This is a genomic window from Streptococcus sp. A22 (assembly GCF_043674215.1).
In the GTDB taxonomy this organism is placed as follows: domain Bacteria; phylum Bacillota; class Bacilli; order Lactobacillales; family Streptococcaceae; genus Streptococcus; species Streptococcus suis_V.
On record NZ_JBIMJQ010000011.1, the window covers coordinates 1 to 57671 of the forward strand.

Consider the following 57671-nt stretch of genomic DNA (forward strand, 5'->3'; position numbering starts at 1 on the left):
GCCGAACACAGCAGTTAAGCCCTAGAACGCCTGAAGTAGTTGGGGGTTGCCCCCTGTTAGATACGGTAGTCGCTTAGCGCATAGGAATCAGATGATTCCATTTGGGAGTTTAGCTCACTGGGAGAGCTGAAACAATCTAGTGATTGTTTCAGGTTGTGGATGAAGAAAGCGTAGCTTTCCACACTACAGATGCTCGACCGTTGAGTTGAATGACCAGAAGGGGAGTTTAGCTCAGCTGGGAGAGCATCTGCCTTACAAGCAGAGGGTCAGCGGTTCGATCCCGTTAACTCCCATAGGTCCCGTAGTGTAGCGGTTATCACGTCGCCCTGTCACGGCGAAGATCGCGGGTTCGATTCCCGTCGGGACCGTTTTAACATCCTATGAATAGGCTGTTAAAAGTTGGAAATAAAACAAACGTAGTTTGTGTCATATTTTGAGACTCGTTAGCTCAGTTGGTAGAGCAATTGACTTTTAATCAATGGGTCGCTGGTTCGAGCCCAGCACGAGTCATATGCGGGTTTGGCGGAATTGGCAGACGCACCAGATTTAGGATCTGGCGCTTTCGGGCGTGGGGGTTCAAGTCCCTTAACCCGCATAGAGAATTATAATAGGCCGGCTTAGCTCAGTTGGTAGAGCATCTGATTTGTAATCAGAGGGTCGCGTGTTCAAGTCATGTAGCCGGCATTAACTGAATAGGTTGCGAACGTAGTTCAGTGGTAGAACACCACCTTGCCAAGGTGGGGGTCGCGGGTTCGAATCCCGTCGTTCGCTTTGAGAGGCCGGGGTGGCGGAACAGGCAGACGCACAGGACTTAAAATCCTGCGATGGCAACATCGTACCGGTTCGATTCCGGTCCTCGGCATGTCCGTATTATAGGAAGCACCCTTAGCTCAACTGGATAGAGTACCTGACTACGAATCAGGCGGTTAGAGGTTCGAATCCTCTAGGGTGCATGACTCGCTTAATGCTTCATTAGGGGAGCTTTATTTTTAGTGATAACGGGAAGTAGCTCAGCTTGGTAGAGTACTTGGTTTGGGACCAAGGTGTCGCAGGTTCGAATCCTGTCTTCCCGATGTTACAAATCAAAGAGTGCTCATTGGGCATTTTTTTTGATTTTACTGTTCATAAAGTTTATTGAGACTAAGAAGCAAGGAGTACTCGTCTTTTGGGTACTCCGTGTTTTTTAGGCTCTATAATTTCTGTAGTGGGTAAATCTATTATGGAAATTATGGAGCCTTTTTGAGTGTAGAAAAACATACTAAGATTAGTAGTGAGGAAATCTCCGACGGGAGAGAGTACTCACTACTTTTTCTTTATGATAAAGTAGAGGTGTCTTGTTAAGTCATGGGACTTTTTGACGCTAGACGTCGCAATAAAAACTGGCAAGACACCTGTTTTAGAAAGAATGTTATCAAAGTATGTGGGACGCTAGACGTCGAGTATTGAAAATGACATCACTAAAACAAGGAATCATTCAAGACAAAGAGGTAATATCATGCGTGCAGTATTTGGGATTGACGTGAGTAAGGTAAGTTCAGAAGTGGCTATTCTAGTCAACGGCGAGAAGGTTCATGGCTATACCATGCCCAATGATGCCATTGGCTTTTCTAGGCTACTTTGTGATTTGAAAACCGTCCACAAGCCAGAAATCTTCTTTGAAGCAACAGGCGTCTATTCTCGTCGTCTTCAAGCTTTTCTAGAAGATAATGGCTACGCTTATACACGGCTCAATCCCTTGGAAGCCAAGAAGCAACTGGATAGCTTGCGTGTGCGGAAAACAGATCAAATTGACGCCGAAAAACTGGCTCAATCTCAATTTGTGCTGAATCGTAAACCCACTTATGTCCAAGAAGAAGTCTACCAAAACTTGCGGGATCTCAGCCGTTTCTATCAGAATCTGACCGAGGACATTGTTCGAGCTAAAAACCGTCTGCACAAGGTCTTACAAGTCACTTTTCCTGAATTGGAAACTATCATATCAACACAAACTGGCGAACAATACTGGAACCTGGTCATAGCTTTTCCTTGCAAGGACTTCGTGCTTGAGTTAAGCAAGAATGAACTCTCAAAGAGCATTCGTCAGTCCACCTCAAAACGGATTTCAGACAAGCGTGTGGCGTACTTAGCCGAAAAGCTTACAGCACTAGCTAATCAATCTTACTGTGCCGTCAAGAAAACCTCTCCAATGCTGGAAGAGGTTCGTTACTATGCAAAAGAATTGCTTAGACTTTCTGAACAGAGACAAACTGTCCTAGACCAAATGGTAGAACTAGCTCACCCATTACCTGAATATGACATTCTGCTCTCTATTCCTGGAATAGCTGAGACTACTGCAACAAGTATTATTGGTGAACTGGGAGATATTCGCCGTTTTCAGTCTGCCAATCAAATCAATGCCTTTATCAGTATTGACCTGAGACACTATGAATCTGGTAACTTCCTCGCTAAGGAACACATTACCAAGCGTGGCAATCCCTACGCTAGAAAGATTCTGTTCAAGTGTATCCACAATATCGCTTCAGCCAGTCACACCAATCATTGCCATATCGCAGACTTTTATGAGAAACGAAAAAGACAATCGCAAACGACTTCTACGAAGGCACACACGATTGCCTCCATACATCGTCTCATTCGGACAATGTATTACCTCATAACGCATAACAAACTTTACGATTACACTTTAACCCAAAATCTGTAAGATTGTTTATGCAATATTATTGTAACACCTTATCAAAAATTTTCAACGTAAGGTGTTAATTTCGTCTACTCTTTTTACACGAAACTTTAGTCCAAAAGAAAACATTGACTATTGAACTCAAAATATTTTTCATCAAATACCTCGATGAACTTGACAAATGGTAGAAAAAAGTCCCATATGACCTATAATGAAAAGCAACCAAACTCACATTAGAAAGACTCATATGGAACAGCTAAATTTTATCACAAATTTTCTCAGAATAAAGACAAAAATATCCTTATCACTGATGAGTATGATATCGGAACTCACCTAGAACTATACGGTCACTTGGATTACACAGCCCCTAAATGTCCTTTTTGTAAGGGACAAATGGCTAAATACGATTTCCAAAAAGCCTCCAAAATCCCCTATCTAGAAACTGCTGGTTATCGACTCCTTATCCGTCTTCGAAAGCGTCGGTTCCAGTGTAAAGATTGCGGAAAAATAGCGGTTGCTGAAACTCCTCTTGCCAAGTAGAGCCACCAAATCTCTGTCGCTGTTAACCAGAAAATCGCCCAGTTACTCATCGAAAATCAAGCAATGACACATATTGCACACAGGCTATCTATCTCAACATCATCAGTTAGTCGAAAGCTTAATGAGTTCAAGTTTGAAACAGATTGGAATACCTTACCTGAGGTGATGAGCTGGGAGTCAGACAGTCTGGGGATAGACTGTTTGAGCTGCTTTCAAGAAAGGGAAGATGAGCTTTATCGCACAAGATTTCAACTCACTGAATGTCATTACCATTCTAGACGGAAGAACTCAAGCAACCATCCGAAATCATTTTCTACGCTATCCTAGAAAGGTTAGAAATCGCGTAAAAGTCATTTTCGCCCACCTACAACTGTTGACAAAGAGCCTTTTTTAATATGAACTTTCTCTAATGGTCAATGTCGTTCTGAGTTTGATTTTTCGTGGGTGGTGGGTGGTTGGATTTGCAATGATGCGGTCCAAGAGTTGCATAGCTTCAAGGCCCATTTCCTCCGTGAAAACGCTGATAGAGGAGAGTGCCGGATAGACTTGACGAGTGATGGCGGTGTCGTTGAAGGTGATGATTTGAACACGATCAGGAACCTCAATTTGCCGCTCTTGTAGGGCTCGCAAAGCACCGACAGCCAGCGTATCGTTGGCCATGAAGAAGGCTGGTGGCAGGTCGTCGCCCAATTCTTGTATTGCACGGGTCATCAGTTCGTAGCCTGACTGGGTGGAAAATTTCCCGATATAGCAGTAATTTTCTTTGTAGATGCCCAAGGTGGACAGATAGTCATGATAGCTGAGCAAGCGGGGGTCGGCAGGCAGGTCTTGTCCGTCGGAGGTCTTTTCCTGCCCGACTAGCAGTCCGATGTCAGCGATACCTTGACTGCGAAAATGATTGATGACGGTTTGAACCGAGTGGTTAAAATCAGTGGTTACACAGGAGAACCCTTCGGTCAGAGTATCACTGTCCACAAAGACCAGATGAGGAGACAAGCTGGTCAGCTCTGCTATTTGCCTAGAAGAAAATTTGCCCACTGCGATGATGCCGTTAACCTCGGCCAGGAGCGGATTGCTCAGGTCGTTGAAGGAGAGGATGAGCTGATAGCCCAGTCGGCTAGCCTCGCGCTCGATGCTGACGCGGATAGAGTAATAGTAGAGGTCGGCTAATTCCTCGCTTTCTGTGTACCATTGGACAAGTCCGATGGTGCCTTTTTGTTGGGGCGCCTGCTTTTTCAAATGTTTGGTATAGCCCATTTCTTGAGCCAAGTCTAGGATGCGTTCGCGAGTTTCTGGACTGACGGATAGGCTGTTATCTCCATTGAGAACTCTGGAAATAGTGGCGGATGAGAGCTGTGCTCTAACTGCAATTTCTTTGATAGTGACCATGGCTTTCCCCTTTCTTTTTCTTTGATTATAGCACAATAGAAAAGATTAGTAAAATTTTAGTAAATTCTTGACAAGGTCTTTTTTTAGATATAAAATAAAAGAAATCGATTACAATTCAAGGAGGTTCTTATGAACAAGGAACAAATCACACAAGCCTTTCAGGATGTATTTGGTCAAGAAGCGGACGCGGCATTCTTCTCGCCAGGTCGAATTAACCTGATTGGTGAACACACGGACTACAACGGCGGTCATGTTTTCCCAGCTGCCATTACTTTGGGGACCTATGGTGCAGCCCGCAAGCGTGATGACCAAGTCCTGCGCTTTTACTCTGCCAATTTTGAGGAATTGGGTATTATTGAGGTGGATTTGGGCAATTTAGTCTATGACAAGGCCCATAACTGGACCAACTACGCCAAGGGCGTACTTAAGTTCTTGCAGGAGGCTGGACATACGATTGACTCGGGTATGGACGTCTATATCTATGGCAATATTCCAAATGGGTCTGGCCTGTCCTCATCAGCCTCTTTGGAACTGCTGATTGGGATTATTGCGGAGGAGCTATACAAGTTAGACTTGACTCGCCTTGATTTGGTTAAAATCGGAAAATTGACGGAAAATCAGTTCATCGGGGTTAATTCAGGAATCATGGACCAATTTGCTATCGGTATGGGTGCGGACAATAAGGCGATTTACCTAGATACCAATACGTTGGAATATGACTTGGTGCCGCTGGATTTGGGCGACCATGTCATTGTTATCATGAATACCAATAAGCGCCGTGAATTGGCAGATTCTAAGTACAATGAGCGCCGTGCGGAATGTGAAAAAGCGGTGGAAGAGCTCAATTCTGTCCTCTCTATCGAGACCTTGGGTGAGTTGGACGAATGGACTTTTGACGAATATGCTTACTTGATTAAGGACGAAAACCGTCTCAAACGGGCGCGCCATGCCGTTCTGGAAAATCAACGGACCTTGCAGGCTCGGGCAGCGCTTGAAGCTGGTGATTTGGCAAAATTCGGTCGTCTGGTCAATGCCTCACATGTGTCCTTGGAGCATGATTATGAAGTGACCGGTCTGGAATTGGATACGTTGGCCCACACCGCTTGGCAACAAGAGGGCGTTCTCGGGGCGAGGATGACGGGAGCAGGATTTGGTGGCTGTGGCATTGCCATTGTCCACAAGGATAAGGTAGAGGCCTTTAAGGAAAATGTTGGCAAGACCTACACAGAAGTGGTCGGCTATGCACCTAGCTTTTATGTGGCAGAAATTGCTGGCGGTTCAACCGTTTTGTAAGATGTGAAATGATGAAGGAGAGACGATGGCAAATCTGGTAGATACATTTGTGGAGCAAGCGATTGTTCATAGTGACTTTGAGGAGATGGACCGTCTCTATCTGCGCAATCGGGTTTTGGCTTTGGTTGGCGAGCAGGTCTTGGACATTGAGACGGAGCTGACGGATATGATTGCCCTCAAAGATGCCTTGTTGGCATCGGCTCTTGAGGCTGGTCAAGTTGGGGAACTCTTGGAGGAGCAGGACATGGTTGGGGCTAGTCTGATGGACTTGGTGACACCGGCTCCTAGTCAGGTCAACCGTCAATTTTGGGCGACCTATGAAAATAGTCCGGAGCAGGCTATTGCGGCTTTCTATGACCTCAGCAAGCGCAATGATTATATCAAGCTAGCAGCTGTTGCCAAAAATATCTATTACCAAGTACCGACAGATTATGGCAATCTGGAAATCACCATCAACTTGTCCAAACCAGAGAAGGATCCGAAAGCCATTGCGGCGGCCAAATTAGCAGAAGCAAGTAATTATCCTAAATGCCTGCTCTGTATGGAAAATGAGGGCTATCAGGGGCGGATCAATCATCCTGCTCGTGCGAATCACCGGATTATTCGTCTTCAGTTGGGGCAGGAGAACTGGGGCTTTCAGTATTCACCCTATGCTTATTTTAATGAGCATGCCATTTTCCTCAATACTGAGCATGTGCCAATGGCCATTACGCCACAGACCTTTGAGCAACTCTTGGATTTGATTGACCTTTTGCCGGGTTATTTTGTCGGTTCCAATTCGGATTTACCGATTTCGGGTGGCTCTATCTTGACCCACAATCACTATCAGGGCGGTCGGCACACCTTCCCCATGGATGAGGCACCTATTGAGCAGGAGCTGACATTTGCAGGTTTTGAGGGCGTGCAGGCTGGACTAGTCAAGTGGCCCATGTCGGTTATCCGTTTGACCTCCAGCGAACGGACGGAGCTGCTTGGTTTGGCGACTAAGATTTTGGAAAAATGGCGGAGCTACTCAGATGACTTGGTTGGAATTAAGGCTGAGAAGAATGGAGTACCGCATCATACCATTACACCGATTGCCCGCAAGCGTGACGGTCGTTATGAGCTGGACTTGGTCCTCCGCGACAATCAGACCTCGGAGGAATTTCCAGACGGCATTTACCATCCTCATCCAGATGTTCAGCATATCAAGAAAGAAAATATCGGCTTGATTGAAGTCATGGGCTTGGCCATCTTGCCACCGCGCCTTAAGGCGGAGTTGGCCGAGGTGGAGAAATTCCTGCTGGGGCAGGACAGTCAAGTGGCAGCCTATCACCAAGACTGGGCAGACCGCTTGAAGACCGCTCACAGCTCAATTACCGCTGAAAATGTCCAAGAGATTGTCCGCACGTCGGTGGGACAAATCTTTGCCCGTGTACTTGAAGATGCCGGCGTCTACAAACGCACACCAGAAGGCCAAGCTGCCTTTAGAAGGTTTGTCGAGTTTGTGGGGGTTGTATAATAACTTTCGAAGGGTAGGCAGACGCCTGCTCTTTTTGTTATAATAGTAAAAGTTATCAAAGGAGTAGATATGAAAAATTCAAAAATAGGGACTGTCATTACGCTTGTGGCAGGTATTGCTTGGGGTTTGTCGGGAGTCAGTGGGCAATATTTGATGACGCGTGGGGTGACGGTTGAGATGATTACGACCCTGCGTTTGGTGATTTCGGGCGTGGTTCTGCTGGGCGTGGCCTATTTGACCAGTAGGGACCAGTTGATGGCTGTTTTGAAAAATAAAAAGGCCCTGCTTGGGATTTTCCTTTTTGCCATGCTGGGCTTGGTGCTCAATCAAATCGCTTATCTACAAGCCATTTACTATACAAATGCCGGTACGGCAACGGTTTTGCAATACCTCTGTCCTATTTTGGTCTTGGGTTATACCTGTCTGCGGGACCGACAAAAGCCGACAGCGGTTGAATTGATGTCGATTGCTCTTGCTGTAGTAGGTACATTTCTGATTGCGACACACGGGCAATTGGACAAGCTGGCGGTGACACCGATTGGTCTGGCATGGGGGATTTTCTCAGCCTTCACTTACGCCCTCTATATCATCCTGCCTAGTCGCTATATTCGCCAATATGGAAGTATGGTGGTCATTGGGATTGGCATGCTGATGGGTGGTTTGGTGGCAGTTCTTGCCTTTAGGACCTGGGGCCAGAGCCTTCCCGTGGACGGTGGTAGTCTCTTGGGCATGTTGGGAATTGTTGGTGTTGGTACCATTTTTGCCTATACGGCCTTTCTCAAGGGCGTCAGCATGGTCGGTCCGGTCAAAGGCAGTCTTTTGGCTTCGATTGAGCCGGTCGCATCGGTCTTTTTTGCCGTTTGGCTAGTTAATGAGCAATTTTATCCCATTGATTTTTTGGGGATGGTGCTGATTTTGGTGGCTGTTCTACTTATTTCCCTGAAAGATTTAGTGATTTCACGAAAGAGTATTGGTTAAGATGCTCTTTTTTGTTATACTAAAAGAAAAGGCTTACAAAGGAGAAAATATGCTTAGAGAATTTTGTTCGGAGAACCATATTGACGTAGCGCGTGCCCTTTCTTTAGGGGCGCAACGAGTGGAGTTGTGCGATAATTTGGCAGTCGGTGGAACGACACCTAGCTATGCGGTGATTGATTACGTTTGTCAACTGGCCCATGAAAATAATGCGACGGTCATGACCATGATTCGCCCCCGTGGCGGGAATTTCTGTTATGATGAGGTGGAAGTGGACATGATGGTAGAAGATTGTAAGGTGGCCAAGAAACTGGGTTCGGACGGTCTGGTTTATGGTCTGTTGACCGAGGAAAATTGGCTGGACGAGGTCGCTTTGGAGAAATTATTGGCCGTGTCTGAAGGGTGCGAAGTTGTTTTTCACATGGCCTTTGATCAAATACCACGCAGGAGACAATTTGAGGCCATTGATTGGCTGGCAGCACACGGTGTGACGCGGATTTTAACGCGGGGTAATCTGTCTGGTTGTGCTTTGGAAAACATTGACTGGCTAAACGAGATTGTGACTTATGCCAAGGGAAAAATTCAAATCCTTATTGGTGGTGGATTGACGGTGAATAACGTTCCAGAATTGGTCAACAAGCTACCGATTGACCAAGTCCATGGAACAAAATTGTTTTGGTAAGAAAACTTTAAGTTTTCTTTAAGGAGGCTTCAGTATACTCTATTTATTCTTTTTCATATAATCTCCTGAAGGCGCCCGGCATTTGTCGGGTGTTTTCTTTCTTTTTTTATATTTTATCGGGGATGGAGCGAGAACTATGAGCATTGAACTATCTGTAGATTGGAGACAAAGAATGCTGTTACTATTGAGTTAGTTTGAAAGGGGTGACTGACTTCAGATAAGCTGATTGAAATGTTATGAGAGTCAGGGGTTATTCGTTCTGGCTCTCCAAATCCTATACAAGCCTCAGAATATTTGTTATACTAAGAATAGAAAGAACATTTGGAGGTTTCTATGAAGAGGGTAAAATATCTTGGTCTGCTCTTGGGGGCTATGACATTTCTAGCTGCTTGTCAGCCAGCAGATTTGCAGTCCACTACTACTGAGACAGAAACGTCTACTCAAACTTCTGCTCCAACGGAATCAGAAGAGATATCGGTTGGTTCAAGTGAGCAAGAGGCGGGGTCTTCTGCTCAGCAAGGTTTTTCCTTACCAGTAATTTATCAGGACGTCATCGGAAATTACCAAGCTAGTCTTGCCCAACCAGAAGCTATCAATCCCGAACAGGTCAGCACCCAATTAGTCTTGGTTCATCAGCCGGAAATCTATGCTGGCGCTTTCTATAGCCTGTATGATTTTAACCAAGATGGGGTTGAAGATCTGATTATTGCTCTGAAAAAATCAGATAGTTATGTGCTGATTGACCTCTATACTCTGTATGGTGGAGGGGACCTCTTACGCCTGGTTGACAGTTTCCGTCATATCGGTCCTGAAATAGGTGAGGAGGCCATTCTCCGTCCCCTACAAGATGGTAGCTATCTTTATGAGGTTGCTGGTCAATCCAAGCTCTATCAATATGACGAACATATTCCGGGATTGGGTCCTGTTCCTGAGATAGAAGCAGAATCACCAGTTTTTGATCTGAACAGTTTGACCTGGATTCAGATAGAAGCACAATAGTGAAAGGCTTGAGTTGATGCTCAGGCCTTTGGTTTTCTATCCATGTTGGGAAGATTGATTTTGTATTTGATGACTAGCAGTCGGATAATCAAAGAGATGACAAATATAGTAATAAAGGTAGGAATTTGAGGTAGTTGCCAATTGACCACACAGATATGGTAAATCATACCGGAAAATAGGGCCAAGACAGCATAAACGTCCTCTCGAAGGACAATAGGGGTCTCATTGACCAATAAGTCTCGGACAATGCCACCACCAACTCCAGTCAGGGTCGCAAGAATACCTGTTGTCACAGCATTTAGCTGTAACTCTATGCCAGTGTTGGCCCCGATTAGGGCGAAAATCGCCAGACCTATCGCGTCGAAGATGAGGTTGGTTTGGGCAAGGAGAATCAGGGCCCGCTTGTCAAGAGGTGTATCCTGTCGGATATGAATGGCGCAGAGATAGAGTAGAATGGCCACGACAACGGATAAGTAGATGGCTGAAGGGTCCGTCAGAGCAGTTGGAATACGATTGGCCATGATATCTCGAATAATACCACCTCCCACAGCTGTCATCAGACTGAGGAGAGAAATCCCAAATATATCTAGTTTTTTTCTGAAACCTTTAACGGCACCTGAAACAGCAAAAGCGATTGTCCCTATGTAGTTACAAATGATAAGAAATAGCTCAAAATCCATACCTACCTCCACCTCTAGTTTACCATAGAAACAATTGGAAGTTCAAGAGAAAAAAAGTTTGTGATAAAAAGAACTTTATCAGGTGTGTCCTTGTCGATATTTTTGTGAAAAAGTGAACGAAATCAAGGTTTTCAGAAAGTTTACAAGAAAATAGAAAACGGTTCAAAAATTTGCCATTTGTGAAAAAAAGGTCTATCATAGTAAGGAAAGAGAAAAAACCTTTGGAGGAAATTATGGTATCTATTTCAAAAGAGCAACATTTGGATATGTTCTTGAAAATGCAGCAAATTCGTGATGTTGACATGAAGTTGAACAAATTAGTGCGTCGTGGCTTTGTACAAGGTATGACTCACTTCTCAGTTGGTGAAGAAGCAGCAGCGGTTGGTCCGATTGCTAGCTTGACAGACCAAGATATTATCTTCTCTCACCACCGTGGTCACGGTCACGTTATTGCAAAAGGTATTGATATCAACGGTATGATGGCAGAGCTTGCTGGTAAGGCAACTGGTACATCTAAAGGCCGAGGTGGTTCCATGCACTTGGCCAACGTTGAAAAAGGGAACTTCGGTTCTAACGGTATCGTAGGTGGTGGTTATGCCCTGGCTGTTGGTGCGGCTTTGACCCAACAATACCTTGGTACAGATAATATCGTTATCGCCTTCTCAGGTGACTCAGCGACTAACGAAGGTTCTTTCCATGAGTCAATGAACTTGGCAGCTGTTTGGAATTTGCCAGTTATCTTCTTTATCACAAACAACCGCTACGGTATCTCAACTGATATTTCTTACTCCACCAAGATTCCTCACCTTTACCTTCGTGCAGCGGCTTACGGTATGCCAGGTCACTATATCGAAGATGGTAACGATGTGGTTGCTGTTTACGAGAAAATGCAAGAAGTTATCGAATATGTTCGTGCAGGTAACGGTCCAGCCATGGTTGAGGTTGAATCTTATCGTTGGTTTGGTCACTCAACAGCCGATGCTGGTGTTTACCGTACAAAAGAAGAAGTTAACGAGTGGAAAGCAAAAGATCCGCTTAAGAAATACCGCAAGTATTTGACTGAAAACAAAATTGCTACCGACGAAGAATTGGATGCAATCGAAGCACAAGTTGCAGAGCAAGTAGAAGCAGCTGTGAAATTCGCACAAGAAAGCCCAGATCCAGATATTTCAATTGCATACGAAGACGTTTTTGTGGACTAGTCTGCAGTCTAGATTGAAGAAAAATTTTTTATAAGTAGGAGAAATTGTAAAAATGGCTGAAACAAAAGTAATGGCCTTGCGTGAAGCGATTAACTTGGCTCAAAGCGAAGAAATGCGTAAGGATGAAAAAGTATTCTTGATGGGTGAAGACGTCGGTATCTACGGCGGTGACTTCGGTACATCTGTTGGTATGTTGGATGAATTTGGTCCAAAACGCGTTCGCGACACGCCTATCTCTGAGGCAGCAATTGCTGGTTCTGCAGTTGGTGCGGCTCAAACTGGTCTTCGTCCAATCGTTGACTTGACCTTCATGGACTTCGTAACCATTGCCCTTGATGCGATTGTTAACCAAGCTGCTAAAACAAACTACATGTTTGGTGGTGGTTTGAAGACACCTGTAACTTTCCGTGTGGCTTCAGGTTCAGGTATCGGTTCTGCTGCCCAGCACTCACAATCTCTTGAAGCTTGGTTGACGCACATCCCAGGTATCAAGGTTGTCGCACCTGGTACAGCTAACGATGCAAAAGGTCTTTTGAAATCATCTATCCTTGATAACAACCCAGTTATCTTCTTGGAGCCAAAAGCTCTTTACGGTAAAAAAGAAGAAGTGAATTTGGACCCAGATTTCTACATTCCACTTGGTAAAGGTGAAATCAAACGTGAGGGTACTGATGTAACCATTATTTCATACGGTCGTATGTTGGAACGTGCCTTGAAAGCGGCTGAAGAAGTAGCTGCAGAAGGCATCAGCGTAGAAGTGGTTGACCCACGTACCCTTATCCCATTGGATAAAGAATTGATCATCGAATCTGTGAAGAAAACTGGTAAGGTTATCTTGGTCAACGATGCTTATAAAACAGGTGGTTTCATCGGTGAAATCGCATCGATCATCACAGAAAGCGAAGCCTTTGACTACTTGGATGCACCAATCATCCGTATCGCTTCAGACGATGTACCAGTTCCTTACGCAAACATTCTTGAAAATGCTGTATTGCCAAACGTAGAGAAAATCAAAGCGGCAATCTACAAACAAGTTAACAAGGGTTAAGAGAAAATCTTGTTATAAACAAGAATGAAACGTAAGAAACTGAAAGAAAGGAATTGAACCCGGCCGGAGAGTTGGGGAATCAGGAATTTTTAGGAATTTCTCATTTCCAGTCACTCTCTGTTGGGCCCTGGTATCTTAAATATGGCAATTGAAATTATTATGCCTAAGCTCGGTGTGGACATGCAAGAAGGTGAAATCATCGAGTGGAAAAAACAGGAAGGCGATTTCGTCAATGAAGGCGACGTCATCTTGGAAATGATGTCTGATAAAACCAGCATGGAATTGGAAGCTGAAGAGTCAGGCGTTCTCTTGAAAATTGTGCATGGAAATGGTGCGACAGTTCCGGTAACGGAAGTCATTGCCTATCTCGGCGCAGAAGGTGAAACAGTGGAAGCGGCTGGTAGCTCTGCTCCAGCGGTTGAGCCAGCAGCAGCTATCGAAGAAGTTCCTGCTAGCCGTACACCGGTTATTGTAACTCCAGTAGTGGCTGCGAAACCGCAAGGTGGTGGTAAAGTTCGTGCAACTCCAGCAGCTCGTAAATTGGCGCGTGATTTGGGTATCGACCTTGGTTTAGTACCTGGTACGGGTGCCAATGGTCGTGTCCACAAGTCTGACGTTGAAGACTTCAAAGGTGCGGCTCCTAAGGCTACTCCACTTGCAGCTCGTATTGCAGCTGACCTGGGTGTTGATTTGACAACTGTGACAGGAACAGGTGTCAACGGTAAAATCAAGAAAGAAGACGTTCTTGCCCTTGTTGCACCAGCTCCAGCGGTTGAAGCAGCAGCTAGTCCTAAAGCAGAAGAAAAATCAGTCAAAGAATTGCCAGAAGGCGTTGAAATCATCAAGATGAGTCCAATGCGTAAGGCTATTTCGAAAGGTATGGTTAACTCTTACTTGACTGCACCAACCTTCACGCTGAACTACGACATTGACATGACCAACCTCATGGCACTTCGTAAGCAGGTTCTTGAACCAATCATGAACAAGACAGGTCTTAAAGTAACCTTCACAGACTTGATCAGTCTTGCAGTTGTTCGTACGCTTATGAAAGAAGAACACCGTTACATGAATGCGTCTCTCATCAACGATGCTCAAGAAATCGAATTGCACAAGTTCGTTAACCTTGGTATCGCTGTTGGTATGGATGGAGGTCTGGTTGTACCAGTTGTTCACGGTGCAGATAAGATGAGCTTGTCTGAATTCGTGGTTGCATCCAAAGATGTCATCAAGAAAGCGCAATCTGGTAAGTTGAAGGGTGCTGAAATGTCTGGTTCGACATTCTCTATCACAAACTTGGGTATGTTTGGAACTAAGACCTTTAACCCAATCATCAACCAACCAAACTCTGCTATCCTTGGTGTGGCGTCAACGGTTCAAACACCGGTTGTCATCGACGGTGAAATCAAAATCCGTCCAATCATGGCACTCTGCTTGACCATTGACCACCGTATTGTTGATGGTATGAACGGCGCGAAATTCATGGTTGACCTCAAGAACTTGTTGGAAAACCCGCTTGAATTGTTGATCTAAGATAAGATCTCCATTGGTTTAAACTAGAGAATTAGATTTCTGATTAGAAAACAAAGAAAGGATGTAGAACGGGTTCGTGACATTTGAACACGAACTAAATGCTCGGAATTTAGATAGTCCGCCTTGGATGTGAACATCCTGCTTTGGACTCCTAAAATTTAGTCGCATTTGGACGTTCTTTGTATCATAATTATGGCAATTGAAATTATTATGCCGAAACTCGGTGTGGACATGCAAGAAGGTGAAATCATCGAGTGGAAAAAAGCTGAAGGTGATTTCGTCAATGAAGGCGATGTGATTTTGGAAATGATGTCTGACAAGACTAGCATGGAGCTAGAAGCTGAAGATTCAGGTGTTCTTTTGAAAATCGTTCATGGTAACGGTGCGACTGTTCCTGTAACAGAAGTTATCGCTTACCTTGGTGCAGAAGGTGAAACAGTTGAAGCAGGTAGCGGTGCTGCTCCAGCAGCGGCTGAAGTCGCTCAAGCAACTGCTGATTTGAAAGCAGCTGGCTTGGAAGTTCCTGGAGCACCTGCTGCAGCTGCTCCACAAGCTCCTAAGGCAGAATTGGCTGCGGATGAGTACGACATGGTCGTAGTCGGTGGTGGTCCTGCTGGTTACTACGCGGCTATCCGTGGTGCTCAATTGGGCGGTAAAATCGCTATCGTTGAGAAATCAGAATTTGGTGGTACCTGCTTGAACAAGGGATGTATCCCAACGAAGACCTACCTCAAAAACGCGGAAATCCTTGACGGCTTGAAGATTGCGGCTGAGCGTGGTATCAACCTTGCTTCAACTAACTACACAGTTGATATGGACAAGACAGTTGACTTCAAGAACAAGGTTGTGAAGACCTTGACAGGCGGTGTAGCAGGTCTCTTGAAAGCCAATAAGGTAACCATCTTCAACGGTCTTGGTCAAGTAAACCCTGACAAGACTGTTGTCATCGGCGACAAGGTTATCAAAGGTCGTAGCATCGTTCTTGCAACAGGTTCTAAGGTATCCCGCATCAATATCCCAGGTATCGATTCTAAGTTGGTATTGACGTCTGATGATATCCTTGACTTGCGTGAAATTCCTAAGTCACTCACTGTTATGGGTGGCGGCGTAGTCGGTGTAGAACTTGGTTTGGTTTACGCATCATACGGCACAGAAGTAACAGTTGTTGAGATGGCAGACCGTATCATTCCAGGTATGGACCGCGAAGTGTCTGTTGAATTGCAAAAAGTCCTTTCTAAGAAAGGTATGAAATTCTTGACCTCAGTTGGTGTATCTGAAATCGTTGAAGCTAACAACCAGTTGACCATCAAATTGAACGACGGCTCAGAAATCGTTTCTGAAAAAGCCCTTCTTTCAATCGGTCGTGTACCACAATTGGCTGGTCTTGAAAATCTTAACCTTGAACTAGACCGCGGTCGTATCAAGGTTAACGAGTACCAAGAAACATCTATCCCAGGTATCTACGCACCAGGTGATGTCAACGGTACTAAGATGTTGGCCCACGCTGCTTACCGTATGGGTGAAGTGGCAGCTGAAAATGCCATCCATGGTAACCACCACAAGGCTAAATTGGATTTCACACCAGCAGCGGTTTACACACACCCAGAAATCGCTATGGTTGGTTTGACAGAAGACCAGGCTATCGAGAAATACGGTAAAGAAAACATCCTTATCGGTCGCAACAGCTTCACTGGTAACGGTCGTGCCATCGCTTCTAATGAAGCACATGGTTTCGTAAAAGTGATTGCTGATAAGAAATACCATGAAATCCTTGGTGTTCATATCATCGGTCCAGTTGCAGCTGAAATGATCAACGAAGCAGCAACTATCATGGAATCTGAGTTGACAGTTGATGACGTGGCAGCATCCATCCACGGTCACCCAACCTTCTCAGAAGTGATGTACGAAGCCTTCCTTGATGTGCTTGGTGTTGCGATCCACAACCCACCAAAACGTAAATAATCATCACACAGGATTGGACCTTGTCCAGTCCTTTTTTGTGTAGAGTTGAAAATCCGAATATCCGAATATTTTAAAAAAATTCTGAAAAAAAGATTGACATATAGAAATAATAGTGTAAAATAATAGCAATCAGAAGAAGTAGACTTCAGGTTTGTTTCCAGAAAACTGGCGGTTGTTGCGAGCCAGTAGCAGACGAAGTTGAAATGGGCTGATGGAAAATAAGAGAAGGTAAACAATATCCTTCCGGTTGGCACCCCTTACCGTGCGGCTCCTTGTTGGAGGAGCTTGAGAGGACAAGGGCTTTTTTGCTACTCTTGTCAATGGAGGTGGCACCGCGCTAGCTATGATTAGACGCCCTCGCACAGATTTTTTCTGTGCGAGGTTTTTTGTGTTCGCGAGAGGAGTTCTATATGAAAACAAGTTTATCCGCAGATATTTTAACCCCGATTTTAGCCTATATGCGCCTAGAGGGGCAGCACAAGATGATTTTGGAGTCTATTCCCAGAGACAAGGAAAATGCTCGTTTTTCCATTGTGGCTTATAACCCGGTTTATGAGATTAAATTTGAAAATGGCATCTTGACGCGGAATGACGAAGTTATTGATGCCGACCCACTGGATTATCTACAGGAATTGACGGGTAAACATCCAGTAGCGGATGCCGGTCCCTTTAGCGGTGGCGCCATTGGTTTCCTTGGTTATGACATGATTAGCCTCTATGAAAACATTGGCGATATTCCGGTTGATCCGATTGGCACGCCAGATATGCACTTTTTCATCTATGAGTCCTATTTGGTCTTTGACCATAAAAAAGAGACCATTTCCATACATGAGGACAATATCTACAGCGGTCGAAATGAACAGGAAATGGCTAGCGCTTTGGAGCAAGTCTTGCAGTCGCTCAAGCAGGCGCATCCGGCTGAATTTGCACCGCATGACCTTCATTCCTTGTCTTTCCACAATCATCTGGAAAAAGAAGAATTTGAGGGGATGGTGACAAAAGCCAAGGAGCTCATTCGTCAGGGGGATATGTTCCAATGTGTTCTTAGTCAGCGCTTCTCGGCACCAATTTCTGGCAAGCCACTGGATTATTACCGGAATTTGCGGGTGACCAATCCTTCAAATTACCTCTACTTTTATGATTTTGGGGACTATCAGATTATCGGAGCTAGTCCAGAAAGTTTGGTTTCTGTCAAGGATGGTCTGGTAACGACCAATCCCATTGCGGGGACACGTCCGCGTGGTCTGGATGAAGAGGCAGATAAGGCGTTGGCGGCGGATTTGTTAGCTGATCAGAAAGAGGTGGCGGAGCACCGGATGTTGGTTGATTTGGGGCGAAATGATTTGGGGCGGATTGCTCAAATCGGCAGTGTTCGAGTGACCAAGTACATGGAGGTGGAGCTCTTTCGCTATGTCATGCACTTAACCAGTATTGTCAAAGGGCAGCTATTACCAGAACTCAGCCCATTGGACGCTCTCAAATCGACCTTGCCAGCAGGTACGGTATCAGGCGCACCGAAAATTCGTGCCATGCAACGGATTTACCAACTGGAAAAGGAAAAGCGCGGTGTTTATGCAGGTGCCATCGGTTATCTATCTGCCTCTGGTGATATGGATTTTGCCATTGCCATTCGGACTATGATTATCAAAAATCAGATGGCCTATGTTCAAGCGGGCGCAGGAATTGTCTACGACAGCATTCCGGGAAATGAATACCAAGAGACGGTCAACAAGGCCAAGGCCATGACTAGAATAGGAGATTTGCCATGATTCTCATTATTGATAACTACGATTCCTTTACCTATAATTTGGCCCAATATGTGGGAGCTTTTACAGAGATTAAGGTCTTGCGAAATGATGACCAGCAACTCTTTGTAGAGGCCGAAAAGGCAGATGGTCTGGTCTTTTCTCCGGGACCGGGTTGGCCAGCAGATGCGGGTAAAATGGAAGAGATGATTGCAGCCTTTGCTGGGAAGAAACCGATTTTGGGGATTTGTCTAGGTCATCAGGCGATTGCAGAGGTTTTTGGCGGTCAGCTTGGTCTGGCGCGACAGGTCATGCATGGAAAGCAGAGCCAGATGAACTTGGAGGCATCGTCGCCCTTGTTTGCAGGTTTGGAAAAGGAAGTGACCATCATGCGCTACCACTCCATTGTCGTGACGGAGATGCCAAAGGATTTTCAGGTAACGGCGCGCACGCTAGACGATGGGGAAATTATGGCCATCCAGCATGTGACTTTACCCATTTATGGTCTGCAATATCATCCAGAAAGTATCGGTACACCAGATGGGATCAAGATGATTGAAGCGTTTGTGAAAGAGGTAATCAGATGAAAGCAATTTACGAAAAAATAGCAGCCAGACAGGATTTACAGCAGTCAGAAGTGGAAGGGGTCTTTGCCCAAATACTAGAGGGGCAATTGTCGGAAAGTCAGATTGCAGCGCTATTGCTGGGATTTAAGACCAAGGGGGAAACGGTCGAGGAGATTACAGGTGTGGTCAAATCACTCAAGGCCCACGCCATTCAGCTGCCAGAGACCTTTACCGATGCCATGTGTAATTGTGGTACAGGAGGGGACCAGTCTTATAGCTTTAACGTGTCAACAACAGCAGGATTTATCCTAGCGGCGGGCGGTGTCCGTCTGGCCAAGGGAGGTAACCGTTCCGTATCCTCCAAGTCGGGTTCGGCAGACGTTCTGGAAGAATTAGGCATCAACATCGCGGCTAGTCCAGAAAATTTGGCTCGTGCCTTGTCAGAAGTCGGATTGGCCTTCGTCTTTGCCCAATCCATGCACCCAGCCATGCGCTATATCGGTCCGGCTCGTAAGGCTTTGGGTATCCCGACCATTATGAATATTGTAGGTCCGTTGGCCAATCCGTTATCTCTGGATACCCAATTGATGGGCGTTTTCCGTGGCGATTTGCACTTGGAATTGGCTCAGGTCATGAAAAGTCTGGGCCTGCGTCGAGGTGTGATTGTGACCGGTCCTGATAATATGGACGAGGCGGCCTTGTATGGCACCAATCATTACACGCTCTTGTCCGATGGGCAGATTAGCCAAGGCAGTTTTTCCTACAAGGATTTGGGTATGCAACGCGTGGAGCCAGCTGATATTCGCGGGTGCGATGCCAAGGAAAATGCAAACATTCTCGTTTCCGTCTTGCGCAACCAAGCCAGTCCCTATCTGGAAACAACGGTGCTCAATGCTGGTTTGGGATTTTTTGCCAATGGTAAGGTAGACAGTATCAAGGATGGCATTACCCTAGCCCGTCAATTGCTGGCGGATGGTTCAGCCCTTGCCAAATTAGAGGCACTCCGAGAGGTACAGGTATGACAAAAGCATTTTTACCAACCATTTTAGAGCAGAAAGAAAAAGAAGTGGCTAGACTTGTTTTGGAGGAAGTTCAGCCACTTCGCCAGACCTATTCTTTCTACGACTATGTCAAGGAGCATTCGGAGTGCCTACAGATTATTGCCGAGATCAAAAAAGCCAGCCCTAGTTTGGGCGCCATTAATCTGGATGTTGATATTCTAGCTCAGGCGCGGACTTATCAAGAGGCGGGTGCGGCCATGATTTCGGTCTTGACGGATGAGGTTTTCTTCAAAGGCAAGATTGACTATCTCCGTCAGATTTCAGAGGCGGTGTCTATTCCAACCTTGGCCAAGGATTTTATCATTGATGAAAAGCAGATTGTTCGTGCACGAAATGCTGGGGCTACGGTGATTTTATTGATTGTTGCGGCTTTACCGGAAAATCGTTTGCAGGAACTCTATGATTTTGCCAGCAAACTGGGCTTGGAAGTCTTGGTGGAAATCCATAACTTGGTAGAATTAGAGATTGCTCATCGTATCGGTGCCAAGATTATCGGGGTGAACAACCGCAATTTGACGACTTTTGAAACGGATTTGCAGACCAGTTTGGACTTGAACAAGCATTTTCAAGACCAAGCCGTCTATGTATCTGAATCGGCTATTTTCAGTGGGGCAGATGCGGCTTTACTGGCACCTCATTTTCAAGCCATTTTGGTGGGGACTGCCCTCATGCAGGCGGAGGATGTTCAGCAGAAGGTAAAGGAGTTGGCCATTGACAAAGGTTAAAATCTGTGGCTTATCCACTGAAGAGGCTGTGCGAGCGGCTGTCGAGGGCGGTGCGGATTATCTGGGCTTTGTCTTTGCTCCCAGCAGGCGGCAGGTCAGCCTAGAAAGAGCGCATCAATTGGCGACGCTCATCCCGGAAAGGATGCAAATCGTTGGTGTCTTTGTCAGTCCGACCCCGACAGAATTGCAGTTGGCCATTGGTCAAGTGCCTTTGGATATTGTGCAAATTCACGGCGATTGGGATGAAAGCTATGTTCAGCAAGTCCCTGTTCCTGTTATTAGGGCCATTCAGTTGGATAAGGCTGACGATATCAGTGAGACACAGGCGGCTTATCTGCTTTTCGATGCGCCTATAGCGGGCTCAGGGCAGACATTTGACTGGGAATTATTGACCGGCAAGCAATTCAGACAGCCGATTTTCATCGCAGGTGGCTTGACCGTAGACAATGTTGCCACGGCACAAGACTTGTTTTCACCCTATGCTGTGGACGTTTCGTCTGGAGTAGAGACGGATGGACACAAGGATCCTGTCAAAATTAAAGCATTTATAGAAAGAGTGAAAAAATGACCTATCAACAACCCAATAAAGATGGCTTTTTTGGCCAATATGGCGGCCGTTTCGTGCCGGAAACCTTGATGACAGCTGTTTTGGAGCTAGAAGAAACCTACCGTTCAGCCAAGGAGGACCCTGCTTTTCAAGCGGAATTTGACCACTTGCTCCGCCAGTATGTGGGCAGAGAAAATCCCCTCTATTTCGCCAAACGTTTGACCGATTATTGTGGTGGGGCCAAGATTTACCTCAAACGAGAAGATCTCAACCACACGGGTGCCCACAAGATTAACAATTCTTTGGGGCAGGTACTCTTGGCCAAACGCATGGGCAAGAAGAAAATTATTGCTGAAACGGGTGCAGGTCAGCACGGTGTAGCAACTGCGACAGCAGCAGCCCTCTTTGATATGGAGTGTACCATTTACATGGGCGAGGAAGATGTCAAACGTCAGGCGCTCAATGTCTTTCGGATGGAGTTGCTGGGTGCTAAGGTGCATGCGGTGACCGATGGCTCGCGTGTGCTAAAAGATGCGGTCAATGCCGCTCTGCGCGCTTGGGTGGCTCAAGTTGAAGATACCCATTATGTCATGGGCTCCGTGTTGGGGCCAGCGCCCTTTCCAGAAATCGTCCGCGACTTCCAAAGCGTGATTGGACGCGAGGCCAAGCAGCAATTTTCAGATCTTTCTGGTGGACAATTGCCCGATGCCCTCTTGGCCTGTATCGGTGGTGGCTCTAATGCCATGGGGCTCTTTTACCCCTTTGTCGATGACGAGTCCGTTGCCATGTATGGCGTAGAGGCGGCTGGACTGGGTCTGGACACAGAGCATCATGCGGCGACTTTTGCAAAAGGGAAACCGGGAGTTTTACACGGCGCGCTTATGGACGTCTTACAGGATGAAAATGGGCAAATCATGGAGGCATTCTCCATTTCTGCCGGCTTGGATTACCCGGGAATTGGGCCGGAGCACAGCTATTTCAATGCAATCGAACGGGCGACCTACGTGTCTGTCACTGATGAAGAGGCCTTGGAAGGATTCCAACTCTTGTCGCGCTTGGAAGGGATTATTCCAGCTTTAGAATCTAGCCATGCCATCGCCTATCTGCCACGCTTAGCCAAGGAATTGGGACCAGACAAATCCATCATCGTCTGCCTATCAGGTCGCGGTGACAAGGATGTTGCTCAAGTCAAGGAACGCTTAGCTGCCCAAAGAAAGGACCAAGAACAATGACAAAAATACTAGAAAAACACTTGCGGAATATTAAGGAAAATGGCAAGGGCATTTTCCTTCCCTACATCATGGCCGGTGACCATGAAAAGGGTTTAGATGGACTATTTGAAACCATTGATTTTCTGGAGCAGGCAGGCGTTTCAGCTATTGAAATCGGTGTTCCTTTCTCGGACCCTGTTGCGGACGGTCCTGTGATTGAGGAGGCGGGGCAACGCAGTTTGGCCAAGGGTGTCCATCTGTTGGACATTATCAAGCAGTTGCAAGGGCAAGCCAGTCAGGTGCCACTCATCTTGATGACTTATTTTAATCCTGTTTTTCAATATGGCTTGGACCAGTTTTTCCGCGATTTGGAGACGACTTCTGTCAAAGGCTTGATTATTCCTGATCTACCTTACGAACATGAGGATATCCTGCGTCCCTATCTGGAAAAGAGTGATTTATGCCTCATTCGCTTGGTTAGTTTGACAACAGGGACTGACCGGCAGCAAGAATTGGTGCAGGATGCGGAAGGGTTTGTTTACGCCGTTGCCATCAATGGCGTGACCGGCAAGAGCAACCAGTACCGTGAGGACTTGGATGGTCACCTGAAACGCTTAAGGGCTTTGTCTCCTGTCCCAGTATTAACAGGATTTGGCGTTTCCAGCCAAGAGGATATTCTCCGATTTAACCGCGTATCGGACGGCGTGATTATGGGCTCGAAAATCGTCAAAGGTCTGCATGAGGGCGAAATAGAAGAAATTCGTCAACTCGTGGCATTTGGCAGTCGGGTGGAGAAATAGAATGAAGTCTGGAAGAATCAAGGACTCATGTCGTTGACCAATAAAATGCTCAGAAAGGATGCGACCTAGTCGGTCCTTTTTTGATGGGATGCGGAAATGATCGTTCCCCTTGTTATTCGCTTTTTTTGCGAAAAAATGCTATAATTATCTGATTATATTTTTTGGAGAAATTAGTGAGTTTAGAGAATTACATGCCAGATTTTGCCTTGGAAAAGGCCTATGATGTAACGGTTGACAGTTTGAAAAAACAGGGTATTAAGGTGGTCTTTGTCGATTTGGACAATACCTTAATTGCTTGGAATAATCCCGATGGTACACCAGAGATGCGCCAGTGGTTACAGGATTTACAGGCCGCAGGCATTCCCGTTGTGGTGGTTTCTAACAACAAATATGAGCGGGTAAAGCGAGCAGTGGCCCCTTTTGGAATTGAGTTTGAAGCCTTCGCTCTCAAGCCTTTCACCTTTGGGATGAACCGTGCACTGAAACGCTTTGATGTCCAGCCACATGAAGTGGTTATGATTGGTGATCAGTTGATGACGGACATTCGGGCTGCTAAGCGAGCAGGGCTCAAGTCTGTTTTGGTCAAGCCCTTGATTCAGTCAGACTCGATCAATACGCAGATTAACCGTTGGCGTGAGCGACGGACCATAAAGAAAATTATCGCCAAATATGGAGCGATAGACTACAAGAGGGAGATGTAAGTGGAAGAATTATTTTGTATCGGTTGTGGTGCTCAAATTCAGACGACAGATAAAGAGATTGCCGGATTTACTCCCCAATCTGCCCTCGAAAAAGGTCTGGAAACAGGGCAACTTTACTGTCAGCGGTGTTTCCGTTTGCGCCATTACAATGAGATTTCAGATGTCAATATCTCAGACGATGATTTCTTGAAACTCCTCCATAGTGTAGGAGAAAGCGATGCCTTGGTAGTGAATGTCATTGATATTTTTGATTTCAATGGGTCAGTCATTCCTGGTTTGCCTCGTTTTATTTCTGGAAATGACGTGCTTTTGGTCGGCAACAAGCAGGATATTTTACCCAAGTCAGTCAAGCCAGGTAAGGTTACTCAGTGGTTGACCGAGCGGGCGCATGAAATCGGCATGCGACCAGTTGATGTGGTCTTGACTTCGGCCCAAAACAAGCAAGCTATCAAGGACTTGATTGAAAAAATTGAACAACACCGCAAGGGTCGGGATGTCTATGTGGTCGGCGTGACCAACGTCGGCAAGTCAACGCTCATCAATGCCATTATCCAAGAAATCACAGGGGACAAGGATGTCATTACCACCTCACGTTTTCCAGGGACAACTTTAGATAAGATTGAGATTCCTCTGGATGATGGTTCTTTCATTTATGATACGCCAGGAATTATCCATCGCCACCAGATGGCCCATTATTTGACGGCTAAAAACCTCAAGTACATCAGCCCTCGTAAGGAAATCAAGCCAAAGACCTACCAGCTCAATCCAGAACAAACCTTGTTCTTGGCTGGTCTGGGACGATTTGACTTTGTGGCTGGTGAACGCCAAGGCTTTACGGCCTTCTTTGACAATGAGCTCCAACTCCACCGCACCAAACTGCAGGGAGCTAGTGAATTTTACCAGAAACATGCGGGCTCACTTTTAGTGCCGCCAACCAGCAAGGAATTGAAAGAATTTCCTGAATTGGTCCGCCATGAATTTACCATCAACGAGAAGACGGATGTGGTCTTTTCAGGACTTGGTTGGATTCGTGTCAATGAAAAGGCCAAGATTGCTGCTTGGGCTCCTAAGGGTGTTGATGTGGTCATCCGCAAGGCCATTATTTAATGAAGTCTAAAATGGGGTCACTTATGAGAAAAGTAGTTGGTATGCTGGCCATTGTTGGTTTGTGTGTTCTGGCCTATTGGTTTTGGCCAGGGGAAGAACCAAATCTTCCCAAAGCCAGTGAGGTCCGGGAAATTCGTTTGGTCCAAGGTCAAGAGGTAGTCAAAATCGACCAATCAGAAGAGATAGCAACTTTTTTGACAGAACTTGGAAATGCAAAAAAGACCCGTCAAGATAGTGTTCACGATGCACCGTTGGTTTCACCCCATGTGCGGATTTCCTTTGTCATGGCAGAAGGTGAAACTACAGCATTTGCCTATGAGGGAATACTACAAAGCTATCTGGAGTTTCCCTACACTGGTATCTACAAGCTGAAAGAGCCTCCTCAAGTGATTCAGAAAATGTTAGCAGACTAGCTCTGCTTAGTTGAATAAAGAAAAGAGAAATTATGTCATTAACTTCAAAACAGCGTGCCTTTTTAAACAGTCAGGCACACAGTCTTAAACCCATCATTCAGATTGGGAAAAATGGTCTCAATGACCAGATTAAAACCAGTGTTCGTCAGGCGCTGGATGCGCGTGAATTGATCAAGGTGACCTTGCTACAAAATACGGATGAAAACATCCACGAAGTAGCTGAAATCTTGGAAGAAGAAATCGGTGTGGATACGGTCCAAAAAATCGGTCGCATCCTGATTTTATTCAAACAATCTAGCAAGAAAGAGAACCGTAAAATTTCCAAACAGGTCAAAGAAATCTAAGAAGGAGAGCCTATGGCTATTGAACTCTTAACACCCTTTACCAAGGTTGAATTAGAGGTTGAAAAGAAAGAAACCAATCGCAAACAAGTGGGGATTCTGGGAGGGAATTTCAATCCTGTCCACAATGCTCATTTGATTGTGGCAGACCAGGTCCGTCAACAGTTGAAGTTGGATGAGGTCTTGCTCATGCCAGAATTCATTCCACCTCATGTGGATAAAAAAGAAACTATTGACGAATACCATCGCTATTCCATGCTCAAGATGGCTATTGCAGGTATAGAGGGCTTGGGGATTGAAACCATTGAACTGGAGCGCCGTGGTGTCAGCTATACCTACGACACCATGAAATTGCTGAAGGAAAAAAATCCTGATACGGATTATTATTTTATCATCGGTGCAGATATGGTAGATTACCTTCCAAAATGGCATAGGATTGATGAATTGGTCCAGTTGGTGCAGTTTGTTGGTGTCCAGCGTCCTCGTTACAAGGCAGGAACTTCCTATCCGGTTATCTGGGTAGATGTACCCTTGATGGACATTTCCTCCAGCATGGTGCGTAGTTTTATCAAGCAAGGACGAGTGCCGAATTTTATGGTGCCTCATGAAGTTCTGGACTATATCGAAGAAAAGGGACTTTACCAATGATTGCAGCAGATTTGACCTTTGACCGTCAGGCTCTTTTGGAAAAAATCCGTGTAGCCATGAAGCCAGCGCGCTTCCAACATGTCTTGGGTGTGGAAGAAGCGGCGCTTGCCTTGGCAGAACAATACGGCTGTGATCCGAAAAAAGCTAGTCTGGCAGCACTCTTGCATGACTATGCCAAGGAAGTGGAAGACCAAGTCTTTCTGGACTTGATTGCCAAGTATGATTTGGATAGGGACCTGCTCAACTGGGATAATAACATCTGGCACGGTGTGGTTGGTGCGTATAAGATCGCAGAAGATTTTGGCTTGAAAGATGAGGAAATTTTCCAAGCCATTCAACGACACACCATTGGTGCTGGGCAGATGACCTTGCTGGACAAGGTTCTCTACGTGGCGGACTACATCGAACCCAATCGGGATTTTCCCGGGGTGGACGAGGCGCGTCGTATCGCAAAAGAGTCCTTGGACAAGGCAGTAGCCTTTGAAACTGCCCAAACCATTTCTTACTTAGCCAAGAAGGGAATTCCCATTTATCCACAAACCTTGGAAACCTATAATGGATATGTTTCTTATTTGAAGGAGTAGGGATGATTGCATTAAAGCCTGTGGATGAAAGCTCCTATCAAGCTGTTTTGGACTTGACAGTAGCCGAGGAGGACAAGGTCTTCGTGGCTCCAAACGTGCGTTCCTTGGCAGATGCCTGGTTATATAGAGAGAACGGTGATGTTTTCCCCTATGCCATCTGGGCAGATGAACAGGTGGTCGGTTTTGCCTTGATTGACATTGATGAGGACATCCAGCAGTATATGCTCTGGCGGTTTATGATTGGCCAAGAGTTTCAAGGGAAAGGCTATGGCCAGGCTGCTTTGGAGGTCGTAATAGAAATGGCTCAATCACAACCTGTCTGCGACCATTTGATTGCAGCTTATGTCAAGGGCAACCAAAAGATGGCAAGACTCTTGGAGAAAAATGGTTTTGTCTTGGATCTTGAAGAAGAAAGGGAATTGGTCTTCCGTTTGGAAACGCCTGGTGTTAAGCTATGAAATCTGCATTGTTAGTCATTGACATTCAGAATATGCTAGTAGCGGAGCAACCCTATGCAATTGAAGAACGACTGGCTCTTTGGCAAGATAGCCTTACTCAAGCTCGTCAAGCGGGGCTAGAAGTCATCCATGTCCGCCATCATGACCAGGAATTGGTCAAGGGGACTGCCGACTGGGAAATTCACTCAATTGTTGCACCCTTAGCTAGTGAGAAGATTTTCGATAAGACCTTTAACAGTGCCTTCAAGGAAACGGGTCTTCATGCCTATTTGCAGGAAACGGGAATTGAGCAGCTCATCATCATGGGTATGGCGACCAATTTTTGCATTGATACGACGATTAAAGTAGCTTATGAACTAGGCTACAAGGTAGCTGTGCTTCAGGACGGAACGACGACAGGTTATTCAGGTAAATTGGATGACAAAGACTTGATTGACCACTACCAAAACATCTGGTCATGGAATTTTGCCCAGGTGGATAAATTAGAAAATATAATTAGAGGATAAGATGAAAGAACTAGATTTAGTAAAAGTTGTGGTTCAGGCTGCTGATGACAAGCGAGCTGAGGACCTTGTTGTAATTGATGTTCAAGGCGTGACCAGCCTGACAGACTACTTTGTGATTGCCAGTTCCATGAACAGTCGGCAGTTGGAGGCTATTGCGGAAAACATCCGTGAAAAGGTAGCGGAAGTTGGGATCAAGGGTAGCCGTGTAGAAGGCGATAGTAACGGTGGCTGGGTCCTTTTGGACCTTGGAGGCGTTGTCGTTCATATCTTCTCAGAAGAAATGCGTGACCTCTACAACCTCGAAAAATTATGGCATGAAGGCAGTTTCTTGGAAGTCGCAGACTTTTTAGAAGAGGAATAGTGAAACAGTTTGGGGAACTGTTTCAGCTGGTCACCATAAAACTCGAAAGTGACCAAAGAGAGTTCACTATTATGTAATTAGAAGTGATGAACTTCTTGAACACAGTGTGAGTTAATGAAGCAGTCGATGGGCTGCTTTTTATGAAAGGAAAAATGGGAAAATATGGCAACTTATGAAACCTTTGCGGCGGTTTATGATGAAATCATGGATGACAGCTTGTATGATAAATGGACAGATTTTAGCTTGCGGAACTTGCCGCAAGACACCAAGACAATTTTAGAATTGGCCTGTGGGACAGGGATTCAGGCTGTACGTTTTGCTCAAAAGGGATACGAAGTGACAGGTTTGGACTTGTCCTATGAGATGTTGGAATTAGCCCAGAAAAAAGCAGAAGCTGCTGGTGTCATGATGGAACTGGCCCAAGCAGATATGATGGCTCTGGAAGGTGTTGGAGATTTCGATGCGGTGACTTGTTACTCGGACAGCCTGTGCTATATGTCGGACCAAGATGCCGTTTTCCGGGTCTTTGAAGGAGTTCACTCTGTTCTCAATCAAGGTGGTACTTTCCTTTTTGACGTCCACTCCATCTATCAAATGGAGGAAGTGTTTGCAGGCTATAGTTACCATGAAAACTACGAGGATTTTGCCTTTGTCTGGGACACCTATGAAGGTGAGCATGAGTATTCCATCGTTCATGAATTGACCTTCTTTGTCAAAGATGAGGACAGTCAAGAGGAGCGGTTTATCCGTCGGGATGAAGTTCATGAAGAGCGGACCTATCCGATTGAAACCTATGTGGAATGTTTGAAACAAGCTGGTTTTACATCTGTGGAAGTCTTTGCGGACTTTGAAAATCAAGCTCCGACAGAAACCAGCCAGCGGTGGTTTTTCAAGGCGGTCAAGGCATGATTTCAGGCATCGTAGCAGAATACAATCCCTTCCATACAGGTCATAAATACCTGCTGGAGCAGGCTGAGGGGTTGAAAATCGTGGTCATGTCTGGTAATTTCATGCAACGGGGTGAGCCAGCTATTGTGGATAAGTGGACACGGGCTCAGATGGCTCTGGAACACGGGGCAGACTTGGTTGTCGAGATGCCCTTTTTAGTGTCCGTCCAGTCAGCTGATCACTTTGCCAAGGGAGCCATCAGCATTTTACACAGGCTAGGTGTGGAGAAGCTGGTTTTCGGTACGGAAGAAATGCTGGATTACCAGAAAATTGCGGATATCTATGTGGATAAGTTGGAAGAGATGGAAAATTTTGTGAAAAACTTGCCAGACAATCTCTCTTATCCGCAGAAGACACAGGCCATGTGGCAGGAATTTGCGGGTCTAACCTTCACAGGTGACACGCCAAACCATATTCTGGCTCTGGCTTATGCTAAGGCGGTGGCTGGAACAGGCATTCAGCTCAGCCCTGTTCAACGGCAGGGAGCTGGTTTTCATTCGGAAGAGGTGGAAACGTCCTACGCCTCGGCGACAGCTATCCGCAAGGGTGCTGACCAGCTGGACTTGGTGCGTGACTTTTTACCGTCTGCTAGTCTCTTTGAAGAGGCGACCAAGGTAAGCTGGAGTAACTATTTTCCTCTGCTCCGTTACCAGATTGCGACCCACCCAGATCTCAGTCAGGTCTTTCAGGTCAACGAAGAACTAGCCAGTCGTATCCGCTCTGCTATTGGGAGCGTAGCGACCGTGGAGGAGTTAGTGGATGCCGTTGCGACCAAGCGCTACACCAAGGCGCGGGTGCGGCGGGTGCTGACCTACATCCTGGTCAATGCGGTGGAAACTCCCTTGCCAGATGCGGTCCATGTCCTAGGCTTCTCGGCTCGAGGTCAGGCCTATCTCAAGACGGTCAAGGAGCGAGTGGGCTTGGTGACGAGGATCGGAAAAGAGCCCTGGGACAGCCTGACCCAGCAGGCGGATTTGGTCTATCAACTGGGCGCTGATGCAATGGCAGAGCAGACCTACGGGCGCGTGCCGGTGAGGGTGGAGTAAGATGTAAAAGTTTTTTGATAAAATTCTTGACTCTCACCTTACGTTATCCCTTATACTGGGCATAGAGAGGAGATTTCTATGAACGAAAATTGGACGGTTAAGCAGGTCAGTCAGTTGACAGGATTGACGGTGAGGACCTTGCACCACTATGACCAGATTGGTTTGCTCAAACCAGCATTTGTGGCTGAAAATGGTTATCGCTACTATAATCAGGAGAATTTGGCTCGTCTGCAAGAAGTTCTCTTATTTCGTGAGTTGGATTTTCCTCTCAAAGAAATTCAGCAGCTTCTGGACGTGACGGAAGTCAATCGTCAACAGGTCTTGCGGGACCATATCAGCCTTTTAGAGCTCAAAAGGGAACGGCTGGACCGCATCATCAATCACGCCAGATTGCTCACAGAAAAAGGAGGAGAAGTTATGGACTTTCACGCATTTGACAGCAGTCAACTAGAAGCCTACAAGACGGAGGCCAAGGAGCGGTGGGGACAGACCGCGGCCTATGCTGAGTTTGAAGAGCGATACGATGCTAGCAAGGACCGAGTGTTTGCCCGAGAGATGGAGGCTATTTTTGAAGCATTTGGGAAAATGCAGAGCTTGGAAGTTAGTCATCCTGATGTGCAGGCTCAGGTAGCCAACTTGCAGTCTTATATCACAGAAAACTTCTACACCTGCACCAAGGAAATCTTGCAGGGGCTAGGTCTTATGTACGTTGAAGATGAGCGATTTTCAGCTAATATCGACCGAGCTGGTGGATCAGGCACTGCAGCCTTAGTCAGTCAAGCCATTGCAATTTACTGCCAAAAGTAAAGAGGATAAGTCTAGTCGAAACTAGGCTTTTTTTTTTTGGTATACTAGATGTAGTTTATGAGTAAGGAGCCACTCCCATGATTCAACCTATTATGAAAGATATTTTCTTCCTGCAACAAAAGTCTGAGCCTGCGACTCAGCTAGATGTGCAGGTCGGTCAGGATTTGCAGGATACTTTGTCAGCCAACGCTCACTCCTGCGTGGGCATGGCGGCCAATATGATTGGCGTCAAAAAGCGGATTATCATCGTGAACATGGGTTTCACCAACCTGGTCATGTACAATCCCGTCCTCATCAGCAAGGCCAAGCCCTATCAGAGCGAGGAGGGCTGTCTATCGCTCGAAGGTACCCGTCCGACCACTCGCTATCAGGAGATTGAAGTGGAATTTTTTGATGCTTCTTGGAAGTCTGTCAGCCTAAAGCTGACAGACTTCCAAGCCCAGATTGTTCAGCATGAACTAGATCATTTGGAAGGGATTATCATCTAGTAGCTACCAAATCTACCGTCAGATAGATTTTTTTATCAAAAAGTCAAAAAAAAGTCAAACAAAACTATTGACTTTTACTGACCAATAGTGTAGAATAATGAATGTAAGGTAATGAGGCCTTGCATATTTTTCAACCAAAAGGTCAGTATAGGTCAAACGCTTATTTGATTTTCTATTAGTCTTATTGGTCAGTAAAGGACAAACTTCTAAGGAGGTTAGGATGAAAGATAAGATTATTTCCTATTAGTAATTTTTTTAACTCAAAGGTCAGTATTGGTCAATAAAAATGATAAAAATAAACGAGGTGGAACTATGAACAACAATTTTAATAACTTTAACAATATGGACGATATTTTCAATCAACTCATGGGAAACATGGGTGGCTACAGCACAGAACGTAGACGTTATTCTATCAATGGGCGTGAAGTGACCCCAGAGGAATTTGCCATTTATCGTCAGACAGGTCGTCTGCCACAGACAGAAGAAGTGGTTCAAACACAGGCTAAAGGTCAGATAAAGTCAGATGGGATTCTTGCAAAACTTGGTCGCAATTTGACCCAGGATGCGCGTGAAGGTAAGTTGGATCCTGTTATTGGAAGAAACAAGGAAATCCAAGAAACCTCTGAAATCCTAGCTCGTCGGACCAAGAACAATCCTGTTTTGGTCGGTGATGCGGGTGTTGGTAAAACTGCTGTAGTGGAAGGTTTGGCTCAGGCCATTGTCAATGGTGATGTGCCAGCAGCCATTAAGAACAAGGAAATCATCTCCATTGACATTTCTGGCTTGGAAGCTGGGACTCAGTATCGTGGAGCTTTTGAGGAAAATGTGCAAAATCTTGTGGATGAAGTCAAAAAAGCAGGAAATATCATTCTCTTCTTTGATGAAATTCATCAGATTTTGGGAGCTGGTAGCACTGGTGGGGACTCAGGTTCCAAAGGTTTAGCGGATATTCTCAAACCAGCCCTGTCACGTGGAGAGCTGACGGTGATTGGTGCCACTACGCAAGACGAGTACCGCAACACCATTCACAAAAACGCCGCTCTGGCTCGTCGTTTCAATGAAGTCAAGGTTCATGCTCCGTCCGCAGAAGACACCTACCAGATTTTGAAAGGAATCAAGCCGCTTTATGAAGCCCACCACAATATTGAATTGCCAGATGAGGTTTTGAGAGCTGCAGTAGATTATTCTGTCCAATATATTCCACAGCGCAGCTTGCCTGATAAGGCCATTGACCTAGTCGATGTGACTGCTGCACACTTGGCTGCACAACATCCTGTGACAGATATTCAGACCTTGGAAGCAGAAATGGCTGAGGCAAAACAGTTGCAGTTGGAAGCAGCTGAAAAAGAGGATTATGAAAAAGCCTTGAATGAAAAAGTCCGTATTGATAAGCTACAAAAACAGATTGATAATCATACGGAGCAACAGAAAGTGGTGGCGACCGTCAATGATGTGGCTCAGGCAGTTGAGCGGATGACAGGAATTCCAGTCTCGCAAATGGGAGCTTCTGATATTGAACGACTCAAGGAATTGAAAAATCGTCTGGCAGCAAACGTTATCGGTCAAGACGATGCGGTGGAAGCTGTATCCCGTGCCATTCGTCGTAACCGAGCAGGTTTTGATGACGGAAACCGTCCGATTGGTTCCTTCCTATTTGTTGGTCCGACAGGTGTGGGTAAGACAGAGTTGGCAAAACAGTTAGCGCTAGACTTGTTTGGTAATAAGGATGCCATTATTCGTTTGGATATGTCTGAATACAGCGATCGGACAGCCGTTTCCAAATTAATCGGTACCACAGCTGGTTACGTTGGTTATGATGACAATTCCCATACTCTTACCGAGCGTGTCCGCCGCAATCCTTACTCCATTGTCCTCTTGGATGAGATTGAAAAAGCTGATCCACAAGTGATTACCCTCCTTTTGCAAGTGCTGGATGATGGTCATTTGACTGATGGACAGGGCAATCAAGTCAACTTTAAGAATACCATTATCATCGCTACATCTAATGCAGGTTTTGGTTATGGTGTGGAAGAAGATCAAGAAGAAGAGCCAGACATCATGGACCGCATCGCACCATTCTTCCGTCCGGAGTTCCTTAATCGCTTCAATGCAGTTATCGAGTTCAAGCATTTGGATAAAGAAGATCTCAAAGCTATCGTAGAATTGATGCTAGCCCAGGTCAATCAAACCCTTTCTAAAAAAGGGATTACCCTTGAAGTGACCGAAGCTGCCAAAGAATTCTTGATGGAATCAGGCTATGACAAGGCAATGGGGGCTCGTCCACTTCGTCGAGTGATTGAAAATCAAATTCGTGATAAGGTGACAGACTTCTATTTGGACCATACAAATGTGACCAACTTACTCGCGGATGTGGCTGACAATGAAATCAAAATTGAAGAGCAAACCTTTTCATAAAAAATAAGATAATATAGAAAATCGGAGAAGAAATTCTCGGATTTTCTTTTTGAAAGGTATTAACAAGTATTTAATAAAGCTCATATTGACAGCTTTTGAGCAGTTTTACGGAAAAGTTTTTAAAAATATTGTATAATTCCTTGACAAGTGCAAACGTTTGCGTTAAACTATCATTGTACTTGAAAGAAAGGAAAACGTTTTTATGGCGAATCGTACCAGTGGAATTTTAATGCATATTACCTCACTTCCAGGTAAGTTTGGTATCGGTACTTTTGGAAAGCCTGCCTATGATTTTGTGGATTTCTTGGTTGAAACCAAGCAGACCTACTGGCAGCTTCTTCCTCTCACAACGACAAGTTATGGAGATTCTCCCTACCAATCATTTTCAGCCATCGCTGGAAATACCCATTTAATTGATTTTGATTTATTGGCAGACGAAGATTTATTGGCCAACTTTGATTACCAAGATGTGAATTTTGGAGATAATCCAGAAAAAGTGGACTACGCCTTAATTTATGAGGCACGTCGTCCAATCTTGGAAAGAGCTGTTAAAAATTTCTTGAGTGATGACAAGCGTAAAGTAGCCTTTCAGGAGTTTGAAAAAGCTAATTCATCATGGCTTAATGATTATGCAGAGTTCATGGCAATCAAGGAGCACTTCGGCAACAAGGCCCTACAAGAATGGGATGACAAGAAAGTGGTTGCTCGAAATGAAGAAGCCCTTGAAAAATACCGCTTGGAATTGGCAGACCAAATTGATTACTTTAAAGTAACGCAATATTTCTTCTTTAGCCAGTGGAAGCAGTTGAAGGACTACGCCAACAAGAATCACATCAAGATTATTGGAGATATGCCTATTTACGTATCAGCTGATAGCGTGGAAGTTTGGACCAAGCCACAGCTCTTCAAATTAGATAGCGAACGCAAGCCGCTTTATGTGGCAGGTGTGCCAGCGGACAACTTCTCTGCAGATGGTCAGCTCTGGGGCAATCCACTTTATGACTGGGAGCAGCATGAGAAGACAGGCTACAACTGGTGGATTTACCGAATTCACGAGAGCTTCAAGCTCTATGATGTCCTGCGGATTGACCACTTTAAAGGCTTCTCAGACTACTGGCAGGTAGCAGGAGATGCTGAAGTAGCGAAAGTCGGCACTTGGGAGCCAGGTCCAGGCTACAATCTCTTCAAGGCAGTCAAAGAAACCCTTGGGGACCTGCCGATTATTGCAGAGGACCTTGGAAATATCGATGCTAAGGCACGCAAGTTGCTGGCAGACTGCGGCTACCCAGGTATGAAAATCTTGGAATTTGGCTTCTTTGATGTGACAGGGCAGAGCATCGACATCCCACACCGTTGTGTGCCAAACTCAATCGCCTATACAGGTACCCATGATAATGAGGTGGTTAATGGCTGGTATAACAATCTAGAGCCTGAACAACAGGAATTTGTAGATGCCTATACCAACAGAAAACCGATTGAGCCAGTTACTCAAGCCATGCTTCGAACACTGTTTGCAACTGTCAGCGATACAGCTATTGCGACCATGCAAGATGTTCTGGACTTGGGTGAAGACAGCCGTATGAACATGCCTTCAACTGTTGGAGGCAACTGGGAATGGCGGATGAAAGCCGAAGATTTAACCCAGGACCGCATAGACTTCTTAGTCAAAATGACTACACTATATCAACGAGGAAATAAAAATCATGAATAACTTTACAACATTTGCAGAAAGCAAGGCCAACAAGAAATTAGCAGATATGACCAACGAAGAAATCTATCTTCAGTTGCTCAACTATGTTAAACTATCAGCGGCAGATATGCCAAAAAACACAGGTAAACGCAAGGTTTACTATATCTCAGCAGAGTTCCTTATCGGTAAACTCTTGTCAAATAACTTGATCAACTTGGGTGTCTACAAAGACATTCAGGCAGAATTAGCAGCAGCTGGCAAGTCCTTGGCACAGGTTGAAGACGTTGAACCAGAACCATCACTTGGTAACGGTGGTCTTGGACGCTTGGCATCTTGCTTTGTGGATTCTATGTCAACACTTGGCATCAACGGTGAGGGTGTTGGTCTTAACTACCACTGCGGTCTCTTCAAGCAAGTCTTCAAGGACAACCAACAAGATGCAGAGCCAAACTTCTGGATTGAAAATGATTCTTGGTTGATTCCAACGACAATCAGCTACGATGTACCCTTCAAAAACTTTACCTTGACTTCTAAATTGGACCGTTTGGATATTCTTGGTTACAAGAAAGACACTAAGAACTACCTCAACTTGTTTGATATCCAGTCTGTCAACTATGGCTTGATTGAAAATGGCATTACGTTTGACAAGACGGCTATTCAAGAAAACTTGACCCTCTTCTTGTATCCAGATGATTCAGACAAGAATGGTGAATTGCTCCGCATTTACCAACAATACTTCATGGTGTCAAATGCTGCCCAGCTCTTGATTGACGAAGCGATTGAGCGTGGTTCAAATGTGCGTGACTTGGCAGACTATGCTTACGTTCAAATCAATGATACTCACCCTTCACTTGTTATTCCAGAATTGATCCGTCTTTTGACTGAAAAACACGGCTTGGAATTTGCAGAAGCAGTGGCCATCGTTAAGAACATGACTGGTTACACCAACCACACCATCTTGGCAGAAGCCCTTGAAAAATGGCCATTGTCATTCTTGGAAGAAGTGGTGCCTCACTTGGTAGACATCATCAAGGAATTGGATGCTTTGGTTGCTAAGGAAGTAGCGGATGTTGCCCTTCACATCATCGACGAGTCTGGTCGTGTGCATATGGCTCACATGGATATCCACTTCTCAAACTCTGTCAACGGGGTTGCGGCTCTCCATACTGAAATTTTGAAAAACTCTGAGTTGAAAGGTTTCTACGAGCTTTACCCAGAGAAATTCAACAACAAGACAAACGGTATCACCTTCCGTCGTTGGTTGGAATTTGCTAACCAAGACCTTGCAGACTACATCAAGGAATTGATTGGCGATGACTACTTGACAGATGCAACTAAGCTTGAGAAATTGCTTGCTTTCGCAGATGACAAGGAAGTTCATGCTAAGTTGGCGGAAATCAAGTTCAACAACAAGTTGGCTCTTAAACGTTACCTGAAAGACAACAAAGGTATCGAACTGGATGAAAATTCTATTATTGATACACAAATCAAACGTTTCCACGAGTACAAACGCCAACAAATGAACGCTTTGTATGTTATCCACAAGTATCTTGAAATCAAGAACGGTAATCTGCCAAAACGTAAAATCACGGTTATCTTTGGTGGTAAGGCAGCACCTGCTTACGTGATTGCCCAAGACATTATTCACTTGATTCTCTGCTTGTCTGAGTTGATTAACAATGACCCAGAAGTCAGCAAGTACCTCAATGTTCACTTGGTCGAAAACTACAACGTAACTGTTGCTGAAAAATTGATCCCTGCGACTGACATCTCTGAACAAATCTCATTGGCTTCTAAAGAAGCATCAGGTACTGGTAACATGAAATTCATGCTCAACGGTGCTTTGACGCTTGGTACTATGGACGGTGCCAACGTGGAGATTGCAGAGTTGGCTGGTATGGACAATATCTATACATTTGGTAAGGATTCAGATACCATTATCGACTTGTACGACAAGGCTGGTTACGTATCTTCGGACTATTACAATGGCGATGCCAATATCAAGCGTGCAGTTGACTTTATCGTCAGCGATGAAGTACTTGCACTTGGTAATGAAGAACGCCTGAGCCGTCTCCACCATGAACTCATCTCTAAAGACTGGTTCATGACCTTGATTGACTTGGCAGAATACATTGAAGTCAAAGAGCAAGTCTTTGCTGATTACGAAGACCAAGATGCTTGGAACAAAAAAGTTGTCCACAACATCGCCAAAGCAGGATTCTTCTCTTCTGACCGTACAATCGAGCAGTACAACGAAGACATCTGGCACAGCAAATAATACTTACATAAAAGACAAATCACTTCGGTGGTTTGTTTTTTTTACTCTTTCACCGAAGTTTAAGCCTTGTAGATACGGCGTTTGAGGGTATTTTTGATAGTCTGTTTGAAAATGATGTGAACACTTTTTCCTTGACAATGGGCTTCACTTACTTTAAGATAGAGTTTATAAAAAGTGACAACACTTAAATTTTATAATGTAGCCACTTCGAGAAAGGAGTTCACATGACATTACTAGAAGTGAAAAATTTGACCAAAGTATTTGGTAAAAAGCAGAAGGCTGCCCTTGAAATGGTCAAACAGGGAAAATCAAAAACAGAAATTTTGAAGAAAACAGGTGCCACCGTTGGGGTCTACGATGCTAATTTTTCAATCCAAGAGGGCGAAATTTTTGTCATCATGGGTCTGTCGGGCTCAGGGAAATCAACTTTGGTGCGGATGCTCAATCGTTTGATAGAACCATCATCTGGTAGCATTGTCTTGGATGGTCAAGATATTTCAAAAATGAACGCTGAAGAGCTGCGGCAGGTGCGTCGCCACGATATGAACATGGTTTTCCAAAGTTTTGCCTTATTTCCACATAAGACGATTTTGGAAAACACAGAGTTCGGTCTGGAATTGCGTGGGGTATCAAAAGAAGAACGTCAGGCAGCGGCTGAGAAGGCATTGGAAAATGCAGGCTTGTTGGTCTTCAAGGATCAATACCCAGACCAACTGTCTGGTGGGATGCAACAGCGTGTCGGCTTGGCTAGAGCCTTGGCCAACAAACCGAAAATTCTCTTGATGGATGAGGCTTTTTCAGCCTTGGACCCGCTTATTCGTCGTGAAATGCAGGATGAGCTCTTGGATTTGCAAGCTAGCAATCAGCAAACCATCATCTTTATCAGTCACGACCTCAACGAGGCCTTGCGAATTGGTGATCGTATTGCTCTGATGAGGGACGGGAAAATCATGCAAATCGGTACTGGTGAGGAAATTTTGACCAATCCGGCCAATGATTTTGTTCGTGAATTTATGGAAGATGTCGATCGTTCCAAGGTCTTGACGGCACAAAATATTATGATTAAGCCGATTACGGCAACGGTTGAATTGGACGGGCCGCAAGTTGCTCTGATGCGCATGCGTACAGAGGAGGTTTCTATGTTGATGGCAACCAATCGTCGTCGGGAATTGGTGGGAGCCTTGACCGCAGATGCTGTTATCGAGGCGCGTCGTAAGGGCTTGCCACTGTCTGATGTCATTGATAAGGACGTTCTGACGGTTTCAAAAGATACAGTGATTACAGATATTATGCCTCTGATTTATGATTCGTCGGCGCCGATTGCCGTGACGGACGAGCACAATAAGCTCCTTGGGGTTATTATTCGCGGGCGCGTGATTGAAGCCTTGGCTAATATTCCAGATGATGGCACTGCGTCAGAAACAGAGGAAAACTAGAGAAAGAGGTTAGATATTTTGGATTTATTGCAAGAAAAACTACCAGTGGCAGAGCTGGTAGAGGCCTTGACCAGTTGGTTGACCACGACCTTCGCAGGGCTGTTTGATATACTACAAGCCATCGGGAGTACCTTGATGGACTGGATCACCAACACCTTATTGTTCATTCATCCGCTCCTATTTATCGGATTAGCAACTGTAGCTGTATGGTTTTTGGCACGAAAAAAATGGCCCCTGCCAGTCATGACTTTCTTGGGCCTGCTCTTTATTTACAACCAAGGGTTGTGGGATGAATTGATCAACACCTTGACTCTGGTCATCGTAGCCAGCCTGATCTCGATTGTTATCGGGGTTCCTCTGGGAATTTGGATGGCCAAGAACAATACGGTCAAGAAAATTGTCAATCCGATTTTGGACTTTATGCAGACCATGCCGGCCTTTGTTTATCTGATTCCGGCGGTAGCCTTCTTCGGGATTGGCATGGTGCCAGGTGTCTTTGCATCAGTGATTTTCTCCCTACCGCCGACAGTTCGGTTTACTAATTTGGCGATCCGTGAAATTTCGACAGAGTTGGTTGAGGCAGCGGATGCTTTTGGTTCAACGTCGGCTCAGAAATTGTTTAAGGTTGAATTGCCCTTGGCTAAAAATACCATTATGGCTGGTGTCAATCAGACCATGATGTTGGCCCTGTCCATGGTGGTTACTGGTTCTATGATCGGGGCGCCAGGTCTGGGTCGTGAAGTCCTGTCTGCCCTTCAGAAGGCGGACATCGGGAATGGATTTGTATCTGGTATTTCCTTGGTTATCTTAGCGATTATCCTTGACCGTGTCACTCAGGCTTTCAATGCCAAACGTGAAATTGGACAAAAATCGTCAACCAACAAGTGCATCGCTCTAGCGGCCTTGCTGGTATTTGTCGGAGCAGCTTTGGGACGAAGCTTCCTAGCCTTGACTTCCGGAAATACAGAGCAGGGACAGACGGTGACCATTTCCCATACTCAGTGGGATACTGAGGTGGCGTCGACAACTGTCATTGCCAAGGTCTTGGAAGAGGCGGGCTACCACGTAAAAATGGTACCGCTGGATAATGCCGTCATGTGGCAGTCAGTTGCAAACGGGGACTCGGATTTCTCAGTCAGTCCTTGGTTGCCGGTCACACAGGCGTCGCTCTATGACAAACATAAGAACCAATTAGATGATTTGGGACCAAATATGGAAGGGACTAAGCTCGGATTGGTTGTCCCAGCCTATATGGATGTGACTAGCATTGCGGACCTGTCTAATCAGGCGACCACAACTATCACAGGGATTGAGCCCGGTGCAGGAATTATGGAGGCGGCTGAAAATGCCCTGCAAGACTATGGAAACTTGTCTGGTTGGGAATTGACCAAGGCTTCTACAGGTGCCATGACAACCGCTTTAGAAAAAGCGATTGCCAACCAAGACGAAATCATCGTAACGGGCTGGTCTCCACACTGGATGTTCTCCAAATATGACTTGAAATACTTGGACGACCCAGAAGGTTCATTTGGTTCGACAGAAAATATCCATACGATTGCACGGAAAGGTCTGCAAGAGGATATGCCTCAATTGTACCAAATTGTGGATAATTTCCACTGGACCTCTGAGGATATGGAGTCCATTCTTTTGGATATGAATGAGGGGATGTCTCCTGACGATGCCGCTCAAAAATGGATTGATGTCAACCGCGAAACGGTTGACCAATGGTTGAATGAGTAAGATAAGTCTATAGTGATAAAACCAGTTGTTCGTATTTGTACAACTGGTTTTTCATTTTGTCGAATGGAGAAAAAAACTAGTAGAGAATGTCAACAGTCAGGCGGTAAACGTTTACAGGTAGCGGATGTTTTTGTATAATAATATAAAAAACAAAAAATGGAGGTAACTATGAAAAAGCATAGCTATTTGTACTTAGCAGGTCTTGCGCTTGCTATGGCGACAAGTCCATGGGCTACAGTCAAGGCCAATACGGAACCTGTTTCACCAGAAACAGGCACCAGTCTTGAAGCTGTGAATGCACCGATTGCCAGTTCCACAGACTTATCTGCAACTCCAGCTAGTGAGGAGCTTAACACTGGTGAACAAGTTGTAGATGCAGAGACGCAAATCACTAGCATGATTGACGACATGTCTACACGGCAAAAAATCACGCAGATGTTGATGCCGGATTTTCGTAAGTGGCAGACGGAAGGTAGCGAAGTGGTGAGCGACCTGACGGTTGTTAATGAAGAAATTGCAGAAGCGATTGATGGGTACGATTTTGGTGGCGTTATCCTCTTTGCGGAAAACGTAAAGGAAACGGAACAAACCCTCAATCTTACACAGGATATGCAAGCAGCTGCAGTTGGAAATAAGGCTCAGAATGGGAATATCCCTCTCTTGATTGCTATTGACCAGGAAGGGGGAATTGTTTATCGTCTGGGTTCAGGTACGGCCCTACCAGGGAATATGGCATTGGGTGCCACCCGTGATCCAGAGTTAGCTAGACAGGCTGGTGAGATTATCGGTAGGGAATTATCTGCTTTGGGTGTCAATGTGGATTTTGCGCCGGTATTGGATACAAATAATAATCCTCAAAACCCTGTTATCGGTCTGCGTTCCTTCTCATCTAATCCTGAACTTGTTGCCTCCCTAGGAATTCCTTTGATGCAGGGAATTCAGGCCCATAATGTGGCTGTAGCAGCTAAGCATTTCCCAGGCCATGGGGACACCGCAACCGACTCTCATACAGGTCTTCCTCTGGTAGATAAGTCAATGGAAGAATTGGCAGCCTTAGAATTAGCTCCGTTTAAAGCTGCCATGGATGGCGGAGTGGACATGATTATGACAGCTCATATCCAATACCCACAGATTGAGAAAGATACCTATGTTTCTAAAAAATCTGGCGAAGAAATTCATATTCCTGCTACCCTGTCTGATGATATTTTGACAGGCATTGTCCGCAATCAGTATGGCTATGATGGAATTATTGTTACGGATGCTATGGGTATGGACGCCATTTCTCAAAACTTTGGGGAATCCGAAGCAGCGATCATGGCCATACAAGCAGGTGTGGATATTGTCTTGATGCCAACAGTTTTGAGAAACAAGCTTGATTTAGCTAAAATCGATGCTATTATTGATGACATCGAAGCTGCAGTGGCGCAGGGACACATTACAGAAGGCATGCTGGATGATTCTGTTCGACGGATTTTACGTTTGAAAGCAAAACGCGGCGTATTGGACTTTGACTTGGCGGCAAGAACTGCAGAGGCAGCCAACCAGGCGGTAGGATCTGATTTGAATAGAGACCTGGAAAGACAAATTGCCGCCAGCGCGGTAACGGTGGTTAAGAACGATGATACTATCTTGCCATTTAAGTTGACTGCTGGTGACCATGTCTTATTATTGGGTGCCTATAATAACGAACTTCCTGGCCTTGATTTGGGAATGAGACGCTTGCAGGCGGATGGTATTATACCAGCAGATGTTACATTTGAAACTGTTAGATACAATGCGGAATCTAGTTCGGAAAGCTTGAAAGAAAGTTTAGACAAAGCGAGTCATATTATCCTTGTGTCGGAAATTGGACGTGAATCTCATTTGGCTAGTGACCATTGGTTGACCAGGGTTCCTACTGAGGTTGTAGATTACGCTAATAGCCAAGGTAAGCTAGTTGTTGTCATGAGTATTTCCAAACCTTATGATGTTGCTAACTATCCAGCTGCTAAGGCAATTGTAGCAGTCTATGGTAACAAGGGAATGGATCCAACGGAGGCTCTCCGACCAGATAATGCGTTCGGTCCAAATATTCCAGCTGGGGTAGAAGTTATCTTTGCCGGCCTACCACACAAGGGTAGCTTGCCTGTAGACATACCTCTGATTAAGGATGGATTGCTCAGTACAGACCAGGTTGCCTACCCAATTGGTTTTGGATTGAGTTATGATGAGCCTGCCAAAGGAATTTTAGCCGTTCTTCCGGAAGCAGCTAAAATTGGTCAGGAATTCCCTGTGACACTAGAGTTGGGCGATCTCAAAGGCATTGAAAAAGGTACTTACCAAATTCGTTTACACTTTGATCCGGCTCTAGTAGATGGAGTTCTTTCAGAGGGAATCAAGCTTGAAGGGAATACCTTTGTGGTTGAAAAAGAAGCTGGTGATTTATCATCTATTGCATTGAGTCTCAAGGCTAAGACAAGTGGGTCAGTTGCACCGATTCTATTTGTGGAGCTGGTTGACCAGCTTGGACGAATCTTTAGCCTGGGGCAAGCAGCTTATCAAGGGCTGACGGTTTTAGTTACTTCTGATAGCAGGGTGGTTACAACGACTCCGATAGATAAAGACGTTAAGGACCAGACGGCCGAATCTAACAAGGACTCAAACAAGGACGAGGTTTTTGCTGAGTCTACTGTTTCTGCTGAGGAAGAAAGCAAGAAAATGGAAACTACAACAACTCAACCAGTCCTGCCAAATACTGGTGACAGTCAAAATATTTCCTTCTTGTTGCTAGGTTTGACCGGCTTGGTATCCTTGGCTGCTTTGAAAAAGAAAAGAAGCTGAGCTTATCAGAAAGGCAGTGAAGTCTGATATCACTCCTTGAAAGTAAAATGCTCAAGGTGTAATAAGGACAAACATCGTTTCGGTGTTTGTCTTTTTTAGCGCTCACGACACAAGAAAACCCAGTGCCTATACACTGGGTTGAATAGAGAGAATGGGTTGATCACCGTTTGGCCATTGAAACAAAGGTAACCTTGTCTGGTCGGTAGGTAATGGTGCCGTACTGGAAGGGACGGCCGTCTGCTAAATAGGTGGTACTGGTAACAGAGATCACCATGTCGTAGCCTGCTAGGTCTAGCAGGCTTTTTTCTTCCTCCGTAGCAAAGCGGAAGGAAATTTCTCGGCGGGAATGGGAAATTTCTAAGCCTAGGTCGTTTTCCAAATACTGATAAATCGATTTTTCAGCGATTTCCTTGCTGAGATAGGGAACAATCCTGCGGTCAAAGTAGGAAATCTCATACTCTAATCGCTCACCGTCGATAGTCCGAACGCGACTGACACGGTAGAGATCCGTTTTTTCATCCACTTCCAATTCTTTCATGACCTCTGGCTGACCTTGGACAATATAGAGGTTGGTCAATTCGGTCTGGACTTGATGGTGGGCAGAGCGGTTGAGTTCGCTAACGGTCTTCAATTCGGACACAAATGGTTTTCGAACAAGGTTATGGTACAAAATAATGGAATTTCTGCCTTGACGTTTTTGGATATAGCCATCCATCTCCAAGAGAGATAGGGCCTTGCGGATGGTGTCCTTGGAATAGGAGTAAATCTCCATCAGTTCATTTTCTGTAGGCATCTCTTGATTGGCCTGCCAGATATTTTGTTCAATTTTTTCCTTGATGTCAGCATAGACTTTCTTGTATTTACTCATTGGGGGGTAACTTCCTAGCTTGCTATTTATCGCTAGTATATCATAAAAAATGGCAAAGGTCAGTATTCTAAGTCTAGATAAACTTTTACGTAAAACATTTTAAATTATTCCGTAAAAGTGTTGACAAGTGAAAACGTTTACGTTATAATAAGGCTACAAGTTGAAAAGGTTTTACGAAGTAAATAGAAAGGAGAGATATGAAATTACTAACAGTCAATGTTCATGCCTGGCTAGAAGATGACCAGCATGAAAAATTGGATATTTTAGCTCAGACCATTGCCCAAAAGCAATATGATGTGATCGCTCTTCAGGAAGTCAATCAGCTAATGACAAGTCCCTTGGTGACCAAAGACTTACGCCAAGACAATTATGGTTTGGTTTTGCTTGAAAAGCTGAAAGAGCTTGGAGTAGCAGACTATTCTTATTTCTGGTCCAATTCCCATATTGGTTACGATAGATATGATGAAGGAATTGCCTTCTTGACTAAACTACCTGTCTATGAAGTAGATGCCTTCTACTGTAGTCAGAACCAAGACCTGACATCAATCTTATCTAGAAAAATCATCGGTTTGACAGTCTTGCACGAGAAGGAATGGATTGACATTTATTCTTGTCATATCAATCTTCCTGACAGTAAAGAAGAAAATCAGTTAGAGAATATTCGCTCGATTGTGGAACGGACAAGTTCGGGACGTTTGAAAATTCTAATGGGAGATTTCAATACGGATGCCCTGTCAAATCCACAAGCCTATCAAGCAATCAAGGACTTAGGTTTATATGATAGTTATGATTTGGCTGAGAAAAAGGATAGGGGAATCACCGTTGAAAAAGCCATTGATGGGTGGGCAGGTCATAGTCAGGAAAAACGTCTGGACTATGTGTTCTTAAATCAGAAAAGACAGGTTCAATCCAGTCGTGTGATTTTCAATGGAGATAATCTTCCCATTATTTCAGACCACTTTGGTGTGGAAGTTAACATTAGTATTTAAAGGTCAACTGACCAAGAAAAATTTAGGAGAAACATATGAAAAAATTTCTTAGTTTCGAATTTTGGCAAAAATTCGGTAAATGTTTGATGGTAGTGATCGCCGTTATGCCGGCGGCAGGTCTGATGGTTTCTATCGGAAACTCGATTCCACTAATCAGTCCTGAATCAGAATTGCTCATTCGTATTGGGAATATCATTGCCCAAATCGGTTGGGGGATTATCGGAAACCTTCACTTGCTCTTTGCCTTGGCAATCGGTGGTAGCTGGGCTAAGGAAAAAGCTGGCGGTGCTTTCTCAGCAGGTCTTGCGTTTATCCTCATTAACTTGATTACAGGTCATTTCTTCGGTGTAACTACTGATATGTTGGCAGATGCGACTGCGACTGTTAGCACAGTCTTTGGGACAGAAATTCCAGTATCTGGATACTTTGTCAATATCCTTGGTCAGCCTGCTTTGAACATGGGTGTCTTTGTAGGGATTATTGCTGGTTTTGTTGGTGCGACTGCTTACAACAAATACTACAACTATCGCAAGTTGCCAGATGTATTGACCTTCTTTAACGGCAAACGCTTTGTACCATTTGTGGTTATCTATCGCTCAGTTCTTGTAGCGCTAGGATTAGCTATCTTTTGGCCAGTTGTTCAAACAGGAATCAATAGCTTTGGTAAATGGATTGCAAGCTCACAGGATACAGCACCAATTCTTGCACCTTTTGTTTATGGTACCTTGGAACGTTTGCTTCTTCCATTTGGTTTGCACCACATGTTGACCATTCCAATGAACTATACATCACTTGGTGGTACCTATGACATCTTGACAGGTGCACAAGCAGGTACACAAGTATTTGGTCAAGATCCGCTCTGGTTGGCTTGGATTACAGACTTGATTAACCTCAAGGATGCTGGTGATTTGACTCAGTACAATGACCTTCTTGCCAATGTAACCCCTGCTCGCTTTAAAGTAGGTCAAATGATTGGTTCCTCAGGTATTCTCATGGGCTTGACCCTTGCTATGTACCGTAATGTTGATGAGGATAAGAAGAAAAAATATCGTGGTATGTTCCTTTCATCTGCTGCAGCCGTCTTCTTGACAGGTGTAACAGAACCAATTGAGTTTATGTTCATGTTTGCAGCAATGCCACTCTATGTCGTTTATGCTTTTGTACAAGGTGCTGCTTTTGCTATGGCGGATATTGTCAATTTGCGTATGCACTCATTTGGTAATATCGAATTCCTTACACGTACACCGATGGCGATTAAAGCTGGTATCGGTATGGACGTTGTCAACTTTATCTGGGTAACAGCCCTCTTTGCAGTTGTAATGTACTTCATTGCCAACTTCATGATTCAAAAATTCAACCTAGCAACAGCTGGACGCAATGGCAACTATGATACAGAAACAACAGATGTGGTTTCAAACTCAAACGTAGATACTGCGGATGCCAATTCACAAGTGGTACAAATCATCAACTTGCTTGGTGGTCGTGATAATATCGCAGATGTGGATGCTTGTATGACTCGTCTTCGCGTTAGTGTTAAAGATGTGGCACAGGTTGGAGATGAAAATGCTTGGAAACAGGCGGGTGCTATGGGCTTGATTATCAAAGACTCAGGTGTTCAAGCAGTCTACGGACCAAAAGCAGATGTTCTCAAATCAGACATTCAAGACTTACTAGAATCTGGCGTAGCCATCCCTCGTACGGAAATTGTTGCGACTGAAACAGTAGTTGAGGAAGCACAATTCAAGGGTGTGACCGAGGCAGTTTATGCTGTTGCTGAAGGTCAAGCCATCGCCATCACAGAAGTGAAAGATCCGGTCTTCTCACAAAAAATGATGGGCGACGGTTATGCAGTTGAGCCTAGCTCCGGCAATGTTTACGCACCAGTTTCAGGTATTGTAACCAGTGTCTTCCCAACAAAACACGCTGTCGGTATCTTGTCTGACAAGGGTGTAGAAGTTTTAGTTCACGTTGGTTTAGATACAGTTGCACTAAACGGTGTTCCATTCTCAACTAAGGTAACAGATGGCCAACGCGTTGAAGCAGGAGACTTGCTCCTTGTTGCAGATCTTGAAGCTATTCGCTCAGCAGGACGTGAAACAACTATCGTCGTTGCCTTCACAAACACAGCAGAAATCAAATCTGTCAACCTTGAAAATCTTGGACAAGTAAGTAAAGATAATCAAGTTGCGACAGTTGAGTTGTAAAAAGTAAAAGACAAGTTCAGCTGAGCTTGTCTTTTTCTATGGGAAATTCTTCTCAAAGCCTTTCAAATATGGTATAATAAGTCGATTTTATAAAATGTAGGAGGTTCCCCATGGGACGTAAATGGGCCAATATTGTAGCTAAGAAAACCGCAAAAGATGGTGCTAACTCAAAAATTTACGCCAAATTTGGTGTCGAAATCTATGTAGCAGCGAAAAAGGGTGACCCAGATCCAGAAACAAACTCAGCGCTAAAATTCGTTATCGACCGTGCTAAGCAGGCACAGGTGCCAAAACACATCATTGACAAGGCCATCGACAAGGCAAAAGGGAACACAGACGAGACCTTCGTAGAAGGTCGTTACGAAGGCTTTGGGCCAAATGGTTCTATGATTATCGTTGATACCTTGACTTCAAATGTGAACCGTACTGCTGCCAATGTTCGTGCCGCTTTTGGTAAAAATGGCGGTAACATGGGTGCGTCTGGTTCTGTATCCTTCATGTTTGATAAAAAAGGTGTTCTTGTCTTTGCTGGCGATGATGCGGATGCCATTTTTGAATTGCTCCTAGAGGCAGATGTCGAAGTCGATGACGTAGAAGCAGAAGACGGCACAATCACTGTTTATACAGCACCAACTGATTTGCACAAGGCAATCGTGGCACTGAAAGAATCAGGAATCCAAGAGTTTAATGTTACTGAACTGGAAATGATCCCACAATCAGAAGTATCACTTGACGGCGATGACCTCGCAACATTTGAAAAACTCTACGACGCTCTCGAAGACGACGAAGACGTCCAAAAAATCTACACGAATGTAGATGGCTTTTAATAAAATTGGCAGTCCAGTGGACTGCCAATTTTATTAAAAGGCTGGAGATTGGAACTGCCGGCAGGCAGTTTTCTTTATACTCAAAAGTCCGGGGGACAGTCATTTTTATTAAAAGGTTGGAAATGAGAACCAGCGGCAGCTGGTTTTCTTTATTTTCAGCTGTCCATAAGGACAATTACTGGCTTAAAAGGTTGGAAATTAGGATTGCTGGCAGGCAATCCTTTCTTTATCATTTCATGGTCTGTGGGACATATAAAATGACTAGAAAGTTGGAGATGAGAACCGCTGGAAAGCGGTTTTCTTTGTCACTTCATAGTCCGGGGGACAGTCATTTTTGTTAAAAGGTTAGAAATTGGAATTGTCTAGAGGCAGTTCTTTTTCTGCCCTTGTTTTTTTTCAAAAAGAAAATCCCACCTTCTTAGAAATAAGGCATGCCTATTTCCATTGGGCCAGGATTTGTTTGTGGTAATGGTGGAGCGGTCCGACCTTTTCTAGTAGGTAGGTCGCAGCAAGGCCGACCAGTAGACCAGACAGGATGCCGGTAATTGATAAAATCGGCAGGTAGTTTAAAACGTAGAAGGAACGAGCGATGCTGGCAAAGACAAGCAGTTGTCCCAGATTGTGGAGCATGCCCCCCAGTATGGAGATGCCGATAGGGCTGACCCGTTTAGGTCCCAGTTGCTTTGAGGCGAGCATACCAAGATAGCTTAGGGTGACTCCAGCAAAACTGTAGAGAAAGGTAGAAAAAGTGCCGCCTAGAAAGGTAGCAATCAGCAGGCGAAGGCCCACAACCTTTAAGCTGTCTTTGGTAGGAAGGGTGAAAATGGCAATCAGGCTAATGAGATTTCCCAGCCCTAGCTTGGCACCCGGCGCAAAGGCAAAAGGAGGTGTGATCAAGCGCTCAATGAGCGAAATGACCACAGCCTGAGCTGCCAGCATGGTGATAAAATTTAAGGTTTGTTGTTTCCGGTTCACCAGTTCTCGCCTCCTTTCAACAGATTGACTCGTGTCTATTCTTATCATTCTATCTTACTTTTTTTTTCTCAATCTGGCAAGCTTCCTCATAGATATTACTAGTTATTGAAATAGGGGCTTGAATTTTCTTCTATAAAAGTATATAATAATCTAATGTAAATCGTTTCTATTTTCACAAGGAGGACACACTGTGACGAAAAATATTGTGATTGTTGGTGCTGGTTATGCAGGGATTGCAGCAGCACGTTTGCTCGGAAAGACATTTAAAAAGGACTCGGATGTAACCGTTACCCTGATTGATAAGAATTCCTTCCATACCTATATGACAGAGCTCCATGAGGTGGCTGCTGGTCGTGTAGAACCTAATGCGATTAAGTATGATTTACAACGCATTTTTGCCAAGTATCCTAAGGTTGACTTGGTAACTGATAAGGTTTTGGAAATCGACTATGATAAGAAACAGGTCATTGCTGAGCACCAGACCTTGGACTTTGACTATCTCTTGCTGGCTATGGGGGGCGAGGCCAATGACTTCGGTGTTAAAGGTGTTAAAGAGCATGGATTCACCCTCTGGTCAATTGAAGCGGCAGAGCGCTTGCACGATCACATGGTGGATGCCTGCTACCGTGCCATGCGTGAGCATGATGAGGCAAAACGTCGCGCCCTCTTGACCTTCACTGTTATCGGTGCAGGTTTCACTGGTATTGAAATGATTGGTGAGCTTATTGACTGGGTACCAATCCTGGCCCGTGAGTTCAAGCTTGATCCAAAAGAATTCTCGCTCAAGGTTGTTGAGGCAATGCCAAATATCTTGGCCATGGTGACTGAGAAAGAACAAGTTAAGGCTAAGAAATACCTTGAGAAAAAAGGTGTTGAATTGGTTCTCGGTGACGGTGTTGCTAGCGTACAAGAAGACAGCCTGACCCTGTCATCAGGTCGCCAAATTCCGACCTACACCTCTATCTGGACAGCCGGTGTTCAAGCCAACACAGACGCTGCAGAGTTCGGAATTGAACGTGCGCGTGCAGGACGTCTGGTTGCAAACGAGTACATGGAAGCAAAAGGCCGTGAGAACGTCTATGTTGCCGGTGACTTGGTTTACTTTGAAGAAAGCGAAGGCAAGCCAACACCGCAAATCGTACAGGCTGCTGAGCAGACAGGTCACACAGCTGCAAGCAATATCGTTGCAGCCATTAAGGGTGGCGAAAAACATGCCTACAAAGGTAAATACGACGGCTTCATGGTATCTATCGGTGCCCGTTATGGCGTAGCCTTCTTGATGGACAAGTACCACATGTCAGGTTTCCTGGCTATGGCTGTCAAACACATGGTCAACTTGCTCTACTTCTTTACCATCCGTAGCTTCTTCTACATGGGTGCCTATGTTCGTCATGAATTCTTTGATATTCAGAACAAGCGTAATATCTTCGGTGGCCATACTTCTGGTAAGGGCAATCTCCTTTGGTCTCTACCAATGCGCCTGCTCTACGGTTCAGTTTGGCTTTATGAGGGTGTGAAAAAGGCCTTTGGTCTTTTCGGTACGACTTCATGGTTCGGTGATCAAGTTGTCTTCCCATTCCCATGGTTGGCAGATCCTGTTTCTGGGGCATCGGCTGCAGAAGCTGTATCTGGAGCGTCTGAAGCAGTAGCAGAAATGGCAGATCCAATCTTTGGTCTCAGCTATGCTTATGGTGAAACACCGATGACGGTCTTGGAATCAATGCCAGATTGGTTTGCGTCAATTATGGAATTTATGATGCCTAACCAAGAAGTTGCTCTCTTCATGCAGAAATTCATGACTATCACCGAAATCGGTATCGGTTTGGCTTTGATTGGTGGTGCCTTTGTATGGTTGGTATCTGCCATCACAGTTATGTTCGTTATCATGTTTAGCTTGTCTGGTATGTTCTACTGGGTTAACATCTGGTTCATCCCGGCGGCAATCTCGCTCATGAACGGTGCCGGTCGTGCCTTTGGTTTGGACTACTGGATTATGCCATGGTTGGGTCGCTTCCTTGATAAGCTCGTCTATGGTAGACCCAAGCATATTTATCGTAAGAATGACAAAAAATAAAGGACAAATAAGAACTAGTGGTACATGAAATTTGGAAGGCCTATCCTGAGGTTGAAGCTGGATTAGAGCAGGTCAAGGCTATCATCAAATCTGAGATGGTAGTCTTGCACCCTGATGTAAAAGAGAAAATTGATCAGTACATCGATGCTCCTGGTAAATACCTCAGGGCAGGTCTTTGCCTTTTTTTAGCCAGGGAGACTGAAGGCCAGATAGTTCCTGCCAAGCTCTATTTTGCTGCTCATCTGGAGGTTCTGCATTTGGCGACCCTCATTCATGATGATGTGATTGACCAGGCTGACTACCGTAGAGGTATCCAGGCTGCCCATATTCAATTTTCCAATCGTATTGCTATTTATGCAGGAGATTATCTCTTGGCCTATGCAGGTCGTCTCTTGGCCCAGGGGCTCCGGCAATTGGACCTTGAAGAAAAAGACGTTCACCTGGCTCACCATAAAATCGTCGAATGGATTTTGAGGGGTGAGCTGGAGCAACTCCTGAATGCCTATAATGTGAACATGACGCCAAGGGCTTATTTAAAGCAAATTCAAGGGAAAACGGCTAGTTTATTCGGATATGCCTATCAATTGGGCCTCTTCTATCCTGGACAGTCCTTGCGTCATGCACGCCAGGCCTATCGAGCAGGCCGTGATTTGGGAATGGCCTTTCAAATTCGTGATGATTTGATTGACTACAAACTAGATTTGTCAGAGTCTGGCAAGCCAGGCTTGCAGGATGTCCAAAATGGTATTTATACCCTTCCCCTGTTGTTAGCTTTACAAGACAATGAAGACCTGGCTGCTGATTTCGAGGAGTTGGTCAATGAATCTAGTCCTGAAAAGTTGACAGACTTGCACCAAAAAATTCTAGCTACGTCTGCTCTTGAGCGTACGGAGATAATCCTAAACCAGTATCTGGACAGGTCCTCTAGGCATTTGAGAAAGCTTTCTCCACAGGTTGCAGACTCGGTAAACGCTTTTTTGGGTGATTTCTTTCACAAATATTTCTAAAAACACTAGACATTTTTGGAAAAAAGTTATATCATAATATAAGAAAAACAAATAATTCCAAAGGAGTATTTATATGAGATCAACAAAATGGATGTTGAAAAGTGTCTTGGTTCTTGGTGCAGCCCTTACTTTGGTAGCATGTGGTGCTAAAGAAGAAGCAGCAACAACAGCTTCTTCTGCTGAAACTGCAGCTTCTGAAGCAACTGCAACAGCAACTTGGAAAGATGGTACTTACAAAGCTGAGTCTGATTTCGATGAGCGCGGTTGGAAGTTTGTACATGAAATTACTATCAAGGATGGTAAAATCACTGCTTCAACAGCTGACTATGAAAATGCTGACGGTGCTTTGAAGTCTGAAGACGAAGAGTACAATAAAAACATGGAAGCAAAATCAGGTATCTCATCTAAAGATGCAACTGACAAGCTTGACGAAGAACTTCTTGCAGCTCAAAGCGCAGATGTAGAAGTTGTATCTGGTGCGACTAATACTTCTGAAAACTTCAAGAAATCAGTTGAAGAGCTCTTGAAAGCTGCTGAAGAAGGAAATACTGAAACAGTAAAATTGACATTTGAATAATCTATTCAAAAACAAGAGGGAAACACGGTAGCCAGCCTACTGTGTTTTCTGTTTAGAGAGGATAATCTATGAAAAAAGCGCTAAGATGGCTCTGTTTGAGTCTTGTGCTGATTCTATTAGTCGCTTGTGGCAAGAAAGAAGAAGCCCTGCCTGTCATCAAAAGTCCCTTGACCCGTAGCGAAAGTCTGCTCCACACCGTGGTCCAGCTCAGTATCTACCATGAAGGTCAGGAAGAGGTCATGGATCGGGCTGTTGCCTATATCAAGGAAATGGAAGGTCTACTATCGACCAACCTTGAGGGATCAGATGTCTACCGTATCAATCAAGCGGCTGGGAAAGAGCCGGTTGTCGTTGATGAGAGGACCTTTGAGGTTCTGGAAACTGCTCTTGAGATGGGCAAGGAAAGCGACGGCCTCTTTGATGTATCTATTGGTGCCGTCAGCAATCTCTGGAAAATTGGAGATCCAGATTCCCGCAAGCCTTCGGACGAGGAAATCAAAGCAGCTCTGCCATTTATTGACTATAAAAAGATCCAGCTAGACAAGGAGAAAAAGACAGTCTTTATTGAGGAGGGGATGACCCTGGAGCTGGGGGCTATTTCCAAGGGCTATATCGCCGATAAAGTACGGGAACTCTTTGCCAGCAAAGCTATCACGACGGCTATCATCAATCTGGGTGGTAACGTAGTGGTTATGGGGGATTCGCCTTCTAGTCAAGATGGCTGGAATGTCGGCGTGCAAGACCCTGATGAAGTTCGTGGAGCTACCGTAGGCTCTGTCCCTGGCACTCACGATTCTGTCGTGACGTCCGGCATCTATGAGCGCTATGTCGAGGTGGATGGGCTCAAATACCACCATATCCTTGATCCCAAGACTGGTTATCCTGTGGAAAATGATATCTCTGGTGTTACAGTCTTTTCGCAATCGTCTATGCAGGGTGATGCCCTATCGACAACCCTCTTCCTTTTAGGAGTGGAAAAGGGGCTTGATTTTATCAATCAACAGGAAGGTGTCGAGGCTGTTTTCATTGATAAAGACCAGGGAGTTCATGTCAGTGATGGTTTAAAAGATTCATTTGAACTAAGCAACGAGGAGTATCATCTTGTCAACTAATAGTAAAAAAGGGCTAACCTTGCCCGTATTCCTAGAATTTGTAGAGCTAAAAACCAAGGTTGCCAGTGTCTTTCCTATGACCATCGGCATTCTTTGGGCTTTCTACCGCTACCAAACCTTCAATTGGCTCAACACCCTGCTCTTTGTCCTGGCTGTCCTTAGCTTTGACATGTGCACAACTGCTATTAACAACAGCATGGATTTTCACAAGGCCAAGGACGAGGTTTATCGTCAAGAGAGCAATGTTATCGGAAAGTTTGCCCTTGATTTCAAGCAGATGATTGGCATCGTCCTCGGTCTGCTGGTCTTTTCAAGCCTGGTTTCCCTTATCTTAGTTTGGCAGACCAGCTGGTTGCTCTTGCCTATGGGGGCTGTTTGTTTTTTGATTGGGATTTTCTACACCTTCGGTCCCATTCCGCTTTCCCGCATGCCGCTGGGCGAGGTGTTTTCTGGAGTGACCATGGGGTTGGGGATTTTCTTCCTAGCTGTCTTTATCCAGGCGCCTGACAGTCTTCTACTTGCTCGTTTGGATGGGCAATGGCTGAGCTTGCAAGTTGATTGGATTAAGGTTTTGGAAATTCTCTTCATGTCCTTGCCCTTGGTGACCTTGATTGCCAATATCATGCTGGCCAATAACACCTGCGATCTGAAAGAGGATATCCGCAACCACCGCTATACCTTGGTCTATTACATTGGAAAGAAACATGCGCTTCAACTTTATTTTACTCTTGCTAGTCTGCCATGGTTGCTCTGGTTGATTTATTGCCTGACAGGATTTTTGCCAATCTGGGCCTTGCTCGGTCTACTTGGAATCATTCCTGCCTACAAGAGTTTGAAGAGATTCCTGAAAAAGCAGGTTAAGGGAGAAACCTTTATCGAAGCTGTGAAAAGCTTTATCCTCTTTGCAGCTATCTATGTCTTGTTTTTAGTAGTAGCCATTATCTTTTGGAGCTGGAAATAGTAAATGATAGAATCAGTCTTCGGGCTGATTCTTTTCTGCTTTTATATGCTATACTAGAAGAGAATTGAGGTGGATGGAATGTCACGAACACAAGAAGAACGCTTGATAGAACTATATGAAAAGGGAGTGCTAACCAAGGCAGAAGCACGGGCTCTGTTTCTGGAATTAGACCAACAGCCGGAATTTCTCTTGGAGGATGAAAAAGCTAAATTGAGCTTTAGTCTGCCCAATCTCAAGGTGTTTTCTTCCAATAAGCGCAAGCAAGAATATAGCTTTGACGGAATCGAATCTCTTTTTCTCAATATCCTAGCAGGGCGTTTGACCGTGACCCAATCCAAGACGGACCAGGTGGGCCTTGAGATTATCTATCAAGAAAATGCACCTGAGGAAAAACTCCCCCAGCTCTATGTGGAGAAAAAGGGTCTCTATTTTTCTAGTAGTCTGCCCTGCAAACTGACTATTAGCTTGCCTCAGCGCTGGATGTCGGTCTTTGACCTGGACCTAGGTCAGGCAGATGCCCGCTTGGATTACCTGCCTTTTGAAGACATTTCCATCCGAAGTTCGAAGGATAAAAAACAACAGGATATCCGTTTGAACACATGTGGTGGTTATGCCCAACATCTCTATGTCCAGCTGGATCAAGCACCCTTGATATTGCAGGCTGGAAAGGGGCAAGGAATTCAAGGGAAAATTGAATCGGAGACTGGACAAATTCGAGTCAATCGCCGGAAAAAAATCAGTCCCTACCGATTTGAGAAATCAGGCGATGATGTGCTCTATATCCGCGCTCAGACTGGTCAAAGTGCCTTTTATGTGAAAGGAATAAAGGATGTCGATTGAATTATATAAATGCAAACAGGGAAAAGTCTTAGCTGGTGTACTGGCTGGCCTAGCCCACAAGCTGGGCTGGGAAGTCTGGCTGGTTCGTGGCTTATTCTTAGCCAGTCTATTGATCGGTAGAGCCTCCTTGCTAACCTTGGTCCTCTATATAGCAGGTGCCTATTTTCTTCCCTACAAGGAAGAGCAGGATGCTGAGCGTTATGGAATGGGTCCACGAAAAATCAAGGATGCTGAAAAAATTCGGAAAAACTGGTTTTAAGAACAGGGTTTGGGAGCTTTCTTCCAAACTTTTTCTTATTTGTTACCAATTAGTGTTGCTTATGGTATAATATACTGAGAACCGTATTCACAGCTCGGTACCTGAGATAAGGCTTGTTTTTCTCGAAATACAGTCAGTATTGCAGTAAAAACGGCTTTGATGTGAGAAAACGATTTCTTATTTAAAGGTACCGTACTTGTGGATACAATTTCAGAAGCGAAAGAGAGGGAATGCATGACAGTATATGTAAAAGATTTGGTAGATAATCTGCGGATTGAGCCTGCGTATAGTACAGAAGAGTTGTTGCGCAAGGAAATTACAACAGCTGATATTACGCGTCCAGGCTTGGAGATGACGGGCTATTTTGACTATTACGCTCCAGAGCGGATTCAGCTCATGGGGATGAAGGAGTGGTCTTATATGATGGCCATGACAGCCCATAACCGCTATCAGGTCCTATCGCAGATGTTTCAGCCGGAAACGCCGGTGATTATCGTAGCCCGTGATTTGGAAATTCCTGAGGAGATGTACAAGGCGGCCAAGGAAAAGAAAATTGCGATCTGCCGTAGCAAGACAGCGACCAGTCGTTTGTCTGGGGAATTATCTTCTTTCCTAGATAGTCGTTTGGCCCAACGGACCAGTGTTCACGGAGTTCTCATGGATATTTATGGCATGGGTGTTCTCATCCAGGGAGATTCTGGTATCGGTAAGAGTGAAACTGGTTTGGAATTGGTTAAGCGTGGTCATCGCCTGGTAGCGGATGACCGTGTGGATATTTTTGCTAAGGATGATGTGACTCTGTGGGGTGAGCCAGCAGAAATTCTGCGCCACCTATTGGAAATCCGTGGGGTCGGTATCATTGATATCATGAGTCTCTATGGTGCGAGTGCCGTTAAGGATTCATCAGAGGTTCAGTTGGCGGTTTATCTGGAAAATTATGAAACAGGCAAGGTCTTTGACCGTCTGGGCAATTCAGGCGACACCATCGAGATTGCAGGTGTTGAAATTCCGCAAATCCGTATCCCTGTCAAAACTGGTCGAAACATCTCTGTCGTGATTGA

Annotated in this window: 51 protein-coding genes, 9 tRNA genes and 1 pseudogene (1 of these 61 running past the window's edge); 57 read left to right on the top strand and 4 right to left on the bottom strand. The window is 45.0% G+C overall.

Going from position 1 to position 57671, the window contains the following annotated elements; translation table 11 throughout:
* The first annotated feature begins 220 nt into the window (after positions 1-220).
* The 11 genes and pseudogenes from ACHBHN_RS05915 to ACHBHN_RS05965 all read left to right on the top strand — a co-directional run.
* A tRNA-Val gene (locus tag ACHBHN_RS05915) sits at positions 221-293 on the top strand.
* A gap of 2 nt (positions 294-295) precedes the next feature.
* Positions 296-368: transfer RNA gene (locus tag ACHBHN_RS05920), tRNA-Asp, on the top strand.
* Between the two features lie 69 nt (positions 369-437).
* Positions 438-510, top strand: a tRNA-Lys gene (locus ACHBHN_RS05925).
* Positions 511-513: 3 nt separating this feature from the next.
* A tRNA-Leu gene (locus ACHBHN_RS05930) sits at positions 514-595 on the top strand.
* A 16-nt stretch (positions 596-611) separates the two neighbouring features.
* Positions 612-684: transfer RNA gene (locus ACHBHN_RS05935), tRNA-Thr, on the top strand.
* 15 nt (positions 685-699) lie between these two features.
* Positions 700-771, top strand: a tRNA-Gly gene (locus ACHBHN_RS05940).
* Between the two features lie 7 nt (positions 772-778).
* Positions 779-862, top strand: a tRNA-Leu gene (locus tag ACHBHN_RS05945).
* Between the two features lie 17 nt (positions 863-879).
* Positions 880-953, top strand: a tRNA-Arg gene (locus tag ACHBHN_RS05950).
* 46 nt (positions 954-999) lie between these two features.
* Positions 1000-1073, top strand: a tRNA-Pro gene (locus ACHBHN_RS05955).
* Positions 1074-1495: 422 nt separating this feature from the next.
* Positions 1496-2698, top strand: a complete 1203-nt coding sequence (locus ACHBHN_RS05960) for an IS110 family transposase (protein WP_394733785.1) — start codon at positions 1496-1498, stop codon at positions 2696-2698.
* 223 nt (positions 2699-2921) lie between these two features.
* Positions 2922-3605 (top strand): annotated as a pseudogene (locus tag ACHBHN_RS05965) (transposase family protein); the annotation flags it as partial.
* Here ACHBHN_RS05965 and ACHBHN_RS05970 read toward each other — a convergent pair.
* Entirely contained in the window at positions 3605-4603 is a 999-nt protein-coding gene (locus ACHBHN_RS05970) for a LacI family DNA-binding transcriptional regulator (protein ID WP_125265437.1), read from the bottom strand. The pseudogene ACHBHN_RS05965 and the gene ACHBHN_RS05970 sit on opposite strands and share 1 nt — an antisense overlap.
* 129 nt (positions 4604-4732) lie before the next feature.
* Here ACHBHN_RS05970 and ACHBHN_RS05975 point away from each other — a divergent pair, with 129 nt between their 5' ends.
* The 5 genes from ACHBHN_RS05975 to ACHBHN_RS05995 all read left to right on the top strand — a co-directional run bounded on the left by ACHBHN_RS05975 (position 4733) and on the right by ACHBHN_RS05995 (position 10053).
* Positions 4733-5896 carry a galactokinase gene (locus ACHBHN_RS05975; protein ID WP_105160106.1) on the top strand — a complete coding sequence of 388 codons (1164 nt, stop codon included), beginning with the start codon at positions 4733-4735 and terminating at the stop codon, positions 5894-5896.
* Positions 5897-5921: 25 nt separating this feature from the next.
* Positions 5922-7397 (top strand): UDP-glucose--hexose-1-phosphate uridylyltransferase, encoded by a 1476-nt coding sequence (gene galT / locus ACHBHN_RS05980; protein WP_394733786.1) that lies wholly within the window; start codon positions 5922-5924, stop codon positions 7395-7397.
* Between the two features lie 69 nt (positions 7398-7466).
* Entirely contained in the window at positions 7467-8375 is a 909-nt protein-coding gene (locus ACHBHN_RS05985) for a DMT family transporter (RefSeq protein ID WP_394732698.1), read from the top strand.
* Between the two features lie 49 nt (positions 8376-8424).
* The gene (locus ACHBHN_RS05990; RefSeq protein WP_394732699.1) at positions 8425-9054 is read left to right on the top strand and encodes a copper homeostasis protein CutC; all 630 of its coding nucleotides are present in this window, start codon (positions 8425-8427) and stop codon (positions 9052-9054) included.
* 333 nt (positions 9055-9387) lie between these two features.
* Complete coding sequence (locus tag ACHBHN_RS05995) at positions 9388-10053, top strand: colicin lysis protein (RefSeq protein WP_105111448.1); 666 nt, start codon at positions 9388-9390, stop codon at positions 10051-10053.
* A 20-nt stretch (positions 10054-10073) separates the two neighbouring features.
* On the opposite strand, the gene ACHBHN_RS06000 is transcribed toward ACHBHN_RS05995, so the two are convergent.
* A complete protein-coding gene (locus ACHBHN_RS06000; protein ID WP_105123388.1) occupies positions 10074-10733 on the bottom strand; it encodes a trimeric intracellular cation channel family protein in 660 nt (219 codons plus the stop codon).
* A 233-nt stretch (positions 10734-10966) separates the two neighbouring features.
* On the opposite strand from ACHBHN_RS06000, the gene ACHBHN_RS06005 reads away from it, so the two are divergent.
* From ACHBHN_RS06005 to ACHBHN_RS06150, 30 genes are all read left to right on the top strand, one after another.
* Positions 10967-11935, top strand: a complete 969-nt coding sequence (locus tag ACHBHN_RS06005) for a thiamine pyrophosphate-dependent dehydrogenase E1 component subunit alpha (RefSeq protein WP_105111446.1) — start codon at positions 10967-10969, stop codon at positions 11933-11935.
* A 52-nt stretch (positions 11936-11987) separates the two neighbouring features.
* Positions 11988-12983 (top strand): alpha-ketoacid dehydrogenase subunit beta, encoded by a 996-nt coding sequence (locus ACHBHN_RS06010; protein WP_014638601.1) that lies wholly within the window; start codon positions 11988-11990, stop codon positions 12981-12983.
* 141 nt (positions 12984-13124) lie between these two features.
* Positions 13125-14513 carry a dihydrolipoamide acetyltransferase gene (locus ACHBHN_RS06015; RefSeq protein WP_105111454.1) on the top strand — a complete coding sequence of 463 codons (1389 nt, stop codon included), beginning with the start codon at positions 13125-13127 and terminating at the stop codon, positions 14511-14513.
* 192 nt (positions 14514-14705) lie between these two features.
* Complete coding sequence (gene lpdA, locus ACHBHN_RS06020; RefSeq protein WP_105160103.1) at positions 14706-16475, top strand: dihydrolipoyl dehydrogenase; 1770 nt, start codon at positions 14706-14708, stop codon at positions 16473-16475.
* Positions 16476-16885: 410 nt separating this feature from the next.
* Positions 16886-18244 carry an anthranilate synthase component I gene (gene trpE / locus ACHBHN_RS06025; protein WP_257117419.1) on the top strand — a complete coding sequence of 453 codons (1359 nt, stop codon included), beginning with the start codon at positions 16886-16888 and terminating at the stop codon, positions 18242-18244.
* Positions 18241-18807 carry an aminodeoxychorismate/anthranilate synthase component II gene (locus ACHBHN_RS06030; protein WP_167785717.1) on the top strand — a complete coding sequence of 189 codons (567 nt, stop codon included), beginning with the start codon at positions 18241-18243 and terminating at the stop codon, positions 18805-18807. Before trpE ends, ACHBHN_RS06030 begins: the two co-directional genes overlap by 4 nt.
* Positions 18804-19808 carry an anthranilate phosphoribosyltransferase gene (gene trpD / locus ACHBHN_RS06035; protein ID WP_394733787.1) on the top strand — a complete coding sequence of 335 codons (1005 nt, stop codon included), beginning with the start codon at positions 18804-18806 and terminating at the stop codon, positions 19806-19808. Before ACHBHN_RS06030 ends, trpD begins: the two co-directional genes overlap by 4 nt.
* The gene (gene trpC / locus ACHBHN_RS06040; RefSeq protein WP_125265429.1) at positions 19805-20572 is read left to right on the top strand and encodes an indole-3-glycerol phosphate synthase TrpC; all 768 of its coding nucleotides are present in this window, start codon (positions 19805-19807) and stop codon (positions 20570-20572) included. The genes trpD and trpC overlap by 4 nt, the downstream gene beginning before the upstream one ends.
* The gene (locus tag ACHBHN_RS06045) at positions 20559-21140 is read left to right on the top strand and encodes a phosphoribosylanthranilate isomerase (RefSeq protein WP_105137294.1); all 582 of its coding nucleotides are present in this window, start codon (positions 20559-20561) and stop codon (positions 21138-21140) included. The genes trpC and ACHBHN_RS06045 overlap by 14 nt, the downstream gene beginning before the upstream one ends.
* A complete protein-coding gene (gene trpB, locus ACHBHN_RS06050; RefSeq protein ID WP_105123396.1) occupies positions 21137-22351 on the top strand; it encodes a tryptophan synthase subunit beta in 1215 nt (404 codons plus the stop codon). The genes ACHBHN_RS06045 and trpB overlap by 4 nt, the downstream gene beginning before the upstream one ends.
* Positions 22348-23130, top strand: a complete 783-nt coding sequence (gene trpA / locus ACHBHN_RS06055) for a tryptophan synthase subunit alpha (RefSeq protein WP_394732700.1) — start codon at positions 22348-22350, stop codon at positions 23128-23130. Before trpB ends, trpA begins: the two co-directional genes overlap by 4 nt.
* A gap of 173 nt (positions 23131-23303) precedes the next feature.
* Entirely contained in the window at positions 23304-23831 is a 528-nt protein-coding gene (locus ACHBHN_RS06060; RefSeq protein ID WP_105123398.1) for a YqeG family HAD IIIA-type phosphatase, read from the top strand.
* Positions 23832-24938, top strand: coding sequence for a ribosome biogenesis GTPase YqeH (gene yqeH, locus ACHBHN_RS06065; protein ID WP_394732701.1), 1107 nt, complete (start codon positions 23832-23834; stop codon positions 24936-24938).
* A gap of 23 nt (positions 24939-24961) precedes the next feature.
* Entirely contained in the window at positions 24962-25351 is a 390-nt protein-coding gene (locus tag ACHBHN_RS06070; protein ID WP_161943424.1) for a DUF5301 domain-containing protein, read from the top strand.
* A 32-nt stretch (positions 25352-25383) separates the two neighbouring features.
* Positions 25384-25695 carry a ribosome assembly RNA-binding protein YhbY gene (yhbY, locus tag ACHBHN_RS06075; RefSeq protein ID WP_004195298.1) on the top strand — a complete coding sequence of 104 codons (312 nt, stop codon included), beginning with the start codon at positions 25384-25386 and terminating at the stop codon, positions 25693-25695.
* A gap of 12 nt (positions 25696-25707) precedes the next feature.
* Entirely contained in the window at positions 25708-26340 is a 633-nt protein-coding gene (locus tag ACHBHN_RS06080) for a nicotinate-nucleotide adenylyltransferase (RefSeq protein ID WP_014637492.1), read from the top strand.
* Entirely contained in the window at positions 26337-26924 is a 588-nt protein-coding gene (gene yqeK / locus ACHBHN_RS06085; RefSeq protein ID WP_394733788.1) for a bis(5'-nucleosyl)-tetraphosphatase (symmetrical) YqeK, read from the top strand. The genes ACHBHN_RS06080 and yqeK overlap by 4 nt, the downstream gene beginning before the upstream one ends.
* Positions 26925-26926: 2 nt before the next feature.
* Positions 26927-27382, top strand: coding sequence for a GNAT family N-acetyltransferase (locus tag ACHBHN_RS06090; RefSeq protein WP_394733789.1), 456 nt, complete (start codon positions 26927-26929; stop codon positions 27380-27382).
* Positions 27379-27888 carry a cysteine hydrolase family protein gene (locus ACHBHN_RS06095; RefSeq protein WP_394733790.1) on the top strand — a complete coding sequence of 170 codons (510 nt, stop codon included), beginning with the start codon at positions 27379-27381 and terminating at the stop codon, positions 27886-27888. Before ACHBHN_RS06090 ends, ACHBHN_RS06095 begins: the two co-directional genes overlap by 4 nt.
* 1 nt (position 27889) lies before the next feature.
* The gene (gene rsfS, locus ACHBHN_RS06100) at positions 27890-28249 is read left to right on the top strand and encodes a ribosome silencing factor (protein ID WP_029177784.1); all 360 of its coding nucleotides are present in this window, start codon (positions 27890-27892) and stop codon (positions 28247-28249) included.
* A 162-nt stretch (positions 28250-28411) separates the two neighbouring features.
* Positions 28412-29158 (top strand): class I SAM-dependent DNA methyltransferase, encoded by a 747-nt coding sequence (locus ACHBHN_RS06105; RefSeq protein WP_394733791.1) that lies wholly within the window; start codon positions 28412-28414, stop codon positions 29156-29158.
* Positions 29155-30243 (top strand): nucleotidyltransferase, encoded by a 1089-nt coding sequence (locus ACHBHN_RS06110; RefSeq protein WP_394733792.1) that lies wholly within the window; start codon positions 29155-29157, stop codon positions 30241-30243. Before ACHBHN_RS06105 ends, ACHBHN_RS06110 begins: the two co-directional genes overlap by 4 nt.
* 78 nt (positions 30244-30321) lie before the next feature.
* Entirely contained in the window at positions 30322-31050 is a 729-nt protein-coding gene (locus ACHBHN_RS06115) for a MerR family transcriptional regulator (protein WP_394733793.1), read from the top strand.
* A 77-nt stretch (positions 31051-31127) separates the two neighbouring features.
* Positions 31128-31538 carry a peptide deformylase gene (locus tag ACHBHN_RS06120; protein ID WP_394733794.1) on the top strand — a complete coding sequence of 137 codons (411 nt, stop codon included), beginning with the start codon at positions 31128-31130 and terminating at the stop codon, positions 31536-31538.
* Positions 31539-31850: 312 nt separating this feature from the next.
* A complete protein-coding gene (locus ACHBHN_RS06125) occupies positions 31851-33953 on the top strand; it encodes an AAA family ATPase (protein ID WP_172074036.1) in 2103 nt (700 codons plus the stop codon).
* 202 nt (positions 33954-34155) lie between these two features.
* Positions 34156-35664, top strand: a complete 1509-nt coding sequence (gene malQ, locus ACHBHN_RS06130) for a 4-alpha-glucanotransferase (RefSeq protein ID WP_394733795.1) — start codon at positions 34156-34158, stop codon at positions 35662-35664.
* Complete coding sequence (gene glgP, locus ACHBHN_RS06135; RefSeq protein ID WP_394733796.1) at positions 35657-37921, top strand: glycogen/starch/alpha-glucan family phosphorylase; 2265 nt, start codon at positions 35657-35659, stop codon at positions 37919-37921. Before malQ ends, glgP begins: the two co-directional genes overlap by 8 nt.
* Positions 37922-38145: 224 nt before the next feature.
* Complete coding sequence (locus ACHBHN_RS06140; protein WP_105111176.1) at positions 38146-39357, top strand: glycine betaine/L-proline ABC transporter ATP-binding protein; 1212 nt, start codon at positions 38146-38148, stop codon at positions 39355-39357.
* 15 nt (positions 39358-39372) lie between these two features.
* Positions 39373-41097: an ABC transporter permease/substrate binding protein gene (locus ACHBHN_RS06145; protein ID WP_394733803.1), complete on the top strand. Its 1725-nt coding sequence runs from the start codon at positions 39373-39375 to the stop codon at positions 41095-41097.
* 213 nt (positions 41098-41310) lie between these two features.
* Positions 41311-43917 (top strand): glycoside hydrolase family 3 N-terminal domain-containing protein, encoded by a 2607-nt coding sequence (locus tag ACHBHN_RS06150; protein ID WP_394733804.1) that lies wholly within the window; start codon positions 41311-41313, stop codon positions 43915-43917.
* A gap of 160 nt (positions 43918-44077) precedes the next feature.
* On the opposite strand, the gene ACHBHN_RS06155 is transcribed toward ACHBHN_RS06150, so the two are convergent.
* Positions 44078-44785: a GntR family transcriptional regulator gene (locus tag ACHBHN_RS06155; protein WP_394733797.1), complete on the bottom strand. Its 708-nt coding sequence runs from the start codon at positions 44783-44785 to the stop codon at positions 44078-44080.
* 197 nt (positions 44786-44982) lie between these two features.
* Between ACHBHN_RS06155 and ACHBHN_RS06160 the strand changes: the two genes are divergently transcribed.
* From ACHBHN_RS06160 to ACHBHN_RS06170, 3 genes are all read left to right on the top strand, one after another.
* Positions 44983-45774: an endonuclease/exonuclease/phosphatase family protein gene (locus ACHBHN_RS06160; RefSeq protein ID WP_105111180.1), complete on the top strand. Its 792-nt coding sequence runs from the start codon at positions 44983-44985 to the stop codon at positions 45772-45774.
* 35 nt (positions 45775-45809) lie between these two features.
* Positions 45810-47978 carry a PTS transporter subunit IIBC gene (locus tag ACHBHN_RS06165; RefSeq protein WP_394733798.1) on the top strand — a complete coding sequence of 723 codons (2169 nt, stop codon included), beginning with the start codon at positions 45810-45812 and terminating at the stop codon, positions 47976-47978.
* 110 nt (positions 47979-48088) lie between these two features.
* The gene (locus ACHBHN_RS06170) at positions 48089-48805 is read left to right on the top strand and encodes a YebC/PmpR family DNA-binding transcriptional regulator (RefSeq protein WP_394733799.1); all 717 of its coding nucleotides are present in this window, start codon (positions 48089-48091) and stop codon (positions 48803-48805) included.
* A gap of 435 nt (positions 48806-49240) precedes the next feature.
* On the opposite strand, the gene ACHBHN_RS06175 is transcribed toward ACHBHN_RS06170, so the two are convergent.
* Positions 49241-49780 carry a Gx transporter family protein gene (locus tag ACHBHN_RS06175; RefSeq protein ID WP_105160080.1) on the bottom strand — a complete coding sequence of 180 codons (540 nt, stop codon included), beginning with the start codon at positions 49778-49780 and terminating at the stop codon, positions 49241-49243.
* A 190-nt stretch (positions 49781-49970) separates the two neighbouring features.
* Between ACHBHN_RS06175 and ACHBHN_RS06180 the strand changes: the two genes are divergently transcribed.
* The 8 genes from ACHBHN_RS06180 to hprK all read left to right on the top strand — a co-directional run.
* Complete coding sequence (locus ACHBHN_RS06180; RefSeq protein WP_105137321.1) at positions 49971-51854, top strand: NAD(P)/FAD-dependent oxidoreductase; 1884 nt, start codon at positions 49971-49973, stop codon at positions 51852-51854.
* A gap of 17 nt (positions 51855-51871) precedes the next feature.
* Complete coding sequence (locus ACHBHN_RS06185; RefSeq protein WP_172074044.1) at positions 51872-52861, top strand: polyprenyl synthetase family protein; 990 nt, start codon at positions 51872-51874, stop codon at positions 52859-52861.
* A 73-nt stretch (positions 52862-52934) separates the two neighbouring features.
* Positions 52935-53438, top strand: coding sequence for an FMN-binding protein (locus ACHBHN_RS06190; RefSeq protein ID WP_394732180.1), 504 nt, complete (start codon positions 52935-52937; stop codon positions 53436-53438).
* 68 nt (positions 53439-53506) lie between these two features.
* The gene (locus tag ACHBHN_RS06195; RefSeq protein ID WP_394733800.1) at positions 53507-54550 is read left to right on the top strand and encodes an FAD:protein FMN transferase; all 1044 of its coding nucleotides are present in this window, start codon (positions 53507-53509) and stop codon (positions 54548-54550) included.
* Positions 54540-55511, top strand: a complete 972-nt coding sequence (gene menA / locus ACHBHN_RS06200; protein ID WP_394733801.1) for a 1,4-dihydroxy-2-naphthoate polyprenyltransferase — start codon at positions 54540-54542, stop codon at positions 55509-55511. The genes ACHBHN_RS06195 and menA overlap by 11 nt, the downstream gene beginning before the upstream one ends.
* Before the next feature lie 78 nt (positions 55512-55589).
* Complete coding sequence (locus ACHBHN_RS06205; protein ID WP_105160107.1) at positions 55590-56351, top strand: hypothetical protein; 762 nt, start codon at positions 55590-55592, stop codon at positions 56349-56351.
* The gene (locus ACHBHN_RS06210; protein WP_105111189.1) at positions 56341-56610 is read left to right on the top strand and encodes a PspC domain-containing protein; all 270 of its coding nucleotides are present in this window, start codon (positions 56341-56343) and stop codon (positions 56608-56610) included. Before ACHBHN_RS06205 ends, ACHBHN_RS06210 begins: the two co-directional genes overlap by 11 nt.
* Positions 56611-56844: 234 nt before the next feature.
* A protein-coding gene (gene hprK, locus ACHBHN_RS06215) for an HPr(Ser) kinase/phosphatase (RefSeq protein ID WP_105111190.1) crosses the window boundary here: on the top strand, positions 56845-57671 show its 5' portion. 106 nt of this gene lie beyond the right edge of the window; the window shows 827 of its 933 coding nt (coding positions 1-827); the start codon lies at positions 56845-56847; its stop codon lies beyond the right edge, outside the window.

Bases quoted from the DNA above. Each gene is read 5' to 3' on its own strand.
- ACHBHN_RS05960 (WP_394733785.1), top strand. From the start codon at position 1,496: ATGCGTGCAGTATTTGGGATTGACGTGAGTAAGGTAAGTTCAGAAGTG.
- ACHBHN_RS05970 (WP_125265437.1), bottom strand. From the start codon at position 4,603: ATGGTCACTATCAAAGAAATTGCAGTTAGAGCACAGCTCTCATCCGCC.
- ACHBHN_RS05975 (WP_105160106.1), top strand. From the start codon at position 4,733: ATGAACAAGGAACAAATCACACAAGCCTTTCAGGATGTATTTGGTCAA.
- galT (WP_394733786.1), top strand. From the start codon at position 5,922: ATGGCAAATCTGGTAGATACATTTGTGGAGCAAGCGATTGTTCATAGT.
- ACHBHN_RS05985 (WP_394732698.1), top strand. From the start codon at position 7,467: ATGAAAAATTCAAAAATAGGGACTGTCATTACGCTTGTGGCAGGTATT.
- ACHBHN_RS05990 (WP_394732699.1), top strand. From the start codon at position 8,425: ATGCTTAGAGAATTTTGTTCGGAGAACCATATTGACGTAGCGCGTGCC.
- ACHBHN_RS05995 (WP_105111448.1), top strand. From the start codon at position 9,388: ATGAAGAGGGTAAAATATCTTGGTCTGCTCTTGGGGGCTATGACATTT.
- ACHBHN_RS06000 (WP_105123388.1), bottom strand. From the start codon at position 10,733: ATGGATTTTGAGCTATTTCTTATCATTTGTAACTACATAGGGACAATC.
- ACHBHN_RS06005 (WP_105111446.1), top strand. From the start codon at position 10,967: ATGGTATCTATTTCAAAAGAGCAACATTTGGATATGTTCTTGAAAATG.
- ACHBHN_RS06010 (WP_014638601.1), top strand. From the start codon at position 11,988: ATGGCTGAAACAAAAGTAATGGCCTTGCGTGAAGCGATTAACTTGGCT.
- ACHBHN_RS06015 (WP_105111454.1), top strand. From the start codon at position 13,125: ATGGCAATTGAAATTATTATGCCTAAGCTCGGTGTGGACATGCAAGAA.
- lpdA (WP_105160103.1), top strand. From the start codon at position 14,706: ATGGCAATTGAAATTATTATGCCGAAACTCGGTGTGGACATGCAAGAA.
- trpE (WP_257117419.1), top strand. From the start codon at position 16,886: ATGAAAACAAGTTTATCCGCAGATATTTTAACCCCGATTTTAGCCTAT.
- ACHBHN_RS06030 (WP_167785717.1), top strand. From the start codon at position 18,241: ATGATTCTCATTATTGATAACTACGATTCCTTTACCTATAATTTGGCC.
- trpD (WP_394733787.1), top strand. From the start codon at position 18,804: ATGAAAGCAATTTACGAAAAAATAGCAGCCAGACAGGATTTACAGCAG.
- trpC (WP_125265429.1), top strand. From the start codon at position 19,805: ATGACAAAAGCATTTTTACCAACCATTTTAGAGCAGAAAGAAAAAGAA.
- trpB (WP_105123396.1), top strand. From the start codon at position 21,137: ATGACCTATCAACAACCCAATAAAGATGGCTTTTTTGGCCAATATGGC.
- trpA (WP_394732700.1), top strand. From the start codon at position 22,348: ATGACAAAAATACTAGAAAAACACTTGCGGAATATTAAGGAAAATGGC.
- ACHBHN_RS06070 (WP_161943424.1), top strand. From the start codon at position 24,962: ATGAGAAAAGTAGTTGGTATGCTGGCCATTGTTGGTTTGTGTGTTCTG.
- yhbY (WP_004195298.1), top strand. From the start codon at position 25,384: ATGTCATTAACTTCAAAACAGCGTGCCTTTTTAAACAGTCAGGCACAC.
- ACHBHN_RS06080 (WP_014637492.1), top strand. From the start codon at position 25,708: ATGGCTATTGAACTCTTAACACCCTTTACCAAGGTTGAATTAGAGGTT.
- yqeK (WP_394733788.1), top strand. From the start codon at position 26,337: ATGATTGCAGCAGATTTGACCTTTGACCGTCAGGCTCTTTTGGAAAAA.
- ACHBHN_RS06090 (WP_394733789.1), top strand. From the start codon at position 26,927: ATGATTGCATTAAAGCCTGTGGATGAAAGCTCCTATCAAGCTGTTTTG.
- ACHBHN_RS06095 (WP_394733790.1), top strand. From the start codon at position 27,379: ATGAAATCTGCATTGTTAGTCATTGACATTCAGAATATGCTAGTAGCG.
- rsfS (WP_029177784.1), top strand. From the start codon at position 27,890: ATGAAAGAACTAGATTTAGTAAAAGTTGTGGTTCAGGCTGCTGATGAC.
- ACHBHN_RS06105 (WP_394733791.1), top strand. From the start codon at position 28,412: ATGGCAACTTATGAAACCTTTGCGGCGGTTTATGATGAAATCATGGAT.
- ACHBHN_RS06110 (WP_394733792.1), top strand. From the start codon at position 29,155: ATGATTTCAGGCATCGTAGCAGAATACAATCCCTTCCATACAGGTCAT.
- ACHBHN_RS06115 (WP_394733793.1), top strand. From the start codon at position 30,322: ATGAACGAAAATTGGACGGTTAAGCAGGTCAGTCAGTTGACAGGATTG.
- ACHBHN_RS06120 (WP_394733794.1), top strand. From the start codon at position 31,128: ATGATTCAACCTATTATGAAAGATATTTTCTTCCTGCAACAAAAGTCT.
- ACHBHN_RS06125 (WP_172074036.1), top strand. From the start codon at position 31,851: ATGAACAACAATTTTAATAACTTTAACAATATGGACGATATTTTCAAT.
- malQ (WP_394733795.1), top strand. From the start codon at position 34,156: ATGGCGAATCGTACCAGTGGAATTTTAATGCATATTACCTCACTTCCA.
- glgP (WP_394733796.1), top strand. From the start codon at position 35,657: ATGAATAACTTTACAACATTTGCAGAAAGCAAGGCCAACAAGAAATTA.
- ACHBHN_RS06140 (WP_105111176.1), top strand. From the start codon at position 38,146: ATGACATTACTAGAAGTGAAAAATTTGACCAAAGTATTTGGTAAAAAG.
- ACHBHN_RS06150 (WP_394733804.1), top strand. From the start codon at position 41,311: ATGGCGACAAGTCCATGGGCTACAGTCAAGGCCAATACGGAACCTGTT.
- ACHBHN_RS06155 (WP_394733797.1), bottom strand. From the start codon at position 44,785: ATGAGTAAATACAAGAAAGTCTATGCTGACATCAAGGAAAAAATTGAA.
- ACHBHN_RS06160 (WP_105111180.1), top strand. From the start codon at position 44,983: ATGAAATTACTAACAGTCAATGTTCATGCCTGGCTAGAAGATGACCAG.
- ACHBHN_RS06165 (WP_394733798.1), top strand. From the start codon at position 45,810: ATGAAAAAATTTCTTAGTTTCGAATTTTGGCAAAAATTCGGTAAATGT.
- ACHBHN_RS06170 (WP_394733799.1), top strand. From the start codon at position 48,089: ATGGGACGTAAATGGGCCAATATTGTAGCTAAGAAAACCGCAAAAGAT.
- ACHBHN_RS06190 (WP_394732180.1), top strand. From the start codon at position 52,935: ATGAGATCAACAAAATGGATGTTGAAAAGTGTCTTGGTTCTTGGTGCA.
- ACHBHN_RS06195 (WP_394733800.1), top strand. From the start codon at position 53,507: ATGAAAAAAGCGCTAAGATGGCTCTGTTTGAGTCTTGTGCTGATTCTA.
- ACHBHN_RS06205 (WP_105160107.1), top strand. From the start codon at position 55,590: ATGTCACGAACACAAGAAGAACGCTTGATAGAACTATATGAAAAGGGA.
- ACHBHN_RS06210 (WP_105111189.1), top strand. From the start codon at position 56,341: ATGTCGATTGAATTATATAAATGCAAACAGGGAAAAGTCTTAGCTGGT.